Genomic DNA, 49770 nt, shown 5'->3' with positions numbered 1-49770 from the left:
GCTGCCCAAGGGCGCCGGGGCCAGGTTCGACCGGCTGACGGCGGCGGACTGCGCGCTGCTCATGTCGCAGGTGAACTCCGAGCCGAGGGGGGCGCTCGGGTTCCTGACGCCGGCGCGCGTGCTGCGGATGGCCCTCGGGGAGGACGCCTCCGCCCTCATGGACGCGTTCGGGATAGAGGAGCTGGCGCCCGGCGAGCTGGACCTCACGCCCGGCTGCATCGACAGGGCCAGGGCCGCGAGGGGCGAGGGGCCGCTGGCGGGATAGGCGGCGGGCCGGGACATGGGCCGGAGGGCCCGTTGCGCTGAGTCCGGAACGGCTGCGCGGCGGGCTGGCGGAGCATGCGGCGGCGGCATGGGGGCACCGGCCTCCATAGCCTCTCCACCTGCGGAAACGGTGCGACGGCCAGGTGCCGGGGGCTATTCCCGCGTTGCGCTAGCTGCGGAAACGCGGGGCCCGTTCAGGCTGTTGCGTTGAGATTGAAAATCAACCGATTAACAGCCATTAAATCTATCCCTTAAGGAACGCGGCTTGCTAGTGTTGTCTGGGCATTGATGGCTACGTGGTTCAAGAGACGGCGGCATTACCATCTGTTTTTACAAGTAAAGAGGTCCGTTTCCCTGGGTTGGGGAAACGGACCTCTTTTTGTCTCTTGGCTTGTGGATTGGCGAAGACAATAACCGCTGGCAGCTATTTTGGGTTCCTGAGGCGGCGTGTGGCCGTGGCGGTTATTCCGAGTCCTGCGGCGGCGACTGCTGCGAGTGCGATTGCGCTCGGCGCTGCATCGCCCGTGTTCGCGAGCTTGCCGGCGGTCGTATCTGCTTGCTTGCCGCTGCTCGTGTTCGCCTGCTTGGTGGAGCTCGATGGGGCGTCTTTGCCGGTTGCAGGTGAGGCAACGGGCGGTGTCGCCTCGGCGGGTTGCGTCGAGCCGGAGGGAGGCACTGTCTCGGTCGGTTTCGTTATCTCGGGCGAGGCGGCCTTGTCTGCCGCGGCCTTTGCCTCTTCGTATGCCTTGCAGGCGTCGTCATAGGCCGTTTGCGCTTTTTTCAAATTGTCGAGGAGCGCATCTCGCCAGGCTGTGAACCGGTCGATATCGGCTTTATATTTCTCTACAGCACGTTCACAGTCATTAACTCGTCTTTCCTCTCTTCTGAGGCGGTACTGGAACTCGCGGAGCTCCGTTTCGCAATAGTTTACGTGCGTTTTTGCCGATATGATCTCACTGTGCAACTGCTTTATTTGCTGTTTAGTAGTTTCGACAAACTCCTCGTAGCCGAGTGCTTCGAGTGTCTTAAGCATCTCATGTTTCTTCTCTAATTCTGCCTGGAGCTCGCTTACCCGGTTGATGGCCCCGTCGTATTTGGCTTGGGCAGCATCGACGTCCGCTTGCATGGTGGGAAGGAGTTCCCTCCCTTCGGCGGCTTGCGCCGCCATCTTTTCGCGGTACTCTTGAAAACGGGTAATGTCATCATTGAATCTCGCAATTTTCTCGGGACTTGCGGCGTTTTTTGCGGCCTCGAGGTTTTTGAGCGCTTCCTGCATGGCTGCATACGCTTTTTCTTTTGCGGCGGCCGCGTCTTCTGTCTGCGGGGCGCCCGAATTGCCGTTGGTGGCGCTCGTCTGCGAAACGGCCGCACCGGTGGGGGAACTGGTTTCTGCCGCGATCGCCGTTGCGGGGGCGATTCCCGCGACAAGTGCCGCGGAAAGGGCGATGCCCACAGTTGCTCGTCTTGCTCTTCTTGCGAGAATGTCGTTCATCTCGGCACCTCATTTCAAGGGTCGGCGACTAACTTGGTAGCACTAATGTAAATATACCATGCTAGTTGACCCGACACTGGCTGGGTGTGCGCGTGCCTTTCCGCTTCTTTGGAAACCGAATCCCATTAGAAATGACGAGTTGTTTACGCTTCTTTTGGGCTCACCGTACTATCATGATTCGAATTGAGTGTGAATGATGATAGGGAGCGCCTATACATGATTGAGCTGCTCAGGCGTTTTGGTGGCAAGTTTCGCCGCTATATGGTGATTGGCCCTGCGTGCAAGCTGATCGAAGTGATCTTTGACCTGCTTACACCGCTCGTGATTGCCCAGATGATCGATAAGGGTATTGGCGCACACGATGTCAGCGCCGTTATCCACTACGGCATGGTACTTGGCGCCATGGCTGTGATTGGCATCTCGTTTACGCTTGTCTGCCAAAAGATGGCGGCGCTGACATCGCAGGGCATGGGCACCGACATTCGCGGCGCGCTCTACAAGCACATCAACAAGCTGAGCTATGCCGAGCTCGACCGCTTTGGCACGCCGTCGCTCATCACGCGCATTACCAACGACGTTAACCAGGTCCAGCTCGCTGTGGCGCTGGGCGTGCGCATGCTCATCCGCTGGCCCTTTCTAGCGGTGGGCTCCATGTGCGCGGCCCTTGCCATCGACCTTAAGCTCGGCATCATCTTTTTGATCTGCACGCCCGCCATTGGCCTGGTGTTCTGGGTTGTCATGGCGCGCTGCATTCCGTACTACAAGCAGCTGCAGGCAAAGCTCGACCGCATCGCGCTTATCTGCCGCGAGGGCCTTTCGGGCGCCCGCGTGGTTCGCGCCTTCGTGCGCGAAGATCACGAGCGCGAGCGCTTTGCGCAGGCCGCCGACGACCAGGCCAATACTGCCATCGCGGTGGGCAAGCTCTCGTCGATTCTCAACCCCGTCACGTTTTTGGTGATGAACCTGGGCGTGTGCGCCATCCTGTGGGTGGGCGGCATCCAGGTCAGCGTGGGCGAGCTTACGCAGGGCCAGGTCATGGCGTTTGTGAACTACATGACGCAGACCCTGACCTCCATCGTGTACGTCGCCAACCTGGTCGTGGTCTTTACCAAGGCGAGCGCCAGCGCGTCGCGTATCAACGAGGTGCTCAATTGCGTGCCGGGCATCACCGACGAGGGCAACCAGCCGGTCGCGCTGCCCAAGCCGGGCAATGTCGCTTCAGTTCCCGCGCTGAGCTTGAGCCATGCGAGCTTCTCGTTTGGCGCTGGCGCGGCCAATGCTGTCAACGATGTGACGCTGGAACTCCCGCTGGGCAAGACGCTCGGCATTATCGGCGGTACGGGTAGCGGCAAGTCCACGCTCGTCTCGCTCATCCCGCGCCTGTACGATGCGAGCACCGGCAGCGTGAGCGTGATGGGCGCCGACGTGCGCACCTGGCCGCTCGACCAGCTGCGCCGTGTGGTCGCGACCGTTCCGCAGCGCGCATCGCTGGTGAGCGGCTCCATCCGCAGCAACCTGACCTGGCGCGATGAAGCTGCGACCGACGAGGAGCTCTGGGCGGCACTCGACATGGCGCAGGCCAGCGAGTTCGTGCGCAACAAGCCGCAGGGCTTAGACGCCCCGGTCGAGGCGGGCGGCAAGAACTTTAGCGGTGGCCAGCGTCAGCGCCTGACTATCGCGCGTGCCTTGGTTGGTTCGCCTCAGATATTGATCATGGATGACTCCGCGTCGGCGCTCGACTTTAAGACCGACGCGGCGCTTCGCCATGCCATTCGCGAGCGCAGCATGCGCGGTGCCGCCAAGGGCGGGCTGCCGCTGACCACGGTGATTGTGAGCCAGCGCGTCTCGACCGTGCGCGATGCCGACGTGATCTGCGTGCTCGACCACGGCTCGGTTGCCGGCCTGGGCACACATGACGAGCTCTATGCGACCTGTCAGCTCTATCGCGAGATTTGCCAGTCGCAGCTGCGCCGCGAGGAGCTTGAGGGCCAGCGGGGGAGCACAGCGCCCGCGCTCGCCCCAGGTGCCCCGACCGCCCCCGCATCCGTCTTCGCAAAGGAGGGCTGCTAAATGAATCCGTACACTTCCTCCGGTTCGGTCGCCACGATGACGGCCAACGTGTCCGGCAACGATAGCCTCAACGACCTGGGAGACGGTCCGCGCCAGCCCGGCGATCCCGAGCGCTATCCCGTGGGTGCGGTGACCCGCCGCCTGCTGGGCTATGTCCGTCCGCACCGCGTCTCGTTTGCGGCATCGTTTTTGAGTGCCGCCGTCTCGGTGATTCTGCAGCTCTACACGCCCATTCTCATTGGCGAGGGCATCGACCTTATCGTCGCCGCCGGGCAGGTGGACTTCGATGCGCTGCTGCCGCTCGTTACCAAGCTCGCGATTGTCGTCGTAGGTGCTGCGGCCTTCCAGTGGCTGCAGGGCTATTGCGTCAACCGCCTGTCTTACGAAACGGTGCGCGACATGCGCGTGGAGGCGAGCGATAAGCTCAGCCGTATGCCGCTCAGCTTTATCGACAGCCATGCCCACGGCGACCTTATGAGCCGCGTGGTCAACGACGTCGACCAGGTGGGCGACGGTCTGCTGCAGGGCTTCACGCAGCTCTTCACCGGTGCTATTACCATCGTGGGCACGCTCGCGTTTATGCTCTCCATCAACCTGACCATGACGCTCGTGGTGGTGCTCGTCACGCCGCTTTCCATTTTTGCAGCCGGTGCTATTGCCAAGCTCTCCAACAAGAGCTTTACGGCACAGCAGCGTATTCAAGGGCAGCTCGGTGGTCATATCGAGGAGTACGTAGGCGAGCAAAAGCTTGTCGACGCCTTTGCCTATGGCCCGAACGCCCAGCAGCGCTTCGATGCCCTCAATGCCGAGCTCTACACCGCGGGCGAGCGCGCGCAGTTTATGGGTTCGCTCTCCAACCCCGGTACGCGTTTTATCAATAACATCATCTATGCCGTTGTCGCTGTGATCGGCTGCGTGGGCGTGATCACGGGCGTGCCCGCGGCGCTTACGGTGGGCGGCGTGCAGATCTTCCTGTCCTATGCCAACCAGTACACCAAGCCGTTCAACGAGGTCACCAACGTCATTACGCAGATCCAGACCGCGTACGTCTCGGCGCGCCGCATGTTTGCGCTGCTCGATGCGCGCGAGCAGGAGCCCGACGCGCCAGATGCCGTGGAACTTGCCGCACCGCAGGACGAGGTCGCCCTTGAGCATGTGGACTTTAGCTACGTGCCCGACCGCAAGCTGCTTCAGGACATCTGCATCGAGGCTAAGCCCGGCATGCGCTTTGCCCTGGTCGGCCCCACGGGCTGCGGCAAGACGACGCTCATCAACCTGCTGCTGCGCTTTTACGATATCGATGCCGGACGCATCATGGTCGATGGCAGGTCTTCGCGTGACTACACGCGCGCAAGCCTTCGCCGTGCCTTTGGCATGGTGCTGCAGGACACTTGGCTGTTCGAGGGCACGGTGGCGGAAAACATCGCCTACGGCTGTCCCGACGCCACACGCGAGCAGGTTATCGAGGCTGCCAAGCGCGCGCACGCGCACAAGTTTATCGTGCAGTTGCCAGGCGGCTACGATACGGTCATCGGCGAGGACGGCGGCACGTTTAGCCAGGGCCAAAAACAGCTGCTGTGCATCGCGCGCGTCATGCTCACCGACCCGGCTATCTTGCTGCTGGACGAGGCGACCTCGAGTATCGATACCCGCACCGAGCTGCAGGTGCAGGCGGCATTCGACGAGCTCATGGCCGGTCGCACAAGCTTTGTCGTGGCGCACCGCCTGAGCACCGTCCGCAACGCCGACTGCATTCTGGTGATGCGCGACGGGCAGATTATCGAGCGCGGCACGCACGACGAGCTGCTAGCGGCAGGCGGCTTCTACGCCGAACTCTATCGCAGCCAGTTTGCCCAGTGAGCAAGCCCGTGGGGCAAATTAATCAATCGACAGACGGTGGTTTACATCTGTCACGTTAGTACTAAGATAGTCATCTAATAAATTGCATTAGTGGCTTTAGTTTTGGGGGATACGAGGCAACGTGACTATGACGTGCTCTTTGGTGGTTAACAGCAAGAGCGGTAATACCAGGATGGTTTCGGGCGCGATCAAGCGCGCTCTGCAGGCTGCGGGTGTTGAGTTTGTCCATGCCGCGGCGTTGAGCGACGATGCGGATGCAGATCAGGTTGCGCTCGAGGCGCAGGGCGCCTGCGCGGCCGACACGGTGCTCGTCGGTTTTTGGTGCGACAAGGGCGCGTGCACGCCTTCGGTCGCGGCGTTGCTCTCCGCCTTGCACGGTAAGCGCGTGTTCCTGTTTGGCACCTGCGGCTTTGGGGCCGACCAGAGCTACTATCAGCAGATTATCGACTGCGTAACTTCCAATTTGGCTGGGGATGCCGAGCTTGCGGGCTGGGCGATGTGCCAGGGCAAGATGGGTCCCGCCGTCAAGCAGCGCTACGAGGCCATGCTCGAGCAAGATCCCGAAAACGCTCGCTATAAGATGCTGCTCGACAACTGGGTTGCCGCGAAGGACCATCCCACCAAGGAAGATCTGGACAACATGGCTGCAGCCGCCAAGAAGGCCGTGCTGGGGGAGTAGCTCCCATCGCTGACGGCGGTCGGTCCATCTTTCTAAATGAAACGTCCTCCCGGGCGTCGGGGCACGAAGTTCCCTGCTCTACAGTCCTGCGCAAGACGAAGGCCACATTAAGTGGCCTTCTTTGCGTGCGGAACTCGCGATGAACTTCGTGCCCCGCCGTCCGGGAGGACGCCTCTTTATTGATGGGAGGCCTGATAGGTCGATGGTTCCGTGCCCGGATGCGTCCAAAGTGGGACGGGCTTTCCGGATGGGCAGGCTTTCGAAAAATGCGTCCCGGAATTTGCCTTTGGAATGGGACGTAGTTTCCCGTTGAGGTGCTTTGCGGAAAGTGCATCCCACTCTGGGCGGTCGAAGTGGGACACACTTTCCCAAAGGCGCTCCAACGGGAAATTGCGTCCCATTATTCGGTCAAGAAACGGGATGCATTTTCCCAATGAGAGCAAAACCGGAAAATGCATCCCACAATCAGCCCTCAAAGTGGGACGCCGTTTCCCAATGAGGCTCAAGCGGAAAATGCATCCCGGAATTTGCGCTCAAAGTGGGATGCGGTTTCCGGTTGAGGGTCTAAGGGGAAAATGCGTCCCAGAATCGACGCTTGAAATGGGATGCAGTTTCCCGATGAGGCGCTCGACGGAAAATACATCCCAGAAATGGCCTTTGAGCTGGGATAAGATTTCCGCGGCATCTCGGATTCTCAAAAATGAGACACGCCGTTGGCGAAAATGAGACACGTGATATCGGGCATCGGATGTATCATTTGCAAAAATGAGTCCACTCCACTCGAATAAAGCGAGGTCCCTCATGTACGTTCCACACCCCCGTATCCGTAGGCTGTCGAAAATCCCGCTTGTTGGGACGGCGGCGCTTGCTGCGTTGATCGCCACGAGCGTCGCCTGCTTCACGGCCACGCCCCAGGTTGCCCAGGCGGCAGACGCGCCCGCAATCACCGATATGACCGAGCAGGATTATCAAGCCCTGGGTCTGGGCACGAGCGAGGACATTCCGGCCGATACCGTTGGCCCCTATTCCACTGATACCCCCACGACGTTTGCCACGCGCAGCGAGGTCTATATGGCAGCTAACGGTAGCCATGGCAATCGCTACACTCTGCGCGACAAGCTCGAGAACGTCGAGCGCGGTGACATTGGCGGCAGCAGCAAACTCACCGATGGCTATGGAAGTGTGTGGGGCGCCGCAAAGTTCTGGCAAAACGTCAACAACTTCGATACGAACAGCGATCTCCACAAGCATAGCGACTACGGTGGCGGCACCTGGTCGTACCTAAGCAACAATGAGTCCTCAACAGTACTCGCCAACGACAACAACGGTTTCTCGGGCATTCACGCCACGAGTGTTGAGTTCTGCAGCGACGCCAGCACGGGCAAAAAGAGCCGCGTTGCCGAGCTCCGTGCCTACGGCGACAGTTCCTCCACGACGATTGACGGCAAGTCATACGCCGGAAAGGTTGAGCTGGTCCTCTACTCGTTTAGCAACGGGCGTACGCGCACTCTCGACACACACCTGCCGGTGACGGTCAACACTAATATGATGTACGAAGGCCGTTTTAAGTACCTGGATGCCGGTTACCTGCAAGAGCACGACGCCGTCTTTGATGTCGAGGCGGGCGATGTCGATGGCGACGGCGTCGACGAGCTTTTTGTCTACGCGGGCTGCTATGTCGACGAGAACGGCGTGCGCAAGGCTGTAGTCGACATGTATGACTTGGAGGGCGGCAACTGGAAGCAAAGCGTCGTCAAGATCGATGCCGGTAACGCCGCGGACTACACCACGCACAACAAGGGCGGGAACGACTCCTGGACGCAGCTTCAGTCAGCTCCTGTCGTTTCGCTAGCGGCCGGCGACCTCGATCGCGATTTTTGCGATGACCTCGCCATCGTGGTCTCGGCACCCTACGGCAAGAAGAATATTGATAAGTCGACGCATTGCGAGCTGTTTTCGTGGGATGCATCCAAGGGTGCGCTCGTCCATGTCGATGCTCTGGGCGACGCGGGCGCAATCTCCCTCTCCGCGAACGGCAAGACCATGGTCGCTGCGAATGCGACGTTCGGCACGTTTGCCGCCTACGATGAAGAAGGAAAGAAGACGGGTGAAACCGTCACGGGCCTTATTCTTGCGGGCTATGACTGGCAACGCAGCGCTTTTGATTACGGCGCTTCTGACGGCAGCAAGGGGCTGTACGGCGCGCTGTACCGCTACGCGTATTTTGACTCGGAGTCTGGCGAGTTCAAGCTTTCCGATTGTAAGGAATACAGAGACGGGCTCCTCGCCTCCTATGGGCTGATGCATGTGCCCAACAGCGCATGGAAGGATAGCGCTCAGGATAAGCGCTATCCGTGCACCTTGGCGCCTATTGCCCTTGCCACTGCCAACCTTGACGGCCTGTCCGAGCAGCTGGCGGTTGACGAGGTGCTCGTGGGCGGCGATGTGTTCCGCGACTTTGCCTGCAACACGGCACAGAGCGGGGCTCAGGGCTTGGGGTCCATGGTCGGAACCATGAGCATGAGCGGTCAGCAATACAACAGCAGCAACAAGCATGACCACAAGGGTATAGAACAGGTGTGGATCAGCGACGTCAAGGCGGGCAGCGTCTCGGGTTCGGACCGCTATAACGAGAGCTTTATCGCCGTGGTGGGCAAGCACCGCGACGAGGACCTGCGCAAGAACGATGACTACTATTGGATGACCGCCTCGCATTTTTCGCTCGACGAGAACGGAAAGGTGCGCCGCGGCGAGGAGCAGGTGATTAGCGAGAGCAACCGTCGCGGCACTACCTACGGCACATTTATCTCGCTCGCGCTGCCCGATGTCGACAACGACAGCGTCAAGATCACGTACAAGGACCGCTACAAGGTCTATACCAACCCGCGCGTGCTTGCCGTGCTGCAGGATGCGCCCTATGTTGAGGATCTGGAGCAGGCATACGGCTATCTGGTGTTGGGCGGCACGTCATACGGAGAGGAAAAGGGCACGGGGACATCCCAGGGCTATACCATTGGCGCCGAGTTGGGCGTTGCCGTCGAGGTGCAGACCGGTCCGCCCCTGGTCGCGATGAATGCTTCAGTCGATTTTGCCGCCGAGGGATGCTATGACTACCGGAGCGAGCGCACGGTCAGCGCAAGCGTAAGCTATGAGTCGCATGCCGGCGAGGGTGACAAGGCCGTGCTCTACACGATTCCGATGGTCTATTACGAGTATGAGATCGAAAATGAGGAAACTGGTGGCAAGGGCGTGATGGCGGCGCCCGTGTCGCTCGGCGCGCAGACCTCGGTCGTTAATGTCGAGGCCTATGACCGCATTGCCAAACAGCACAATATGACGCCGCTCAGCTACTTTTTGACCAACCGGTCGGGAGAACCCGGAACCTATCAAACGACGCTCAACGGCGAGACTCCCGTTGGGGATTCCTTTGGCCTGGGCAAGCCTGGCGTAACGCGCGCCTACACGCACGATGGGTTTAACGGCGCCGCCGCGCAGTCGGGGGCGAGCATTGAGCAGACCATCGAAGTCGAGGAGGGCAAGGAGCAGGAGCTCGAGCTCGGCTTGACGCTGAACGGCAGCGTTGTCATGGGCGCGAAGCTCGCAAAGCACGAGTTGTTTGGCGGCCTGTGCTTTGGTGCCAACGCCGGCTTTACTACGGGTAACTCCTCGAGTGAATCGACCGAATACGGCGGCACCGTCGACAACCTGCCCGAGGCCGCGCAGGGCAAGTACGGTTTTGTGTGGCGTCTGGGCGTCAACGCGGTGGATGTCGACAAGTTCGAGGCAGACTCGGGCGACAAGCTCGGCACCAAGGACACCGACCAGTTCTGGATCGTGGGCTATGACGTTAAGGACGTCGAGATGCCCGACGCGCCGGCCGTGACGGGCTTTACGGCAAACGCCGTCGATTCGACCAGCGTTACGTTTAGCTGGGACGATGTACTCGCAAACAAGAGTGGCTTTAGCTACGGCGTGGGCATGCTGCAGAGCAATGCGGCGGATGCGGTCGTCAATAGCTGGAAGATTGCCGACAACACGCAGACCTCGCTCAAGTGGGATGGGCTGCAGCCCAATACGGAGTATCGATTCGCCATCGCCGCCGTTAAGAATGGATCCACGACCGAAACAGGTATTCGCTCGGCAATCATCACGGTCAAGACCATGCCCGATGGCATGACGATGACCGTGAGCGGACCTGCGGCGGATGCTGCGGAGGGGTCGGATCTTGGATACGACTCTTCGGTTGAGCGCGCGGCGGGAAGCCACCTGACGCTCTCGGCGATTGGCCATGTGAAGCAACTCGGTGCCGACGATAGCGAAACAGGGCTGGCGCCGACCTATATGTGGTACCGCAAGGGCCGCGGCGAGACAGAGTTTAAGCTCGTGGGTGCCGATGGCAACCTCGCGGCTGGAACGGCCTCAAAGCTCGAGATTGACCTGACCGCAGACGATGACGGTGCGCAGTATTACTGCCACGTGGGATACAACGACGTGGGCCTCGACACCGGCACGACGCTCGTGAATATCGAGGCCGAGGAGACGGCGCCCACAACGGTGAACGCCACCCCGATCCGCACGCGCCGCCTGTTCTCACAGGCAAGTGCGGGCGCCAAGAAGTTCCTGGACCATACGCTGGTAAACACCGCCGGCCCAACCGATTCCGAAGGCTCAAAGGACCCCGAGACTCCTGAGACCCCGACGAACCCGGACAAGCCCAAGTCCGACAACGGAGCTAAGACCGACACCAAGGTCAAGACTACGACCACAGCGAAGAACCTCGCAAACACCGGCGACCAAACATTCGCCCTAGTCGCCACCGCAACAGCAGCGGGAGCAACGCTCGTAGTGATAGCCCTCATCATGCTGATCAAGCGCCGCAAGACCCACTAGTAGCCAGTCGAACATATCGACAACCCAAAAACCCGGGTAGCCAAAAGACAGGCCACCCGGGTTTTCTGTTGAGTGGAGACTCCGCAAGCGGAAACTGCATCCCACAATTAGCGCCCGGAACGGGACACATTTTCCGTCAAGCCCTCATCCGGAAAATCCATCCCAGTTTGAGCGCCCAGACCGGGACGCACTTTCCCAAAGGGTCCTCAACGGGAAACTGCGTCCCATAATTAGGCCGAGAAATGGGATGAACTTTCCCAATGAGAGCCAACCGGAAACCACGTCCCAGAATCAGCCCCCAAAGTGGGACGCACTTTCCCAACGAGCCTCAACCGGAAAATACATCCCGGAATCCAGCTGAATAGTGGGACACACTTTCCCAATCGGGTCCCAAGCGGAAACTGCATCCCATTCCAGACAAGAATTCTGGGACACGGTTTCCGGATGCAAAAAAGGCCACATGACGTGGCCTTCAACTTATATATGTTCAGCAGGTGTCTCCATGACAAGCCGCGCTTCAACACCGAGGCGTCTGCCCGGCGACGCGGAATGTAAGGTTCATCGCGAGTTCCGCACGAGCCGGAGAGCACTTAATGTGCTCTCCGTGCGAGCAGGACTGTCCGAGCAGGGAACCTTACGTTCCGCGCCGCCGGGCAGACGAACCAGTTATGAGCGACCCGCTACTTGATCTTGGTCGTGCCCGGTGCCAGGTTGGGGTCGGTCTCGTTGGCCTCGGTCTGGAAGTGCTCGGTGTACACGTTCTTGCTGTCGCGGAACATCTCGTAGTACTGCATCTTGGCGTAATCCTCGCGTGCCTTGGTGGCAGCCGCTGCCTCGGCGTCGTCGCCGGTGACGTTGGAGGAGAGCGCCCAACGCAGGCTGGCGTCCTCGTAGCCCACGGAGTTGATGGCGGGCAACGACTCGCGAAGCGTCATGTGCGCTTTCTGGTAGTCGGAAAGCGGGGCGCCGATCAGCTGCATAAGCTGCGTGGACAGGTAGTTGGTGGACAGGTCGTCGACCTCGCTCGTCTGGTCGCAGCCGGCAACGTCGTAGTTGGCCCAGATGATGTAGTCGGTCTGCCACAGGCGCTCCTGATGCGTGGCGTCGTCCTCGCCGGTAAACCACTTGTCGTTGAACTTGGACGGGAAGAACGGCTGGTGGTCGCCCCAGAACACCACGACCACCTTACGGTCGAGCTTGCTCAGGGCGTTGAGGAAGTAGCGAAGCGCCTGGTCGGACTGCTCGATGCACGAGACATACTCGTCGACATCGGAGAGCGTGCCGTCCTCGACGGTCTTGGCGTCCAGGTCGGTCGTGTCGATATTCAGGTGCATCTGCTTGTCGACCGGCAGCAGACCCGTGTCGTAGCCCGAGTGGTTTTGCATGGTCACGTCGAAGATAAACTGCGGATCGGCGTTCTGGTCGAGCAGCTCAAGAATCTTGTCGTAGGTAGCCTGGTCGGTCACCATGCCGCGCAGGGTATCGGCGCCCTGGAAATCGTTGATGGACAGGAACTGGTCAAAACCAAAGTCCTTGTAGACGTTCTCGCGGTTCCAGTTGGTGGCGTGGTTGGGGTGCATAGCCGTGGTGGAATATCCGAGCGACTTGAACTGCTCTGCCAGGTTCCCGGTCGTTTCCATGTTGTAGATGGTGTAGGGGTACACGCCCGAGCCCAGGTTGGCCATGGAGTTGCCGGTCATAAACTCAAACTCGGTATTGGCGGTGCCACCGCCGTAGGCACTCACGTAGAGCTTACCGCGGCTGAGGCAGTTGGACAGGTTCTTAAAGTACTGCGGGCCCTCGTAGCCGGCGCGCATGTTCTGATAGATCGACAGATCCGAGAAGGTCTCGTTCATGATGGCGATGACCGTGGGCTTCTCGCTGTCGAACTGCTCCTTTGCGGCGGTGCGCTCGTCACTCTTGGCTGCGTCGGACTTGTCGTAGGCCTTGGCGTACTTTTTGAGCGTAGCCTTGGCATCGTCGACGGAGTAGTCGGCGGGTTTGGGCGGCTTGATGGACTGCGCTGCACTAATAAAGGCGGGCAGGTAGCCCTCGCGCCAGTAGCTCTCGAGCGGGCGCCAGGTATAGACGGTGATGCCGAGGGTGTTGTAGTAGTCGATGAGCGTGACGTGCGCGGTCACGCCGCCCAGGCACAGCGCGGCGACGAGCAGATTGGTGAGCAGCATGCGCTTGGCGTTGGCGGCGCCCTTCTGACGGTGCGGTGCCACCAGGCCGGCGTACTCGCACAGCAGCATAGCGATGGCGGTAAAGCCCATGGACAGCACGCAGAACAGCGAGATGGAGAAGGTGTAGCCGGTGCCGGCGACCGCGGCGGCGGTGGAGATGGCCGAAAGGTCGCCCGGCTGGATGGGCATGGATTTAAACGTGATGACGAAGAACTCGGCAATGCCCAGGACAAAGAGGGCAAAGGCCAGGACCGCGGGAGCTGCACCGTGGCGCTGGAACAGGAAGAACAGGCCGACCATGAGCGTGGTGATGATGGCCCACTCGAGCAGGATGCACAGGGGGTAGACCCAGGTAAAGTCGTGGTTGGACGAGACCTCCATGCCAAGCAGCGCAAAGACGCCGGCGAGCAGCAGGCACAGGACGGCGGCGACGAGCGGTTTGCCCACAAAGGCGTCGCGCAAACGAGCGAGCTTGCCGGTGGGGGCGGGCGCATCGGCCGAGGCGAACGCAAAGACGCGCGGGGCGATGCGGTCGCGGGCGATACTGGCCCAGGCGCAGCCGGTGAGGATGGCATTGGTCAGGATGAGCATCACAAAGGCGAGCGGCTCGTTTTGGGCGACGAGGCCAATGGCGCCCCAAATGGTCAAAAAGAGCTGGAACAGGCCGAAGGCGACGCTCCACCCAAGAGCGCTTTTGGCAACGGTGCCCGACTGAGCGCGAATGGCCTTGGCCTCGCGCAAGACAAGGTAGACGGTCGCCGCAAGACCGACGAGCGAGATGGCGGCAGCGAACATGCTGAGACTCCTCACAAACTTAGAACCTACGAAAGCGGGGGTTTACCCGATTGTTACCAAGATATGCGCAGCATTTGAGGGTTGCGCACAACAACCAGCCATAATAACGCGCACGTGTGGCGGTGTGGCGTAATGTAGTGGCGACCTGCGCGATAATGGACGGGAATTACACGGAAACGTAAAGGCTTCTTAAAGAATTAGCGAGGATGAGGCGATGAACGAGCAGGTTTGCACCAAGGCTGTGGATACGTGTGGCTATCCGGTCGAGACCACGGGCAATGCGGTGCTGGACACGTTGGAGCACCGTTCCTCAACGCGTGCCTTCGCGCGTGATGACGACGACCGTCCCGTGGCGGTGACCGACGAGCAGCGGGCGGCAATTTTGCATGCGGCGAGTCGCGCGCCGTCGGCGGGCGCCATGATGATGTATTCCATCGTGAGCATTCGCGAGCAGGCTACGCTGGACCGCCTGGCCGACCTGTGCGACCATCAGCCCATGATCGCCAAGGCGCCCTGGGCACTTATATTTGTAGTCGACTATGCCAAGTGGATCGATCTGTTTGAGCATGTGGGCTGCTTTGAGCCCGAGTTTGTAGAGCGCACGGGCAAGTCGCCCCGTCGTGCGCCGGGTCTGGGCGACTTTGCCATCGCGGCGCAGGATGCCGTGATCGCCGCCCAAAACGCCGTGGTTGCCGCTGAGGCTCTGGGGCTGGGGAGTTGCTATATCGGCGATGTCATCGAGAACGCCGAGGAAGTTGCCGCGCTGCTGGATTTGCCGCCCTATACCATGCCGCTGTCGATGCTCATCATCGGCACGCCCCGAAAGGAGCGTCCGGCGATCGCGCATCCCGTGGTGAACCTGGTGCACGAGGAGCGCTATCGCCGTGCGGATACCGCGACTATGGATGCGCAGGTGGCCGAGATGGATGCGATGTTTCGACCGCACGCCCGCGAGGTGGGCGAGCGCGTGGTGGATATCTACACCCGCAAACATACCAGTCCCTTTATGGCCGAGATGAGCCGCTCCATGGAATGGTGGTTCAAAAACTGGCTTGGAAAATGACGGATGCGACAAAGGGACTGTCCCTTTGTCGCATCCCATATCACCGCGGTGACCTAAAGGCCGTATAAATGTTTGTCTAGCTGGGAAAACGGTACCATGCAAACATGGGCCGATTACCTATAATCCCCTCGAACGTTAAAGTTGGAAGGAAACCGGCTTATGGAACAAAAGGCCAAGGAGGCAGCTTCGCACGCTGCGATTCCTGTGAGCATCTCGGCGATGCTCGTCACGTTGGGCGTGGTGTATGGCGATATCGGCACCAGCCCCATGTATGTAACCAAGGCGCTCGTCGCCGGCAACGGCGGCATCGGAAGCGTCACGGAGGAGTTCGTGCTCGGCGCGCTCTCCCTTGTCGTGTGGACGGTCACGCTGCTGACGACCGTCAAGTACGTGCTGATCTCGCTTCGCGCCGACAACCACGGCGAAGGCGGCATCTTTGCCCTGTACAGCCTGGTCAAGCGTTGTGGCAAGTGGCTCATCATCCCCGCTATGCTGGGCGGCGCCGCGCTGCTCGCCGATGGCATCCTCACACCTGCCGTTACCGTGACTACGGCTATCGAGGGCCTACGCACCATCCCGGCGGTTCATGCCGTGCTCGGTGACGACCAGGGCCGCGTTGTCGCCATCACGCTCGCCATCATCATCGTACTCTTCTTGGTGCAGCGCATCGGCACGGCCAAGATCGGCCGCGCCTTTGGTCCCATCATGACGCTGTGGTTTTTGTTCCTGGGCGGTACGGGTCTGTTCTTTGTCCTTCAGCATCCCACGGTGCTGCTGTGCCTCAATCCGCTGCGTGGCATCGGCTTTCTGCTGAGCCCCAACAACCATGCGGGCATCATGATCTTGGGCAGCTGCTTCCTTGCCACCACCGGTGCCGAGGCACTCTACTCCGACATGGGCCATGTGGGGCGCGGCAATATCTACGCTACCTGGCCGTTCGTTAAGTGCTGCCTGCTGCTGTCCTACATGGGCCAGGGCGCGTGGCTCATCAACAACGCCGGCAACCCGGAGCTCATGGGTATCGCCGACCTCAACCCCTTCTACCAGATGCTCGCCCCGGGCCTGCGTCCCTTTGCCGTCGGCCTTTCCACCGTCGCGGCCATCATTGCCTCGCAGGCGCTCATCACCGGCGCCTTCTCGCTGGTATCCGAGGCCAGCCGCCTGGACCTCATGCCTCACATGCAGGTCTTCTATCCTGCCGAGACCAAGGGCCAGCTCTACATCCCCATGGTCAACAACGTCATGCTCGTGGGCTGCGTCATCGTGGTGCTGCTGTTCCAGAACTCGGCGCACATGGAGGCCGCATACGGCCTGGCCATTACGCTCACCATGATGTGCACGACGCTGCTGCTCTTCTTCTATCTGCACGTGGAGCGCAAGCTCAAGGTTGCGCCGTGGATCTTCGTCGCCTTCTTCCTCATGCTCGAGGGCTTCTTCTTTGTGAGCTCGCTCACCAAGTTCTTCCATGGCGGCTACTTCACCATCCTTATGGCCGCGCTCATCATGAGCATCATGGTGTGCTGGTACAACGGCACGGCGGTCGAGCAGCGCCAGTTTACGCTGCTGCCGCTGCGCAGCTACCTGCCGCAGCTCAAGCGCCTGCGCGACGACGACCGTTACGAGCGCATGAGCGACAACATCGTGTACCTGACCAAGGACACTAACACCGACTATATCGACCGCGATATCGTCTACTCGATCTTGGACAAGCACCCCAAGCGCGCTCGCGCCTGGTGGTTCGTGAACGTCGAGACCATGGACGAGCCGTATACGTTTGCCTATTCGGTCGAGACGTTCGATACTGACTACGTCTTCCGCGTGCATCTGTACCTGGGCTATAAGGTCAACCAGCGCGTCAATGCTTACCTGCGTCAGGTCGTTCAGGACCTTGCCGCCACCGGTGAGCTGCCGCCGCAAAAGCACGACTACTCGGTCTACAAGGACCCGGGCAACATCGGTACGTTCAAGTTCGTCATGATCCGCAAGCTGCTGGCGCCCGAGAGCGACGTGGAGCCCAGCGAGCGCACAGCCATTACGCTCAAGTACATCATCCGCCGCGCTGCCGGCACGCCCGCGCGTTGGTACGGCCTGGAGAACTCCAACGTGAGCTTTGAGTACGTGCCGCTGTTCACCAAGTTCAAGGCCGTGAACAAGATGCAGCGCCTGGCTCCCAACGAGCGCCCGTAGTCGCCAGCGGGCTTCACGGAGTTGGTCATCGATGGATGAAATGAAAGCCGGGGAGGTAAACATGGATGCAAGGACACTTGATGTGCGCGAGGCGGGTATCGACGCCGCCGAGGACCAGTTCTTTACGAACCGAGCCAACATGGATATTGCCGATCGCGTGATCTCAGTTGTGGCGTTGGTATTTGCCGCGGCGTGCGTATGTGCCCTGCTCGCGCACGTGCTGTTTGTCTAGCGACCGCAGGTTGTAAAGGCTTTACACTAGGAACCACCACGAGGGAGAACCACCACAAAGGTGTCTGTCCCCTTCGTGGTGGTTTTTGTTTTTGAGGGAGGGCGCGGCGTCGATGGATGTTCGCTCGGATGGCGATCTTGCCGACAGTTTTTGGTGGAGGCGCTCGACGCAGACGCGGCGCGGCCCTCTGTACGACACCTGCGTGGTGGCGGGGTTGCTCGCGGCCGCGACGGTTGTCGGCGCGGTGCTCGACCGCCCCGGTCTTGCCCCGAGCATCATGATTGTGTATGTGCTTGCGGTGCAGCTGTGCGCATTTTTTACCTGGAGCCGCCTGTACTGTCTGCTAAGCTCTGCCGCCGCCGTTTCGCTCTACAACTTTTTGTTTATCGAGCCGCGTTACTCCTTAACGCTTATCGACCACATCCATCCGGGCATGTTTTTCATCATGTTCGTGGTCTCGCTCGTGTCAAGCTCGATCGCTCTGGCCCTGCGCCGCGCCCTGGCGCAGGCCGCGGCAAGCGATCGCCGCACGCAGATGGTGCTCGAGACCAATCGCATGTTGCAGCGCTGCGCCGACGAGCAGCAGATTGTGCATGCTGTGGCCACACAGCTGGCGCGTCTTTCGGGCTGTCCGGTCGTGTGGTACAGCGCCGACGCCGAGGGCGATGACCTGCTGCCGCGCGCGACGTATACGGCCGTGGGCGATGCCGCGCCGCTGCATCAGCTGGCACCCCAGATGCCGCCGCTGCTCTCGGCTTCGGTCTACGTGGGAACACCGCTCGACGCCACCTTTGGTGGCTCGGCGTTCTACGGCATCTACCTGACGGTGCGCTCGGGCGACACCATGGTACGCGCGGGCGATCCCGCCTCGGTGGTGGGGGTGCTCGCTATTGTCGCCGAGTCCGATGCTCTGTCCTCCGAGGAGCGGACTCTTGCCGATGCCATCGTGAGCGAAGGCGAGCTGGCACTCGATCGTGCCCGCGCCATGGAGGCCCGCGAGGAGGCGGCGGTGCTCGCCAAGAACGAGCAGCTGCGCGCCAACCTGCTGCGCTCCATCTCGCATGATCTGCGCACGCCGCTCACCAGTATCTCGGGTAACGCCGATGTGCTGCTCGACCAGGGCTCGACCGGCACCGCGGTGCTTGATGCCCAGACGCGCCGCAGCATGCTGCTGTCCATTCGCTCTGATGCGCAATGGCTCAACGCCACCGTCGAGAACCTGCTCGCCATCACCAAACTCGAAGGCGGCGGCATGCATCTGTCAACGACGCTCGAGCTCATGGACGATATCGTCGAGGAGGCGCTGCGCCATGTGAACCCGGCCGTGCGCGAGCACGACCTTAAGGTGGTGGCGTGCGATGAGCCGGCGCTCGTCAACGTCGATGCGCGCCTGATGGTGCAGCTGGTGGTAAACCTGGTGAACAACGCCATCACCTATACGCCTGCGGGTTCGCATATCGTAATCTCGATTGGCGTCCATGATGGATGTGTGGCGTGCTCGGTGGCCGATGACGGCCCGGGCATTGCGCCCGAGGACCGCGAGCGCATCTTTGAGTCGTTCTACACCGCCAACCATGGTCTGGCCGATAGCCAGCGCAGCGTGGGTCTGGGGCTTTCGCTTTGCCGCTCCATTGCGCTGGCACATGGCGGTAGCATAGGGGTTGCCGCGGCGGCCCCGCACGGCTCGGTCTTTACGATTGAGCTTCCCGCCGCCGACGTTTCGTTTGATAAGGAGTAGCGCTGTGCCGAACTCTGCCGTGAAACCGCTCATCTTGGTCGTTGAGGACGATCCCGCCGTCCGTAACCTTATCGTCGCCGCGCTCGAGGCGCACGGTTTGCGCCATATGGCTGTGGAGACCGCCCACGCCGCCATCGCCGCCGCTTCGTCGCAGGCGCCGAGCATTGTGCTGCTCGATCTGGGCCTGCCCGATATGGACGGCGTCAAGGTGGTGGAGTCGGTGCGCGCGTGGTCGGGCATGCCGATCATCGTGGTTTCGGCGCGCAGCGAGGACGCGGACAAGATCCGAGCGCTCGATGCCGGCGCCGATGACTACCTGACTAAGCCGTTTTCGGTCGAGGAGCTGCTCGCGCGCATTCGCACCACGCTCAGGCGCCTTTCGTATGCGCAGGCGGGCGGTGTTGTCTCCGAGGGCTCGTTCGATACCGGCGAGTTGCATATCGATTTTGATGCCGGCATCGCCACGATGGATGGCGAGGAACTGCATCTGACGCCGATCGAGTACAAGCTCTTGTGCCTGCTGGCACACAACGCCGACAAGGTGCTGACGCACCAGTTTATCTTGCACGAGATCTGGGGTACGGCGACCAAGAGCGACCTGGCGAGCCTGCGCGTCTTTATGGGCACGTTGCGTAAGAAGATCGAGTCCGACCCCGCGCATCCGCGTTACATCCAAACCCATGTAGGCATTGGCTACCGCCTAGTCATCCAAGGCTAGATCGCCAACCACCATCCCAATATGAGTTGCGGTGAAATACGGTCTAAATTTGCCTAATTCCAGGCAAAACAGTCCGTATTCCACCGCAACTTTGTTATCTGCCCTTAGGCTTGCTGGCGTAGAACTTCTTCTTTTTGGGCTTGCCGGCGGGGGAGGGTTTGCCGGCAAAGTTGGACTTGCCGTTGCCGGCCTGCGCGTGCGCGGGTACTGCCGCACGGGGCTTGCGGGCCTCGGGGTTGCGCAGCTCCTCGGTTCGCTCGGCAATTTCCTCGGCGCTAAAGCCGACCTCGGCCATGGCGTCCTCGATGGGCAGGCGGCGCACGATATAGCAATGGTGCACCTTCTGGTTGCGTGCGAAGTCCTCGGGGATGGTCTGCGCCGTTATGTCCTGTAGCACCACGCCCGCGCGTGCGAGCTTGCGTGTCTCGGGGCGGAAGCCTCGCAGGTTGCAGCTAAAGATGGCATGGCCGCCCTGTGCGAGCAGGCGCGATACGCCGGCCAACAGCTCAACATGGTCGCGCTGGACATCCCAGGTGCGGCGGCCCATCTTGGACGAGTTCGAGAACGTGGGCGGGTCGACAAAAATCAGGTCCCAGCGGTTGCGCGTCTGGCGCTGGTCGCGAATCCAGGCGAGCACGTCGTCGCGCACAAAGTGATGCTGCGGACCCACAAAGCCGTTCTGGCGCATGTTGCGCTCGGCCCAGTCCAGATAGGTGTTGGAGAGGTCGACCGTCACGGTCTCCTCGACGCCGCCATCGGCCGCGTAGCAGGTGGCGGTGCCGGTGTAGGCAAACAGGTTGAGGAAGCGACGCGCCTGCTTGGCGTGCTCGCGCACCAGGTTGCGGGTGACGCGGTGGTCCAAGAAAATGCCCACGTCCAGGTAGTCGTCAAAGTTGACGGCAAAGGTAAGGCCGCCCTCTTCGATGAGCGGGAGGCGACGGCGTGCGATATTGGCGCGCTCGCCCGATCCGCCCTTGCCGGCGCCCTGCTTGCCGTACTGCGAGCCGCCACGCGAACGCATGCGGGCCTTGGCGTGCACATGCTCGGCGGGAACATCTAGGATACGCGGTGCGATGGCCAGAATGTCGAGCATACGGGCCTGGGCCAGTGCGGGGTCGATGGTCTTAGGCGCGGCGTATTCGGCGATGACGAGCCATCGGCCCGGCGTCTGCGGGCAACCCTCGTACAGGTCGATGGCGGCGGAGTAGTCGGGCAGGTCGGCATCGTAGACGCGGTAGCAGCTCACGCCCTCGCGCTTGGCCCACTTGCGACGCAGGCGAGCGTTCTTGCGCAGGCGGTTGGCGAACTGCTCGGACTCGGGGATGAGCACGGGCAGCGGCTTGCCGTCACCCAGGTCGAGCGTGGCGGCGGGTTCGGACATGGGGGTGTTGGCGGCTTCGTCTTCGGCATCTGCGGTCTTGTCCTCGGCATCCGTGCTGGTCGCAGCTTCAAATGCCGCGGCAGCGTGGTCAAGCGAGGGCCAAACCTCAATAGTCGCCTCTTCGTTGTTGGGCATGACGGCGATGGAGCGCGCGGGCTCGGCATGGAGCGCGCGGGCCATAAGGCCGTCGCGAGTGAGCGCGGCGACCGGTGCGGTAGCGAGCTCGGGCGCGCGGCGCAGCTCGCCGACCAGCGTCATGGCGTCGTGCATGAGCGAAAGCGGCGTCTCGGTGGTGTCTGCGACCACGGCAACGCCGGCGACAGCACCCGCATGGTCCAGCACGGTGGCGGGCTTAGCGGCGCAAAAATCGACAAAGCGCTTGTAGCCGGCGCACTTGACCATGCGCTCGGCGGTCTTGCGGGCGGCGGGGTCGATGTCCACGGCCACGATGCGCGCCTGGCGCTCGCGCGCTGCCGCCTCGCGCTCGCGTGCCTCGGCGAGCAGCTGCTCCCACAGGGCGGCGTCGTGCAGCTGCCAGCCCTCAAAGCCCCAGTGCTCGCGGGCGGCGCCCGGAGCGCGGTCGGTTAGAATGTTCACGGCCTCCAGCAGCAGGCCGCCGCCGGCGCACGAGGCATCGATCAGCGTGGGAAGGGCTTCGTTCTCGTAATCGTCGGCCGTCAGCTCGCGCTCGCATAGTGCGGTCCAGCCGACCTGCGCCAGCACCAGGGCGGCGTAGTCGGGGCGCAACACGTGTGCGCCCTCGCCGGCACGAGTCGCAGCGGGCGGCAGGCGTTTGAACAGCGGGTCGCCCGAAAGGTCTAGGCTTATGCTCGCGCGGCGCTGGCGCAGCGAAAGCAGTAGGTGAACATCGGGGTCAGCGGCATCGACATCGGCGCGACGTCCCGTGGTCTCGGCCAGGCGGTCGCACAGCGCGTCTTTGGCACGCAGGGCCGAGAAGCGCGTGTTGCGCAGCTGCTCGGTCACGCCGCGGGCGGTAATGGCGATGGTGGCGCCGGGGCGGACGATGTTCTCCCAGGCGATGTCGTAAACGCTGTCGTACAACTCATCGGCATCCTGTGCCCCAAAGCGCCCGAGCACCACAAACACGCGGCTGGCCAGGCGCGACCACAGGCAGGCGCGGTAGCCTTCTTCGAGCTCGCCCTCAAATGTAGCGCGGCCCTTCAGGCGGCGGACATGCGAAAGCCCGAGGCGTTTAAGCTCATCGGCGAGTGCGGACTCAAAGCCCTCGGGGCAGCTTGCGTAAAATTCCATGGGTGACCTCTCTGGTTGCGTCGCTCCATTATATGATGGATGCTTCGTTTGCCCTTATCCTCGAAAGGAACCCATATGATTGATGCGTGCTCCTTGATTCCCATTTTCATTGCAACAGCCTCAGGACTCGGGGCCTCGCACAGGCTCCCGCCGCCTTACGGAACTGAAAGCTGGGCGTAGGGCAAATCCATGGCACGTGACCTGCGATTGCTCGGCCATAGATGGCGTAATCGAGGCTAGGGGAGAGCATCATGCGCAAGGGAAACGAGAGCTGGTTCTGGCACGCGAACGACATGGTGGTGGCGGGCGACATGAACCTCGTGGTCCGCGTCCTGTGGGCCGCGCTCATCGTAGGCATCGGCGTCGCGACGATGGCCACGCTCTGGATCGTCACGAGGTAGCGCGCCACGAACGGATGACGAGGCACGCGGCGCATGCCACGCTGGCGGAACCCTAGCCTCGCTGCTGGACAATCTGTTCGATGAGCTTCGCGACGGAGTCCTCGGCTGCGTCCCCGATCAGGTGATGGGCCGCGGCCTTCGCCTCTGGCATCGCGCCCGCGACTGCGTAGGAGTTCGGCACCTTTTCGAGGAGCGTCACGTCGTTTTCCGAGTCTCCGATAAAAGCGACCTCGTCCAGCGTGACCCCAAGGCTGCCGAGAAGCGCGTCGAGTCCGTTTACCTTGCTCCAGCCAGCCGGAACAACATCGAGGAAGAATGGGACGGGCGAGGGGAAATCAAGCTCTGGGCAGGCTTCCTTGCATCGACTCCGAACGACTTCCGTCGGGGCGGAGCTGACGTTGACGAAGATGCCGGCGGTGATGACGTCACGGTTCGTGGGCACGTCTCCGAGCGCCATGTCTCTTCCGGAGTCCTTAACGATTTCCAGGGCGAATTCGTCGCCAGGCTCGACGGCGCAGAGGAACTGCTCGCAGCGTTTGCCTGTCTCATCGACATCGGCGACTAGCCAGAGTGACGTCCCCGCGTAGGGGCGTACGGCGCTATCGAGCTTGACGAGGGCCTCCGTCGAGAGCGTCTTTTTGAACACGAGTTCGCCGCTGGAGAAGACCTTCTTTCCGTTGGCCATGATGCCGGTCGAGAAACAGCGCGCGTCGCCGTCAAAGGCATCGGCCAGGTCGGCGTAGTCGCGGCCGCTTGCGGGGCCGAACGCGATGTCCGCATCAAGCGCCGAAAGAATCGCGCTGTGCGTGCGCTCCGATACGACCCTTGAGCCAAACGGCAGCAGGGTCCCGTCCATGTCTGCGAGGATGAGCTTTATCAAGGGGTCCTCCCGTTTCGGTCTGGGCGTCGGTGCGCCGGTGTGCGTCGTCCTAGCTGTATTGCCTGTCTCCCAAGAGATTCTTCGAGATGATCCTGTTAAACTCTACCGGGTCATCCCAGCAAGAGGTCAGGAAGAGGAACAGCAGCTCGATGACGAAGTTGATCGAGCTGTGCGAGAAGGCGACCTCGGTTCCGGTGATGGCCTGATCTCGCGAGATGGCTCGGATGATATACGTGGCACGCTTCGCGAGCGGCGTATCTGGGTTGTCTGTGATCATGATGATGGTGGTGTTCGAATCCTCGGCAGAGTCGAATATGTTGACGAGGCGCTTCGAGTATCCGGACGTCGAAATGACGAGCAGGATGTCATTCTCCTTGAGGCTGGTTGCGGCGGAGACCATGGCATCGGTGGTACTGGGGCAAAACGCCCTGACTCCAACCTGTGAGAGCTTGAACGCCGCGTTTACGCCCATGCTAATCGAGTTGCCGACGCCCGCAATCAGGACGAGGTTGGCGTTGTGGAGCAGATTGACGACTGCCGAAAAGTCATCGGAGTCAATGAGCGAGGCGGTTTGGGAGAGCTCCTTGACCTTGTGAGACAGGACGTACTTAATGGAGCCCTCGACGTCGTCCAGAGTAACCTTGCCGCCCGTGGCCTTTTCCTCGCCGGAGGCCCTGCTGATGGATATGCCGAGCGCCAGACGCATGTCCGAATAGGTTCGGTAGTCAAGCGTCCTTGCGAACCTCGAAACAGACGCCGGTGACGTACCGGTTTCTGCGGCGAGTTCGCGGACGGTCATCGTTGCGACGTCCGACGGGTGGTCGAGCACATACGTTGCGATTGCCTTCTCCGAGGGGGATAGGCTGCTCATGACTGCGCAGATGTGGCTGAGCACATCCCCTGTCTTATCCATGGTTACTCCTTGGCCCTAGTTTGCTTTGTATCTTAGGTCAAGAGAGGTGAAAATAAAGCAAAATGTTTCATAAGCGGTGAAATAGCGTTTCACCGCTGATTTCCTACCGTTCGCGGTAAATCGGTGCTTCCCCGGCGCAATCTCATCTTGAGCTGCTATCTTATGAGCCGTGAAACAACGGCACGAAAACGATGAAACAACAGAACATTGTTCCAACGCCTCACAACTTCGTTTCACGCTAGATGGCGAATCACTTCGAAGCCCAGACAGGCACCCGGCGAGCAAGAAGGGAGAAGCACGATGCACAACGCCAGGACAAACGCAAGCATGACTTCGCTGTTCTTCGCGAACGTCCTCTACTGGGTCTGCGCGGGCGTGTACTCGCCGTTCCTCTCCGCTCACTACACGAGCCTCGGCCTCAGTGCAGCCCAGACCGGCATCCTCCTCGCGGCGACCCCGGTGTGTGCGCTCGCCATCCAGCCGCTCTGGTCGACGATCGCCGACAAGCTCGGGCGCCGCCGCGCGGTCATCGTGATCCTCTGCCTTGCGGCGGCGGTACTCGCTCCGCTGTATTACCTGGCGTCGACGTTCGTCCCGGTCCTTCTCGTAACCTTTGCGTTCTCGGCGTTTTTCTCGGGGCTCCTGCCCCTGAGCGACTCCCTCGTCATCGAGCTCGCGGATCGCTCTGGCCTGGACTTTTCTCGCATACGTATGGGTGGCACCATCGGCTACGCCATCGTCGTCCTGATCGTCGGTCGGCTGCTCGACATGGCTCCTCAAATCCAGTTCGCGGTGGTCTCTGCCGCGCTGGTGGTCTTCGCGGCTCACATGTGGCGCCTCCCCGAGGCGGGAATTCGCGCCAATGCCGCGGACGATCCCAAGGTCTCCCACGGAAAGGGCCTCCTCTCGCTGTTCACCAGCAATGAGATCGCCTTCGTCTTGGTCTTCGCCTTCATCAGTTCGGCCGCGATTGGCTTCATCGGGGCGTTCTTGGGCCGCTACGCGGTCGAGCTTGGCGAGGGTCAGAACCTCGTGGGCGTCCTGAGTGCGGTCTCCGCTGCGAGCGAGATCCCCATCCTGCTCGTTTCCTCCAAGCTGGTCAGGCGCTTCGGCGAGATGAACCTCCTGATCTTTTCCTGCTTCATGGCGGCGCTCAGGATCGTGCTCGTGGGCACCGGCATCGTCCCGGTCATGATCTGCGGCCAGCTGCTGCAGAGCGTGAGTTACATGACCGTCTACTACTCCTGCGTTACCTACATTGCCAACCACACTTACGAGGATTGTCGCGCTCGAGGTCAGAGCGCCTTCGCGATGGTTCAGAGCGGTCTGTCCGTCGTGGTTGCGAACCTGTTTGGCGGTTGGGCGTGCGACGCGCTCGGCACGCACGCGGGTTTTCTGGCCTTCGCCCTCGCTTCAACGATTGCTGCGGTCGTTGCTCTTGTGGCGTACGTACTGTGGCGTCGAAGCGCAGCGCCACAGCCTGAGGGCCAGTCGGCCGCATAGGCTCCACCGCGTTTTGCAAGCGCCTGCCTGCCTTGCGCTTCTCTTCGTGTTCAACCAGCTGACGAGCTGAGAACTGTCCAATCCAATGGTTATCCAAGTGAAAGGAAGACAAAGATGTCTCTCATCAAGGTCAACGAGCTTCTTCAACATGCGACCGAGCACCACTATGGCGTGCCCGCGATCAACGTCATCAACACGGAGACCATCCGTTATGCGATCCAGGCCGCCGAGGATGAGCACATGCCTATCATCATCCAGTACTGGCCCGGCTTCGAGGACCACTGTGCCCTCGACATCATCGCCTTCGCCGCCCGCTATTACGCCGAGCGCGCGAGCGTGCCCGTCGCCGTCCACCAGGATCACTCCGCTGGTTACGAGATCGCCGTCAAGGGCGTCAAGGCCGGTTTCCCCTCCGTCATGGTCGACGGCTCCTCGCTTCCCTATGAGGAGAACTTCCAGCTCACGAAGGACGTCGTCCAGGTCGCCAAGATCTTCGACGTTGACATCGAGGCCGAGCTCGGCCACGTCGGCAACGGTTCCGACGCCAACGACTTCGTGAACAGCGACCACTATACCGACCCGAACCTCGCCGAGGAGTTCGTCGAGGGCACCGGCTGCGGTTCGCTCGCTATCGCCGTTGGCAACGCCCACGGCCCCTACGTCAAGGTCCCGAACCTCGACATGGAGCGCATCAAGGCCTGCAGGGAGGCCGTCAGCGTCCCCCTCGTCATGCACGGATGCTCCGACATCCCCGACGAGCAGCTCCAGGAGGCCGTGAACCTCGGCATGAGCAAGTTCAACATCGCCACGGAGTACTTCCGCTCCATGTACCGCGCCTTCGAGAAAGACATCAACTCCGGCAAGAACGACGGCAACGGCGTTGGCCTCCTGATGGACGCCGCCCCTGACATGCGCGCGTTCGTCGCCAGCAAGATCCAGCTTCTGAACCCTAACCACTATTCGCTCTAGGAGAGACTCGATGAAGAAAGTTCTTGTCGCGTCGCACGGCCACCTCGCAAGCGGAATCAGGAGCTCGATCGAGATCCTGACCGGCATGGCGGACATGGTGGAAGCAGTTGACTGCTACGTGGACGACTCCGATTTCACCCCTCGCATCCAGGCCTTTATTGACTCGGTGGACCCTGAGGACGAGGCCGTCATCTTCACCGACATCTACGGTGGCTCCGTCTTCCAGAAGGTCGTCCTCATGGAGCCGGAGAAGCGCGGGATCGTCCACGTCACCGGTATGAACCTCGGCCTCGTGATCGAGACGCTCCTCGGCGCCGAGCCGGTCACGGCAGATTCGATCAAGCAGAGCGTCGAGTTGGCGAGGGCGACGATGCAGGTCGTCGAGCCTCCGAGCAAGGCCGCGGACAATGAGGGGTCCGACGGAGACTTCTTCGATTAGAGAGCACTAACAAGCAGGGAGAGAGGAAACAATGATTGTTCAGGTTCGAGTCGATGACCGTCTGATTCACGGACAGGTCGCCCTGGTGTGGACCAAGGAGCTCAACACCACCAGGATCATCGTCGCCAACAAGCACGCCGTGGAGAGCGATGCCCTTCGCATGACGCTTTCCATGGGCACGCCGGCGGGCCAGAAGCTCCTCGTCAAGGATGTTCCGGATGCTTGCCGCATCGCGAACGATCCGCGTGCGGACTCCATGCGCATTTTCGCGCTCACCAACTGCGTGCGTGACGTGCTTGAGCTCGTTAAAGGCGCACCGGGCAAGATCGAGGGCGTGAACGTTGCCAATGTCGGCCGCTTCGACAAGTCCGATCCAGATAGCAAGGTCGCCCTCAACTCCACGATCATGCTCAACCCGGATGAGCTCGAGGCCGCGAAGGAGCTTTGCGAGCAGGGTATTCCGGTTTTCCATCAGCTTATCCCGTCCAATCCCAAGACTCCTCTCAAGAGTCTGATCGAGGCGGCGGAGAAATAAGGGGATTTGGCCAGGCGGCCAAATGAAATGAGAGAAAGGAAGTCAAATGATTGGGTTAGCAGTAATGGCCTGGTTGACCGTGCTGATTTGCTACGGCGGCAACTGGGTTCTTGGTCAGTGTATGATCGAGCGTCCTCTCGTGGTCGGCCTCGTTGCGGGCCTTCTGATGGGCGACGTCAAGACCGGTGTCATCATCGGTGCCTCTCTCGAGGCGATCTTCATGGGCGCGGTTAACATCGGTGGCGCCATCTCCGCCGAGCCCGTTACCGCGACCGCCCTCGCCGTCGCCTTCACCGTTGGCGCCGGCATCGACCAAGGCGCCGCCATCACGCTGGCCGTTCCCGTTGGCGTCGTCACCGCGTTCCTCTCGATCTTCATGAACAACGTGTTCCTCGCGTTCTTCGCCGCCACCTTTGACAAGATGGCCGCCGAGGGCAACGAGAAGGGCCTCGCGCTTCAGCACTTCGTTCTCTGGTTCGTTAAGTACGCCGCCTTTGGCCTCATCGCCTTCCTCGGCGTTTACCTTGGCGCTGAGCCCGTTGCCGCTATCGTCAACCAGATTCCGGCCAATGTCATGAGCGGCCTCAACGCCGTGGGCGCCCTCCTGCCCGCCGTTGGTATGGCGCTCCTGCTCCAGATGCTGTGGAGCACCGAGCTCAGCATCTACTTCTTCCTGGGCTTCACGCTCTACCAGTACCTCGGCCTCCCGATGATCGCCATCGCGGTTCTCGGTGTCATCATCGCGGTGGCCTCCGCTCTTCGCGACAAGGAGATCTTCGATCTCACCAAGAAGGGCTTGGCCACCCAGGCCGTTTCCAACGACTCTGTAACCAGCGACGAGGAGGATTTCTTCGCATGAGCAACCTGACCAAGAATGTGAGCCCTGAAGACAAGAAGATGCTCAACAGCATTTTCCTGCGCTCTTTCTCCGTGTTCGCCTCCTGCGCCGGCGGTTCCGTCAAGGCTGGCGCCGACGGCTGGCTGTACTCCGTCCAGCCCGCGCTTAACCGCTACTACGCCGATGACCCCGAGGCCCGTGCCGAAGCCATGAAGCGTCACACGACTTGGTACAACATTACCCAGAACGTCGGCACGTTCGCCATGGGCCTCGTCGCCTCCATGGAGAGGGAGAACTCGCAGCACGAAGACTTCGACACCGAGTCCATCGACGGCATCAAGGTTTCCCTGATGGGCCCGATGTCCGGCATCGGTGACGCAATCTTCTGGGGCGTCCTGCGTGTCATCGCTGCCGGCATTGGCATCAACCTCGCCATGAGCGGCTCGCCCCTCGGCGCGATCATGTTCCTGCTGATCTACAACATCCCGTCGATCCTCTGCCGATACTTCATGACCTACCTCGGCTTCAGCATGGGCACCAACTTCATCTCCGAGATGTACGAGGGTGGTCTCATGAAGCTCATCACCAAGGCGACCTCCACGGTTGGCCTCGTGATGATCGGTGCCATGACTGCGGCGAACGTCCAATTCAACACGATCCTGTCCATTCCGGTTCAGGACTCTGACCCCGTCATGATCCAGACCTACCTCGACTCGATCTTCAAGGGCATCGTGCCCCTGGGGCTTACGCTCGTCGTCCTCTGGCTCCTGCGCAAGAAGAACGTGAACGTCAACATCATCCTGGTTGGCATCATGATTCTGGCGCTCGTCCTCGGCCTCGTGGGCATCGTGTAGGGCGGCTTCCGGATCATTCGAAGCTTGTTTAAGGCAATTCCCGGCGGCACGCGATCGAGGACATTCGACGCGTGCCGCCCCATTAGAAGGAGAGAACATGCGCTACACGCACCTCAAGAACTCCGATGTCGACGTCTCCCAGCTCGCTGTGGGCACCTGGGCGATCGGCGGCGACTCCTTTGGTGAGAACGATGACGCCGCCAGCATGTCCGCCATCCGCACCATGCTCGATCACGGCGTCAACATCATCGACACCGCGCCGTGCTATGGCAACGGCACGTCCGAGAAGGTCGTCGGCAACGCGCTCAGGGGCGTCGACAGAGAGAGCTACCTGCTCTCGACCAAGGTTGGCCTGATCACCAGCGCCGCCGGCTATGACCGCGACTCCTCGTTCAAGAACATCATGAGGGAGGTCGAGAGCTCGCTGCGCAACCTCCGCACCGACTACATCGACTTCTACTTCGTGCACTGGCCCGACGCTAAGACTCCGTTCTCCGAGACGATGTGCGCCCTCCAGCTCCTCAAGGAGCAGGGCAAGATTCGCCACATCGGCGTCTCCAACTTCACGACCGAGATGATCGAGGAGTGCGAGAAGGTCGCTCAGATTGACGTCCAGCAGCCGCCCTACTCTATGGTTGACCGCTCCTCCGAGGACCTCATCAAGTGGGGCTACGAGCGTGGCATCGACTCCTTCACCTATGGCTCCCTTGGCGCGGGCATCCTGTCGGGCAAGTTCCGCGAGCTGCCGAAGTTCGAGGAGGGCGATGTTCGCGGCGGCTTCTACGACTACTTCCAGGAGCCCAAGTTCTCGCGCGTCCAGGAGCTGCTCAAGGTCATGGACGAGATCGCCGAGGCTCATGACAAGCCCGTGGCACAGGTCGCCGTGAACTGGAGCACCCAGAAGGAGTACGTGGGCACCGCGCTCGTTGGCGTGCGCACGGACGCCCACGCGATTCAGAACTGCGAGACGTTCGAGTGGGAGCTTTCCGCCGATGAGATGGCCAAGCTTGACGCTAAGCTTGACGAGCTGAAGATCGGCTAGCCATGGGCACCGAGGAGAGGAAGTACCCCACTTCCGAGCTTGAAGTGCTTGAGCGTGGATCTAGGGAGGTCGTGGAGCCCAACGGGCTGAAGCTCCTGCTGAAGCCCGTGCCGGGAGACGAGCGCGAGCACGTGCTCGATCCGCGCGTCTATGCGCGCGCCCACGCGAAGCTCGCTGCTGGTCCGGCGCCGGCGGGGCCGGTGGACGTGATCGCGTGGCGTTCCGCTCCCAACAAGGAGACCCATGTCGTGAGGGGCTCGAACGTCGCCAAGAAGACCGTCGTCATGAATTTTGGCGACAGGGGCATTCCCCTGCACATCTTCACGCCCGAGAGCCACGAGAGCGGTTCTGCCGCGCTCGTGTTCATCCATGGCGGCGGCTTTATGGTGGGCAACATCGGCCAGTACGAGAACTGCCTGCGCGACATCGCGGAGCGAACGGGCTGCGTCGCGATCTACCCGGAGTACCGCCTGTCTCCCGAGACGATGTTCCCCGGTGGTGTCGAGGACTGCGTGAAGACGCTCGACTGGCTTGTCGAGCATGCGGATGAGCTGGGTGTCGACGCGACGCGGGTCGCCGTGGCTGGCGACTCCGCGGGCGGAAGCCTGACCAACGCCGTCGTCCTCGACGGGTCCCATGCGGACAGGATCAAGCTCGTGGCCGAGCTGTATCCGCTCGTCGACGGCGGCCCTGTTCCGGAGGAATGGTCCTATGACCTCTATGAGATCGTGAACGACCAGAGGGCCGAGGCTCTGAGCAGGGTGGATCGCATCCGCAACGCCAACGACGACCTGCCAGTGATGTATACCAACAGCAATGCGGAGAAGATGCTCGACCCGAGGGTGTCTGCCCTGTTCGCGGAGGACGTGAGCGCGTTCCCCCGCACGGTCATCATCTCTTCCGAGTATGACTACCTGCGCTATCAGGACGAGCTATTCGCGAAGAGGCTGCAGGATGCGGGCGTTGACGCCACCGCGATTCGCTATCGCGGCTGCGACCACGGCTTCTTCGAGATGTACGGCGTGATGCCTCAGGCTGAGGACGTCTGCCGCGTCATCTCCGAGGAGCTTGCGAAGATCTAGAGGTTCGTCGCGGTGGCCTCCTGGACGAGTGACGGTCCGGCGGGATGCTAGGTGCGTCCCGCCGGACCTTTGCGTTGGGGGGGCGCGTGTGGGGTTTGCCTCGGCGGTGCCGGATTGACTGGGAGACGCGTTTACCGCCGATCTTCCAAGCGAGCCCAGCAAGCAAACCGCGAGCTGAGCCCCAAGGGCATCGACAAGGGCGTGGGCGTGGCGCGGGCGCTGGAGTATCTGGGCCGCGCTGGCAACGAGCGCACCTTTGGCTTTGGCGATTCGGGCAACGACCTGGGCATGCTCGCCGCCGTCGAGACGGCTGTGGCCATGGGCAACGCCATGCCCGAGGTCAAGGCGGTCGCCGACTACGTGACCGACGACGTCGCACACGACGGCACTGTCACGGCCATGCGCCACTTTGGGTTGATTTAATAAATGGCCGGATCGCCTGCAGTGGGGGCGACCCGGCCATTTGAGCTATTTTGCAATATAGAGCTTGGGATGACTGCGACTGCTCTCAATCGCCGCCGTCATGATGCCCTCGTCGTCTCCATCAACGATGATGCCATCGAGGTCATCGATCTGTGCTGACTGATAAAAACTGGTCTTATTGAACTTTCCCTGATCGACCATCATGTAACCTTGGTTCGAATTGGTCAGATATATACGCTTGATCATAGCCGAGAAGTCGTGTTCGACGGTAAAGCCATGGTCGGGATGGAAGCCGTCGGCGCTGACAAACGCCTTGTCGGCATGAAGTTTGCTCATGCAGTCGAGCGTTAGCGCGCCCGCGAGATAGAGATGGCCCTTTCGCACGGAGCCGCCCAGCAGCACTACCGAAGCGTTAGGGAGATTAAAGCTGGCATAGTTCGCGATAGCAAGATCGCCGGTGATGATGGTGATCTCTCGCTTGTCCATGAGGGCCTTAGTGAAGTAAAAACCCGTGGTGCCGATGTCAATCACCAGAACGTCGCCATCGTCAACAAGAGTTGCCGCGGTTGCGGCGATGGCCTCCTTGGCTTCGACTTGGATATTGATGCGCTCCTCGGGATAGGAGATTGCGTTGGAGCGAGAAAGAGATACCGCTCCTCCGCGTACGCGACGCAATTTTCCTTCCGATTCCAGTGAGATGAGGTCGTGTCGTGCAGTGACTTCCGAAACCGAAAAACGTCGGACAATGTCGGATACTGCGATATTCGGTTTTTCGGCCAGCCAGTTCATGATAAATCGCTGACGTTCGGCGGGTGAAAGGTCTGCGGTTGATGTCATTGTGTGCTCCTTTGAACGAAAGATATCGGAACTCATCTTTCGTAATTGAAATAAAGATTATCATTTCGAAAGTAGGATAGCTATAGCGATATTTAATTATGAACGAGCAGTAAATAGGTAAAGCGAATCGCAGGCATTAGCTTTGAATACAAGATATAAGTGCTCCGCATAGGTGCGTTGTACGTTTAACCGAAATAATCAACCGTTCACGGATTGATATAACAATATCTTTCGATATGTTTTGAAGTAGTTTATAAATGAAAGCCGAAAAGCTTTTGAAACAAAGCTAAAAGCTTTCGAATGCAATGGTGTTAAGTGAGAAAGGACCGCACATGGCGATTAAGGTGTTTGCCGATGGCGCTAACCTCGAGGGCATGCTGGATATGCACGACAACGGGAACGTTCAGGGCTTCACGACCAACCCTTCTTTGATGAAAGCTGGCGGCGTGACGGACTACCGTGCCTTTGCCAAGACGGTTCTTGAGCACATCACCGACGTGTCGGTCTCTTTTGAGGTATTCGCCGACGACGAGGCGGGTATGGAAGCCGAGGCTCGCGAGATCGCAACCTGGGCAGACAACGTCTACGTTAAGATCCCGGCGCTTAACACCAAGGGTGAGTCCACTGCCGCGCTGGTCAAGCGCCTTTCTGCCGACGGCATCAAGGTGAATGTCACCACTATCTTCACGCCCGAGCAGGTCGACGAGTTTGTCGATGCTGTCTCTGCTGAGACCCCCTCTATTCTGTCCATCTTTGCCGGTCGCATTGCCGATACCGGCGTCGATCCGCTGCCCCTCATGGCGGAGTCCGTAAAGAAGGCTGCCGTTAAGCCTGCTGCCGAGGTTCTCTGGGCGTCTACGCGCGAGGTCCTCAATATCTTCCAGGCGGAGTCCGTTGGATGCCAGATCATTACGGTCCCCAATGCCCTTCTTGCCAAGCGCAAGAATTTCGGGAAAGATTTGCTCGAGTACTCGCTTGATACGGTCAAGGGCTTTGCCCGCGACATTCAGGCGCTTGGTTTTCATATCCTGCCCGAGGAGTAGGGGACGAGCATGCTGACCGATCTTCTTAAGCCCGAGCTTGTTGCCTGCCACGTCGAGGCCTCCGACTGGGAGGAAGCGATCAGGGCATGCGGTAAGTTGCTCGTAGGCGCTGGCAAATGCGACCAGAGCTATGTTGACGCCATGATTTCATCGGTTCACAAATTTGGCCCCTATATGGTCTTGGAAGAGGGCATCGCCATGCCCCACGCTCAGGCAGATGGCAATGTGAGTGAAGCGGGGATCTGTATCGTCACGCTTGACCCTGCCATTGCGTTTGGACACGAGGATTTCGATCCGGTTCACGTGCTCGTGGGTATTTGCGCACCCGACCCCAAGGCTCATCTTGGCTGCTTGGCGGAGCTTTCGCAGATGTTCGAGGACGAGGACTGCGTTGCCAAGCTCAGCGCATGCGATACGCCCGAGCAGGTTTTGGAGACCATGCGTTCATTCTTTTAGGCCTTAATGGCACGGCGATGCGTCGCCGCTTTTGGATAGACGGAAAACCGTCACGTGTAGGAGAGGAAGGTTGCCATGCATATCATCACCGTATGCGGAAACGGCATCGGGTCCAGCCTGATGCTCGCTGGCAAAGTCGAGGAGCTTTGCGAGGAGGAGGGCATCAAGGCCGACGTTGAGTCTATGGACCTAAATGGTGCTTCTTCCGCAAATCCGGATCTGTTCATCACCGTTAAGGAACTCGCCCCCGAGCTCCACGGCAACGTTGTGATCGTTCGCAGCTATGTGAACAAGAAGAAGATCCGCGAAGACGCCCTCGAGGCAATCAAGGCGGCCGCCGCTAACGCCTAAAGCGGCACAAAAAAGGGCGGTTCCCTGTGGAAGAGGGAAACGCGCCCACGTTAGAGAGAAAGGAAGCGCAGATGCAAGCCATCCTTCCCATACTTGAGTTTATCCAATCGATTCTGACCAAGCCAGCGTGGATTATGGGTCTATTTGCCTTTGTGGGCCTTGTCGCGCTTAAGCGTCCTGCCCACAAGGTGATGACGGGCACCCTGAAGCCCATTCTTGGTTACATCATGCTGTCCGCCGGCGCCGCTGTTGTTCAGGAGAACCTTGCTCCGCTGGGTACCTTCATCGAGACCGGTTTCCACATCACCGGCGTCGTGCCCAACAACGAGGTCGTCGTTTCGATGGCTCAGAGCGTCCTCGGCGTTCAGACCATGATGATCCTGATTCTCGGCTATGTCGTGAACATCATCATCGCTCGCTTTACGAAGTTTAAGTACATCTTCCTGACGGGCCATCACAGCATGTTTATGGCTTGCCTGCTGTCCGCTGTTCTGCAGGCATCCGGCTTCCAGGACGCTCAGCTTATCATTGTGGGCGGTATGTTCCTGGGTCTCGTGAGCGCCATGCTTCCCGCCGTTGGCCAGCGTTTCACCGAGAAGGTTACCGATGGCGACGAAATTGCTATGGGCCACTTTGGTTCTCTCGCCTATTACATCTCCGCTGCGGTCGGTACGCTTTTTGCCAAGGATGCCGAGGAGAACAGCACCGAGAAGATCGAGGTCCCCGAGAAGTTTGCCTTCCTGCGTGACACCACCATCTCCACGGCACTTACTATGGCCTTCTTCTACCTGGTTACCGCATTTGCCGCTTATATTGCGGATCCTGCGGTTGTTACCGAGACCGCTGGCGGCGACAACGTGATCGTCTATGCCTTGACTTGTGCTCTGTCCTTCGCCGTCGGTGTCACCATCGTCTACAACGGCGTCCGCATGATCCTCGCCGACCTGGTCCCGGCTTTCCAGGGCATCTCCAACAAGCTGATCCCTGGCGCTATCCCCGCCGTCGACTGCGCCGTTTTCTTCCCCTATGCACCCACTGCCGTCATCCTCGGCTTTGTTGCCTCCTTCATCGGCGGTGTTGTCGGTATGTTCATCGTGGGCGCTACCCTGGGCATCTTCATCATCCCGGGCATGGTTCCCCACTTCTTCTGCGGTGCTACCGCAGGCATCTACGGCAATGCTACCGGCGGTCGCAAGGGCGCAGCTCTCGGCGCTTTCGTCAACGGCCTGCTCATCACCTTTGCCCCGGCCCTGCTCCTGCCCGTTCTTGACGTCTTTGGCTTCAAGAACACTACGTTCGGCGACTTCGATTTCTCCGTCATTGGTATTACGCTTGGCCGCGCTGCCGAGGCCTTCGGTACCACCGGTGTCTACGCGATTCTCGCTGTCCTTCTGATCGTCGCTTTCATCCCCAACTTCATCCACACTAAGGGTGCTGTGATTAACCACGTTGAGGAAGAGTAGTCCAGACGTACGTTAGGCCCTATTCGGGCGGAGCTCCGATAACCGGCTCCTACACGGAAGCGGTGACGTCTCAAATGAGGCGTCACCGCTTTTGTTTTGGAGTGGTTGTGAAAACGTACCGGTGAAGCGCTGCCTTCGCGCCGCGAACGGAATCAACGGCGATGATCAGCAAAAACGTTTTGCCGCTGGGGTGTCGATATAAAAATGGTAAAACTGCAAAACCGTTCGCCGAGAAGATAAAAAACCGCAGTTCACGCCTTGATAAACGTAGGTAAAGTGTTTAGCAGCTCAACGCCCATATGCAAACGAAAGGAATCAGGCAGATGGCAATTAAGGTGTTCGCTGACGGTGCAAACCTCGAGGGCATGCTCGACATGTACGAGAACGGCAACGTTCAGGGTTTCACGACCAACCCGTCCCTTATGAAGAAGGGCGGCGTGACGGATTACCGCGCGTTTGCCAAGGAGGTCCTGGCCCACATCACCGATGTGTCGGTGTCGTTTGAGGTCTTTGCCGACGACGTCGAGACCATGGAGGTCGAGGCCCGCGAGATCGCTACCTGGGCCGAGAACGTCTACGTCAAGATTCCGTGCGTGACCACCAAGGGCGAGTCCACCGCCGAGCTGGTGCGCAAGCTTTCCGCCGACGGCATCAAGGTCAACGTCACCACCATCTTTACGCCTGCGCAGGTCGACGAGATGGTCGAGGCCGTTGACGCCGAGACGCCGTCCATCATCTCGCTCTTTGCCGGCCGTATCGCCGATACCGGCGTCGATCCCATTCCGTTTATGACGGAGTCGGTCAAGAAGGCCGCCGCCAAGCCCAACTGCGAGGTCCTGTGGGCGTCCACGCGTGAGCTTATCAACATTTACCAGGCAGAGGCCTGCGGTTGCCAGATCATCACGGTTCCCAACAGCATTCTGGCCAAGCGCAAGAACATCGGCCGTGACCCGTACGAGGTTTCGCTCGATACCGTGCGCGGCTTTGCCAAGGATATCGCCTCGCTCGGCTTCCATATCCTGCCGTAAGCAAGGGTACCCCCTCTCGCGACGTGCAAAATCGCGAATATTCAGCATGGTAAAGACTTTTATCAGCCTTTATCAGTTTTTATCAGTTGGTTGAAGCACGGAACGGCCCCCGTTTTGGCTCTAAAAACGCCAAAACGGGGGCCGTTTTGCTTTTATGGCTCTCCGAGGTGCCGCGGGGCTATCGGGAGATGCTGAATATTCGCGATTTTGCACGTCGCGAGAGGGGGTACCTCTGCTTTGGCGGTTTACTTTCCCTGCACCATGGTGAGCGAGATCTTTTTGCGGTCGCGATCGACCTTCTCGACCCACACCTTGACCGTGTCGCCGACGCGCACGACGTCGCTCGGGTGTTTGACAAAGCGGTTGGCCAGCTTGGAGATGTGCACGAGGCCGTCCTGGTGCACGCCCACGTCGACGAAGGCGCCAAAGTCGACGACGTTGCGTACCGTGCCCTTGAGCTCCATGCCGGGTTCCAGGTCGTCGATGGAAAGCGCCGAGCGGCTAAAGACCACCTCGGGCGCATCGTCGCGCGGGTCGCGACCGGGCTTCTTGAGCTCGTTGACAATGTCGATGAGCGTGAGGGCGCCGCAATCCAGGTCGCTTGCCAGCGTCGATATGCTTCCCAGGCGGCGCTCGATATCGGGCACGCCGCCGCGGCTGAGCTCACTGGCCGCCACGCCGGCGCGTTCCAAGACGGATGTGGCCACCTCGTAGCTCTCGGGGTGGACGCTTGTCGCGTCGAGCGGGTTCTTGCCGCCGCTGATGCGCAGAAAGCCCGCGGCGTTGAGGTATGCCTTGGGTCCCAGCTTGGGGACCTTCTTGAGCTGGCGGCGATCGGTAAAGGCGCCGTTTTCCTCGCGGTAGGCCACGATGTTCTTGGCCACGTTCGGCGTGATGCCCGATACGTATCCCAGCAGGCTCGCGCTCGCGGTGTTGACGTCGACGCCCACGCGGTTGACGACACCCTCCACCACGTGGCCCAGGGTGCGCGAGAGCTCGGCCTGGTCAAGGTCGTGCTGGTACTGGCCCACGCCGATGGACTGGGGCGGAATCTTGACGAGCTCTGCCAACGGGTCCTGCAGGCGGCGGCCCAGGCTCATGGCGCCACGCACGGTGACGTCCAAATCGGGATATTCCTGGCTGGCGAGCTCGGAAGCGGAGTACACCGACGCGCCAGCTTCGTTGACAATGGTGTAGCGAAGGCTGGGCGCCTGCTCGGCAATGAACTCCGAGACGACTTCCTCGGTCTCGCGGCTGGCGGTGCCGTTGCCGATGACGATGGTGTTGACGCCGTCTTTCTTGACGAGGCGGGCGAGCTCACGCTTGGTGCCGGCGACGTCGTGGCGCGGCTTGGTGGGATAGACCACGCCGTGGTCGAGCAGCTTGCCGGTCTCGTCCATGACGGCGACCTTGCAGCCGGTGCGGTAGCCCGGATCGAGCGCGAGCACGCGGGCGCCGCGCACGGGGCGCGCCGAGAGCAAGCCCTCGAGATTCTTGGCAAAGACGTTGATGGCCTCGGTTTGGGCGCGAACGGTAAGTTTGGCACGGGCCTCGCGCTCCAGCGAGGGGGCCATGAGGCGCTTGTAGCCGTCGGCGATGGCGGCGTCAAAGACGGGCGCGAAGACGCCCTGGCGTCGAGGCCAACGGCTGCCGAGGCGTGCCGTGGCGGCGGCGCCGTCGACGTTCACGCGCACGCGGAGCTTGCCCTCGCGCTCACCGCGGTCGATAGCCAGCACGCGGTGGTTGGGTATACGGTGCAGCGGCTCATCATAGTTGTAGTAGGGCTCGTAGGGGGTCTTCTCGGTGGGGTCGGTGGCCTCGACGACGATGTCGGCGGTGTTTTGCGTAAAGGCGCGCAGGTCGGCGACGTTCTCGGGGTCCTCGGCTACCGTCTCGGCCACGATGTCCGCCGCGCCGGCGAGCGCCTTTTCGGGCGTGTCGAAGCCGGCATTCTCGTTGACGTATGCCGCGGCGGCGTCGAGCGCGCTGCCCTTGGCCGATGCCTGCATGATGATCATGTTGGCGAGCGGCTCTAGGCCGGCCTCGCGGGCCTTCTGCGCGCGGGTCATGCGCTTTTTGCGGTAGGGCTTGTAGAGGTCCTCGACACGTTGGAGCTGCGTGGCCTCGCGAATCTGCCGCTCGAGCTCGGGCGTGAGTTTGCCTTGGGCATCGATGAGCAGTATGACGTCCTCTTTGCGCTGCTCAAGATTGCGCAGGTATGACAGGCGCTCGTCGAGGGCGCGCAGGGCGACGTCATCCATGCCGCCCGTGGCCTCCTTGCGGTAGCGCGAGATAAAGGGGATGGTGTTGCCCTCGTCGATGAGCTTGACGGCCGCTTCGACGTTGGCGGCCTTAAGGTTGAGCTCGCGGGCGAGCTGGGCGATAAGATCCATGGGACTCCTTGCGTTTAAGGTGCGTTTGCAGCACGGGGCTACCAAGGATACCACCCGTCCCAAAAGACTGTTTTGGGGCGAACGAATCAAGCCGAGGTGCAAAATAGCCCCCGCCCCAGAAAAATCGTCGGCAACGTAGCAAAATACCCCGCGGGCAGGAGGCTGCTCGCGGGGCAAAGAAGAGGGGCTTATTTGTGGCAGACCGAGGGGCCCGGCATGGGGTTTCTGCCGCGGCCGCTCTCAAGGCATTACAGCTCGACGAGCTGGCCGGTCTCGGCGGCCTCCTTGATGGCGTTGAGAAGCGTGAGCGTCTTGACGTTATCGGCGGGGGTCACGACGGGCTCAACTTCGCGGCGGACGACCTTCACAAAGTGCTTGAGCTGCATCTTGTGCGGCAGCGCCGGGTCGACGGCCGGAATCTCCATCTGCAGCGGCTTGTGCCAGTTGGAGGCGCCGTCGTAGGAGAACTGGTGCAGGCGGGGCAGCGACAGGGCGCCCAAGGTACCGCCGATAAAGTAGGCGTCGGCGTCGAAGGGGCGGTACTGCGGATCCTCGCGAGCGGTTGCCTCCCAGTTCCAGGGGCTGGCGGTGGCGTCGGAGATGGTCATGCTTGCGAGCGCGCCATCGGCAAAACGGACGTTGACCACGGCGGAGTCTTCGGTCTCAAAACCGCGGGCGGCGCTGGACTGCATGCCCTGGACGGCAACGGGCTCGCCCAGCAGGTAGCGGAGCAGGTCGACGTCGTGCACCAGGTTGACCAGGATCGGGCCGGCACCCTTCTTGCGACGCCACTCGACATCGAAGTACTCGTCATTCTTATAGATCATGTAGTGGAAGCTCGACACGGTGAGCTTGCCCAACTCTCCGGACTCGATGATCTCCTTGGCCTTGTTGACGAAGGGATTGTGGCGACGGTGCTGACCCACGAGCACGGGCACGCCGGCGGTCTCGGCCTCGGCGGCGAAGGCCTGGGCATCCTCGAGGTCGTTGGAGATCGGCTTTTCGACCAGCGGCACGATGTTGCGCTTCACAGCCTCGCGGGCAACGCCCAGGTGCAGGTCGTTGGGCGTGGCGATGATGACGGCCTCGGGCTTGATCTCGTCCATCATCTGGGCGGGATCGGTGAAGAACGGCACGCCGGCGGCCTCGGCCGTGGCGCGGGCACCCTCAAAGGCATCGGCGATAGCGACGAGCTCGGCCTCGGGCTCCTCGGTGACGAAGCGGATGTGGTTGCGGCCCATGGCGCCGGCGCCGATAACGGCAATGCGGACGGGGTTGAGCTCAGACATTTCGACTCCTTAATACTGGTGACCGGTGAATGCGACAAAGGGGCTGTCCCTTTGTCGCATCGGTAGAACTAGGCGGACTTCTTCTTGCTGTCGGAGACCATCATGTAGACGGTGAGTACGACGGCGATGGCGGCGATCACAATGGCGCCGTAGAAGGACTGCTGGTAGGCGGCGCTGCCGGCCTCGGCGTGATACAGCACGGCGGTGATGGGCTGGCTGATCCAGGTGGAGGCGGCGTAACCCAAAAACATGATGCCGTAGTTGACGCCGATGTTGCTGGTGCCAAAGGCGCCACCGGTGAGCGGCGGGTAGATGACGAGCAGGGCGCCAAAGCTAAAGCCGAGCAGGGCGAGCGCCACAAAGAACATGCTCTGCGTAAAGCTCATCGACATGATGACGAGCGCGACGATGGTGACGACAAGGCTGATGAGCAGCGACTTGTAGGCACCGAGCTTGTCGATGATCTGACCAAAGGACAGACGGCCGACCAGGTTGGCGCAGGTGTTGACGGAGACCACCACACCGCCGAGGGCGACGGCCGCGGCGCTCGTGGGGTCGGCGAAGAGCTGGACGGCGGCGATGGAGGCAACCTTGCCCACGAGCAGGGTGCCCGCGGTGGCGGCAAAGGCGAAGGTGACGATGAGGACCCAGAAGCGCGGGGTCTTGACCATCTCGCCCGGGGTGAGGTCGCCGAAGGTGCCGGCGTGCGCGCCACCCTTGGGGGCCTCGAAGCCCTTGGGCAGCCAGCCGGCCTCGGGGGCCTTCAGGAACAGGGCGGAGGCGGCGATCGTCACAAAGAAGATGACGCCGAGTGCCTTGAGGGCGCCAAAGATGCCCAGGCTCGGGATGAGCAGCGAGGCGAGCACCGGGGACAACACGGCGGGGCCGGCGGTCGAAGCGGCCAGGGTGATGCCGGAGGCGAGACCCTTCTTGTCGATGAACCACTTTTGGCCGGTGGTGAGCGCCGGGTTGTAGCCCAGACCGTTGCCGACGGCGGCGACAAGCGAGAACCACAGGTAGAACTGCCACGGCTCGGTGACGGTGCCGGACATGAACCAGCCCAGGCCGTAGCACACGGCGGCGGCGATCACGACGTTGCGCGGGCCGATCTTATCGGAGATGCGGCCGGCGAAGATGCCCGTCACGGCCATGATGGTCTGAAAGACCGGGAACGCCCAGGTAAGGGCGCTCGACCACTCGGGGTAGACGGCGAGCAGGTTCTTGGACACGACGGAGTACAGCGCGATGGAGCTGATGAAGAACATAGTGACGCACGCGGCGGAAAGCACGACGGCGCGACCCTTGTTGGAGTTGGTGGAAGCCATTGGACTCTTTCTAATCGATGCGGGGAGGAGCGGGCGTGTCCGCGGGGCCTCCCTGTCAGGTTGGTTTACTGGTCAGTCGGCTTTGCGACGCCGGACTCATCGGACCAAAGCTCGACACCCTTGTTCTTGAGGTAGTTGTCGGCATAGGCGCGACGGCCGCCGGGCTTGGCGGTGAGGTCGCCCATCATGTTGGAGAAGCCGCCGTCGACCTTGATGGCGTCGCCGGTGGTAAAGTCCGAGCGCTTGGACGCCAGGAACATGACGGCGTTGGCGATATCGCTGACCTCGCCGATGCGGCGCGTGGCGATCAGGCGGCTGCGGCTCTTCTCGACCTCGGGGTCGGCGTAGAAGTTGGCCGACATCGGGGTCTTGACGAAGCAGGGCTCGACGCAGTTGGAGCGCACGCCGTAGGGGCCCCACTCGGCGGCGAGCATCTTGGACATCATGTTGACGCCCGCCTTGGTGGAGCTGTACACGCCCGAGAACGTCTCGGGGGAGTGGCTGGCAACGGTCGAGATGTGCACCAGGCGACCCTGGCCGGCCTTGATCATCTCGCGACCAAAGCGCTGCGAGGTGATGAAGTAACCGGTGAGGTTGACGTTGAGCACCTGCTCCCAGTCGCTCAGCGGCAGGTCCTCCATAGCGGCAAAGCGCAGGATGCCGGCGGTGTTGACGAGGACGTCGACGCGGCCGAAGTCGGCGATGGTGGCATCGACGGCGGCCTGAACCTCGTCCTCGTTGGTGGCGTTCATTTTGTAGCCCTCGGCGTGGATGCCAAACTCGGCGGCGAGGTCGGCGGCTGCGGCCTTGACCTTTTCCTCGTTCAGATCGAGCAGGACGACGTTGGCGCCGTTGCGGGCGAACTCGCGGCAAATCTCGACGCCCATGCCGCCGAGTGCGCCGGTCACGGCGCAGACATCGCCCTCGAGCTTAAGCCAATTGCTCATAGGAACTTCCCTTCTTGTGCCTCCCGGTGGGTCGCTCCCATTAACCGACCCATGTGGTTTTCGCTGGTTATCGTATGCTTAGCGTTCGCGCAGGTGAATTGCATATTTGTTAGAATGGCGTTAATCATAGGTTTACACCGTGCGATGCAGTTTATGCTCAATTGAGCGCATGACCTGCGAAAACAACCTCCTGTGGCACCATGTGGTCACGGGCGCGAAAACGGGAGATTGACGTGTACGATCGACGACTTGAGGCTATATCGGCCGCCGCGGAGCTGGGAAGCTTCTCGCGTGCGGCGGCAAAATTGCGCGTGTCGACCCCGGCGCTCGTCAAACAGGTGTCGGGATTCGAGGCCGAGTTCGGCATCACGTTGTTCGAGCGCTCGCATTCGGGTGTTAAGGTGACGCCGGCGGGCGCTCTGCTGGTGGACGACGCGCGCTCGATCATGCGGCAGTCCGAGGACGCGCTGCGCCGAGCCCGACGCGCGGCGGGCGATGGCGGTGCCGTGCGTCTGGGTGTGTCGATGATGTGCCCGGGGCGCCAAACGCTGTCGATGTGGTCGGGCATCCACGATCTGGAACCGTCGCTGCGATTTGAGATCGTGCCGGTAAGCGATCTCTACGACGAGCGTGAGACCGTCATGCGCAGCTTGGGCCGCGAGGTCGATGTGGTGCAATCGAGTTTTTCTACCCCACGCTGGGGTGATGCCTGCCAAAAGCTCCGCATTGTCAACGTGCCGTTTTATATCGATCTGCCGCGCACGAGCCCGCTGGCGCGCAAGAATCGCATTGCGGTCGCCGACTTGGAGGGTATGCGTCTGCGCGTACTGCGCCACGGCAACGACGCCATGGACAGCCTGCGCATCGACCTGTTGGCCGACGGCGGCGTGGACGTGATCGACGTGGACAGCTTCGACTTTGCGCTCTTTAACGAGGCGGAGGAAAAGGGCGATGCGGTGCTCACCTGCGGAGCGTGGTCGGGCGTGCACCCGGCCTTTGTGGGCGTACCGTTCCTATGCGGCCGCGAGGTGCCGGTCTATTTGCACTACCCGTTCGAGCCCACCCTCCAAGTGCAAAAATTCGTCAACGCCATGGCCCAACTCCTCAACTAGCTCATTTGGGACGGGGCTTTTTTAGCTACTTACAAAGCGAGGCCCTGGCCAAACGGCCAGGGCCTCACAAACTTTTATTCCGTTCTAAATGACGGGCTGATCGCGCGCAGGAGGGCGCCCCGGGGACGGGCGGGGTATTTCCTCCGCGCGCAGTTTCGCAGCGCAGCGAGAATGTTTGAGCACGGAGGAATTATCCCGCCCGTCCCCGGGGCGCCCTCCGTCAGTAATCGGCCCTACTCCAGCTCAAACGCACCCGTGTACAGCTGGTAGTAATACCCGCGCTTGGCGATCAGCTCGTCGTGGTTGCCGCGCTCGATGATGCGGCCGTGGTCCAGGCAGATGATCGCGTCGGAGTTGCGCACGGTGGAAAGGCGGTGCGCGATGACAAACGTCGTGCGGCCCTCCATGAGCTTATCCATGCCCGCCTGCACGATGGCTTCGGTGCGGGTGTCGATGGAGCTCGTGGCCTCGTCCAGAATCATTGCCGGCGGATCGGCGACGGCGGCGCGCGCGATCGAAATCAGCTGGCGCTGGCCCTGCGACAGCTGGGCGCCGTTGCCGGTGAGCATGGTGTCGTAGCCGTCGGGCAGGCGGGTGATAAAGTCGTCCGCGCCCGCGAGCTTTGCCGCCGCGATGCACTCCTCGTCGGTGGCGTCCAGGTTGCCGTAGCGGATGTTATCCATCACGGTGCCGGTGAACAGGTTCACGTCCTGCAGCACGACGCCCAGCGAGCGACGCAGGTCGGACTTACGAATCTTATTGACGTTGATGCCGTCGTAGCGGATCTTGCCGTCGGCGATGTCATAGAAGCGGTTGATGAGGTTGGTAATGGTCGTCTTACCGGCACCGGTGGCACCGACAAACGCGACCTTCTGGCCCGGCTTGGCGTATACGGACACGCCGTGCAACACCTCGTGGTCGGGCGTATAGCCAAAGTCGACGTTGTCCATGACCAGGTCGCCGCGCAGCGGCACGTACTCGATCTCGCCGGTTGCGCGGTGCGGATGTTTCCATGCCCACATGCCGGTGTGGTGGTCGGCCTCCTCGAACTGCCAGGTCTCGGGGTTCACCTGCGCGTTGACGAGCGTCACGTAGCCTTCGTCGGCTTCGGGCTTCTCGTCGATGAGCTCAAAGATGCGGTCGGCGCCGGCGAGGCCCATGACCACGGCGTTGATCTGCTGCGAGATCTGGCCGATCTGTCCGCAGAACTGCTTGGTCATGTTGAGGAACGGCACCACGACGGCGATCGACAGCGCCATGCCCGAGATGCTCAGGTTGGGTACGCCCAGCGCCAGGAAAATGCCGCCGGCCAGTGCGACCAGCACGTAGAGCAGGTTGCCCAGGTTCATAAGGATGGGCATGAGGATGTTGGCGTACATGTTGGCCTTCTGCGAGACCTCGAAGAGCTTTTCGTTGCGCTCGTCAAAATCGGCCTCGGCGGCAGACTCGTGGCAGAATGCCTTGACGACCTTCTGGCCGTTCATGACTTCCTCGATATGGCCCTCGACCACGCCGAGTTCGGTCTGCTGCGCAATGAAGAAGCGCGCGGAGCTGGAGCCGAGCAGCTTGGTCATAAAGGTCATAAAGGCGACGCCGGCCACAATGACCAGGCACATCCACACGCTGTAGTACAGCATGATAAAGAACACCGTGACGATGACGATGGTCGTCATGAGCAGGTTGGGCAGCGACTGGCTGATCATCTGGCGCAGCGTGTCGATGTCGTTGGTGTAGTGGCTCATGATGTCGCCGCGCTGATGCGTGTCGAAGTAGCGGATCGGCAGGTCCTGCATGCGGTTGAACATCTTCTCGCGCAGCTTCTCGAGCGAGCCCTGCGTGACGATGGCCATGGCGCGGTTCCAGAACAGCGAGGAAAGGATGCCGACGCCGTAGATGCAGGCGAGGGTGGTCACGAGCTGTGCGATCTTGGGCTGCGCGGCTTCCCAATCGCCCGACTGCCACGATTCGCTAATAATCTGCAGGGCGCTCTGAAGGAAGGTCGCGCCGATGGAGTTGATGATGGCGCAGAGCACCACGCCGACGACGACGAGGGGCAAAAGCACGGGGTAGAAGCCAAAGAGCGTCTTGATGAGGCGCGACATGGTGCCGCCCTTGCGGTTGAGCGCGCGCTCGGCGGTCGTTGCCTTACTCATGTGCCTCGCCTCCTTCCTGGGTCTGAGCTTGCGTTACGGATGCCTCGGTGTCGGCCTCGACAGCCCCTTCGCCCTCGGCAGACATTTTGTTTTGCGAGGTGAAGGTCTCGCGGTAGATCTCGCTCGTCTTAAGCAGCTCGTCGTGGTTACCGATCTGCGCGATGCGGCCGCCCTCCATGACGATGATGCGGTCTGCATCCTGCACGGAGCTGATGCGCTGGGCGATGATGAGCTTGGTCGTGTTGGGCAGATAGCTTGCCAGTCCTGCGCGAATCTTGGCGTCGGTCTTGGTATCGACGGCGCTGGTGGAGTCGTCCAGAATCAAGATCTTGGGGCGACGCAGCAGGGCACGCGCAATGCACAGGCGCTGCTTCTGACCGCCGGAAACATTGGAGCCGCCCTGTTCGATCCAGGTGTCATAGCCCTTGGGGAAACCGTCGACAAACTCATCGGCGCAGGCCAGATGCGCCGCCTCGCGGACTTCCTCGTTGGTGGCATTCGGGTCGCCCCAGCGCAGGTTCTCGGCGATGGTGCCGCTAAACAGCACGTTTTTCTGCAGCACCATGGCGACCTGGTGGCGCAGTGCGTCCAGGTCGTAGTCGCGCACGTCCATGCCGCCCACGCGTACAGTGCCTTCGGTTGCGTCGTACAGGCGGGCGATGAGGTTAACGAGTGTGGACTTGGCCGAGCCGGTACCGCCGATGATGCCGATGGTCTCGCCGCTCTTAATGTGCAGGTCGATATCGTCGAGCGCCTGGCGCTTCGCGTGCGCGGAATACTTAAAGCTCACGTGGTCAAAGTCTATGGAACCGTCGGCAACCTCGAGCACGGGCTCGGCGGGATTGGCGATCGTGGGCTTGGCGGCCAGCACCTCGGCAATGCGGTGTGCCGATTCGTCGGCCATGGTCACCATGACAAAGATCATCGACAGCTGCATCAGGCTCATGAGGATCTGGAAACCATAGGTAAAGATCGAGGAGAGCTGGCCCACGTCGAACAGCGTGCCCTGGCTCGTGATGATGAGCTTGGAGCCCAGGTAGATGATGACAACAAACGCGCCGTTGACGCAGATGTTCATCATGGGGTTGTTAAAGGCCAGCAGCTTTTCGGCGCGGGTGAAGTCCATCTGGACGTCGCGTGCGGCGGTCGCGAACTTCTCCTTCTCAAAGTCTTCGCGCACGTAGCTCTTGACCACGCGCATGCCGGTGACGTTCTCCTCGACGGACTCGTTAAGGGCGTCGTACTTGTGGAACACGCGCGAGAAGATGGGGCGCACCTTAAAGATGATAAAGAACAGTCCAAAGCCCAGCAGCGGAATGATGACCAGGTAGACCATGGCGACGCTGCCGCCCATGATAAATGCCATGGTAAAGGCGAAGATCAATACCAGCGGCGCGCGCACGGCGATACGGATGATCATCATAAAGGCCTGCTGCACGTTGTTGATATCGGTGGTCAGGCGCGTGACGAGCGAGGAGCTCGAGAACTCATCGATGTTGGCAAAGCTGAACGTCTGGATCTTGTAGAACAGGTCGTGACGCAGGTTCTTGGCGAAGCCGCAGCTCGCATGGCTGCAGGTGACGCCGGCCGCGGCGCCAAAAGCAAGCGACGTCAGCGCGATGAGCACCAAAAAGCCCGCGGTGGGAAGCATCTCGGCTACGGTGGTGCCATCTTTGATGGCGTCGATCAGGTTGGCGGTGATAAATGGAATCAGCATCTCGCAGAGCACCTCGCCAAGCACGAGCAACGGCGTGGCAACGGTGACTTTTATATAGTCGCGGATGCTGCCCATGAGGGTTTTAATCATCCAGTTCCTCCCAGGTTACACGGATTTTCTCGAGCATTTCGGCGAGCTGCTCGCGCTCGTCGTGGGTGAGGGCACCAAAGGCCTGCTCTCTAAAGCGAATGCGGGCTGCCTGGTCGATGCGGGCGTTTTCCCGGCCGGTTTCGGTCAGGCGAATGGTGAGCTGCCGTCGATCCTTGGGGTTACGGCTGCGCTCGATGAGGCCGTTGAGCTCGAGCTTGGACAGGATCTCGGAAAGCGACCCCGGCTTGAGGTCAAAGTGCATGCCGAGTTCTTGCTGCGACATCTCGCCGCCGGGTTGCTTGGCCAGCAGGCAGATGATGGGCGCCTTGCCGGACACGCCTCCGCCATGAAAATGCATGTAATGGCCGCAAAAGCCCAGGCCATTGAGGATGCGTTTGGCAAGCTTGTCTTCTGAGCTAACCGCTTCGGGTGCATCCGCCGGCTGTGACGGGTCGCCGCCGGGCTCGTGCGAACAAAGGTTAAGAGGTTCATCGCACATGAATTAGTTTTGCTCCTTTCTTTAGTTAGGTAGTGGAATTGTTTTGTGCCTAACCAATCTAGGAGCATGAGAAATGAATGTCAAGGTACCAAACTAGTGGTTACGCGGTTTTACCAAACCGCGTAGCTGCTCGACGCTGCAAACGGCCCCAAGTGGCAATCTGACGTTCAATTTCAAGGGCGCGACCAGAGGGTCAGCGCCCTTTCATTTCACGTCACCTTGCTCGCTTGGGGCCGTTTTCGCTCATATGACCCAATCCGCTGTCAAGAGCCACAATGGCCCCGCCGACCGCTTGCAATCGGTCGGCGGGGCCTGCCGTTGAACCCGTCCCGGTCCGCCCCCGGCATGTCGTCGACGCCTT

At 61.0% G+C, this 49770-nt stretch carries 38 protein-coding genes and 1 pseudogene; 26 read left to right on the top strand and 13 right to left on the bottom strand.

Features of this window, described 5'->3' with window-relative positions:
- Positions 1 to 265 (top strand): annotated as a pseudogene (locus AAAX31_RS07960) (IS30 family transposase); the annotation flags it as partial.
- A 423-nt stretch (positions 266 to 688) separates the two neighbouring features.
- Here the strand turns inward: AAAX31_RS07960 and AAAX31_RS07955 are convergent.
- On the bottom strand, positions 689 to 1756 hold the full coding sequence (locus AAAX31_RS07955; RefSeq protein WP_117877194.1) for a hypothetical protein: 1068 nt from the start codon (positions 1754 to 1756) through the stop codon (positions 689 to 691).
- A 216-nt stretch (positions 1757 to 1972) separates the two neighbouring features.
- Between AAAX31_RS07955 and AAAX31_RS07950 the strand changes: the two genes are divergently transcribed.
- The 4 genes from AAAX31_RS07950 to AAAX31_RS07935 all read left to right on the top strand — a co-directional run bounded on the left by AAAX31_RS07950 (position 1973) and on the right by AAAX31_RS07935 (position 11255).
- Entirely contained in the window at positions 1973 to 3826 is a 1854-nt protein-coding gene (locus AAAX31_RS07950; RefSeq protein ID WP_349076829.1) for an ABC transporter ATP-binding protein, read from the top strand.
- A complete protein-coding gene (locus AAAX31_RS07945; RefSeq protein WP_349076827.1) occupies positions 3827 to 5686 on the top strand; it encodes an ABC transporter ATP-binding protein in 1860 nt (619 codons plus the stop codon). It abuts the gene before it with no gap.
- 127 nt (positions 5687 to 5813) lie between these two features.
- Positions 5814 to 6365 (top strand): flavodoxin family protein BilS, encoded by a 552-nt coding sequence (gene bilS / locus AAAX31_RS07940; RefSeq protein WP_349076824.1) that lies wholly within the window; start codon positions 5814 to 5816, stop codon positions 6363 to 6365.
- A gap of 801 nt (positions 6366 to 7166) precedes the next feature.
- Positions 7167 to 11255 carry a fibronectin type III domain-containing protein gene (locus AAAX31_RS07935; protein WP_349076821.1) on the top strand — a complete coding sequence of 1363 codons (4089 nt, stop codon included), beginning with the start codon at positions 7167 to 7169 and terminating at the stop codon, positions 11253 to 11255.
- Positions 11256 to 11935: 680 nt separating this feature from the next.
- Here the strand turns inward: AAAX31_RS07935 and AAAX31_RS07930 are convergent.
- Positions 11936 to 14236, bottom strand: a complete 2301-nt coding sequence (locus AAAX31_RS07930; protein ID WP_349076819.1) for an LTA synthase family protein — start codon at positions 14234 to 14236, stop codon at positions 11936 to 11938.
- Between the two features lie 214 nt (positions 14237 to 14450).
- Between AAAX31_RS07930 and AAAX31_RS07925 the strand changes: the two genes are divergently transcribed.
- The 5 genes from AAAX31_RS07925 (at position 14451) to AAAX31_RS07905 (ending at position 20174) form a co-directional block, all read left to right on the top strand.
- Positions 14451 to 15299, top strand: coding sequence for a nitroreductase family protein (locus AAAX31_RS07925; protein ID WP_349076816.1), 849 nt, complete (start codon positions 14451 to 14453; stop codon positions 15297 to 15299).
- A 159-nt stretch (positions 15300 to 15458) separates the two neighbouring features.
- Positions 15459 to 17486 carry a KUP/HAK/KT family potassium transporter gene (locus AAAX31_RS07920; RefSeq protein WP_349076814.1) on the top strand — a complete coding sequence of 676 codons (2028 nt, stop codon included), beginning with the start codon at positions 15459 to 15461 and terminating at the stop codon, positions 17484 to 17486.
- Between the two features lie 61 nt (positions 17487 to 17547).
- On the top strand, positions 17548 to 17718 hold the full coding sequence (locus AAAX31_RS07915) for a hypothetical protein (protein WP_156063480.1): 171 nt from the start codon (positions 17548 to 17550) through the stop codon (positions 17716 to 17718).
- A gap of 112 nt (positions 17719 to 17830) precedes the next feature.
- Entirely contained in the window at positions 17831 to 19456 is a 1626-nt protein-coding gene (locus AAAX31_RS07910) for an ATP-binding protein (protein ID WP_349076813.1), read from the top strand.
- Between the two features lie 4 nt (positions 19457 to 19460).
- Positions 19461 to 20174: a response regulator transcription factor gene (locus AAAX31_RS07905; RefSeq protein WP_233502329.1), complete on the top strand. Its 714-nt coding sequence runs from the start codon at positions 19461 to 19463 to the stop codon at positions 20172 to 20174.
- A 94-nt stretch (positions 20175 to 20268) separates the two neighbouring features.
- Here the strand turns inward: AAAX31_RS07905 and rlmKL are convergent, their stop codons facing one another.
- Positions 20269 to 22827: a bifunctional 23S rRNA (guanine(2069)-N(7))-methyltransferase RlmK/23S rRNA (guanine(2445)-N(2))-methyltransferase RlmL gene (gene rlmKL / locus AAAX31_RS07900; RefSeq protein ID WP_349076811.1), complete on the bottom strand. Its 2559-nt coding sequence runs from the start codon at positions 22825 to 22827 to the stop codon at positions 20269 to 20271.
- Between the two features lie 251 nt (positions 22828 to 23078).
- Between rlmKL and AAAX31_RS07895 the strand changes: the two genes are divergently transcribed.
- On the top strand, positions 23079 to 23228 hold the full coding sequence (locus AAAX31_RS07895) for a hypothetical protein (protein WP_346969361.1): 150 nt from the start codon (positions 23079 to 23081) through the stop codon (positions 23226 to 23228).
- Between the two features lie 52 nt (positions 23229 to 23280).
- On the opposite strand, the gene AAAX31_RS07890 is transcribed toward AAAX31_RS07895, so the two are convergent.
- Both AAAX31_RS07890 and AAAX31_RS07885 read right to left on the bottom strand, forming a co-directional pair.
- Complete coding sequence (locus AAAX31_RS07890; RefSeq protein ID WP_346969360.1) at positions 23281 to 24108, bottom strand: HAD family hydrolase; 828 nt, start codon at positions 24106 to 24108, stop codon at positions 23281 to 23283.
- A 49-nt stretch (positions 24109 to 24157) separates the two neighbouring features.
- Positions 24158 to 25021, bottom strand: a complete 864-nt coding sequence (locus AAAX31_RS07885) for a MurR/RpiR family transcriptional regulator (protein WP_349076806.1) — start codon at positions 25019 to 25021, stop codon at positions 24158 to 24160.
- A 300-nt stretch (positions 25022 to 25321) separates the two neighbouring features.
- On the opposite strand from AAAX31_RS07885, the gene AAAX31_RS07880 reads away from it, so the two are divergent.
- From AAAX31_RS07880 to AAAX31_RS07840, 9 genes are all read left to right on the top strand, one after another.
- On the top strand, positions 25322 to 26524 hold the full coding sequence (locus AAAX31_RS07880; RefSeq protein ID WP_349076804.1) for an MFS transporter: 1203 nt from the start codon (positions 25322 to 25324) through the stop codon (positions 26522 to 26524).
- Positions 26525 to 26638: 114 nt separating this feature from the next.
- Positions 26639 to 27493, top strand: a complete 855-nt coding sequence (locus AAAX31_RS07875) for a class II fructose-bisphosphate aldolase (RefSeq protein WP_089573152.1) — start codon at positions 26639 to 26641, stop codon at positions 27491 to 27493.
- A 10-nt stretch (positions 27494 to 27503) separates the two neighbouring features.
- A complete protein-coding gene (locus tag AAAX31_RS07870) occupies positions 27504 to 27932 on the top strand; it encodes a PTS sugar transporter subunit IIA (RefSeq protein WP_347492154.1) in 429 nt (142 codons plus the stop codon).
- 31 nt (positions 27933 to 27963) lie between these two features.
- Complete coding sequence (locus tag AAAX31_RS07865; protein WP_055251944.1) at positions 27964 to 28467, top strand: PTS sugar transporter subunit IIB; 504 nt, start codon at positions 27964 to 27966, stop codon at positions 28465 to 28467.
- A 46-nt stretch (positions 28468 to 28513) separates the two neighbouring features.
- The gene (locus AAAX31_RS07860) at positions 28514 to 29326 is read left to right on the top strand and encodes a PTS sugar transporter subunit IIC (RefSeq protein ID WP_089573151.1); all 813 of its coding nucleotides are present in this window, start codon (positions 28514 to 28516) and stop codon (positions 29324 to 29326) included.
- Complete coding sequence (locus tag AAAX31_RS07855; RefSeq protein WP_055251948.1) at positions 29323 to 30159, top strand: PTS system mannose/fructose/sorbose family transporter subunit IID; 837 nt, start codon at positions 29323 to 29325, stop codon at positions 30157 to 30159. Before AAAX31_RS07860 ends, AAAX31_RS07855 begins: the two co-directional genes overlap by 4 nt.
- Before the next feature lie 97 nt (positions 30160 to 30256).
- A complete protein-coding gene (locus AAAX31_RS07850; protein ID WP_349076801.1) occupies positions 30257 to 31201 on the top strand; it encodes an aldo/keto reductase in 945 nt (314 codons plus the stop codon).
- A gap of 2 nt (positions 31202 to 31203) precedes the next feature.
- Entirely contained in the window at positions 31204 to 32283 is a 1080-nt protein-coding gene (locus AAAX31_RS07845; RefSeq protein WP_349076799.1) for an alpha/beta hydrolase, read from the top strand.
- 114 nt (positions 32284 to 32397) lie between these two features.
- Positions 32398 to 32706, top strand: a complete 309-nt coding sequence (locus tag AAAX31_RS07840; RefSeq protein ID WP_349076797.1) for an HAD hydrolase family protein — start codon at positions 32398 to 32400, stop codon at positions 32704 to 32706.
- Between the two features lie 45 nt (positions 32707 to 32751).
- Here AAAX31_RS07840 and AAAX31_RS07835 read toward each other — a convergent pair whose 3' ends face one another.
- Complete coding sequence (locus tag AAAX31_RS07835; RefSeq protein WP_349076794.1) at positions 32752 to 33543, bottom strand: DeoR/GlpR family DNA-binding transcription regulator; 792 nt, start codon at positions 33541 to 33543, stop codon at positions 32752 to 32754.
- A 332-nt stretch (positions 33544 to 33875) separates the two neighbouring features.
- On the opposite strand from AAAX31_RS07835, the gene AAAX31_RS07830 reads away from it, so the two are divergent.
- The 5 genes from AAAX31_RS07830 to AAAX31_RS07810 all read left to right on the top strand — a co-directional run bounded on the left by AAAX31_RS07830 (position 33876) and on the right by AAAX31_RS07810 (position 37884).
- Positions 33876 to 34586: a transaldolase gene (locus AAAX31_RS07830; RefSeq protein ID WP_117564350.1), complete on the top strand. Its 711-nt coding sequence runs from the start codon at positions 33876 to 33878 to the stop codon at positions 34584 to 34586.
- 9 nt (positions 34587 to 34595) lie between these two features.
- The gene (locus tag AAAX31_RS07825) at positions 34596 to 35042 is read left to right on the top strand and encodes a PTS sugar transporter subunit IIA (protein WP_349076791.1); all 447 of its coding nucleotides are present in this window, start codon (positions 34596 to 34598) and stop codon (positions 35040 to 35042) included.
- Positions 35043 to 35117: 75 nt separating this feature from the next.
- A complete protein-coding gene (locus AAAX31_RS07820; protein ID WP_022094539.1) occupies positions 35118 to 35393 on the top strand; it encodes a PTS sugar transporter subunit IIB in 276 nt (91 codons plus the stop codon).
- Positions 35394 to 35464: 71 nt separating this feature from the next.
- Complete coding sequence (locus AAAX31_RS07815) at positions 35465 to 36856, top strand: PTS ascorbate transporter subunit IIC (RefSeq protein WP_349076789.1); 1392 nt, start codon at positions 35465 to 35467, stop codon at positions 36854 to 36856.
- A 323-nt stretch (positions 36857 to 37179) separates the two neighbouring features.
- Positions 37180 to 37884, top strand: a complete 705-nt coding sequence (locus AAAX31_RS07810) for a transaldolase (RefSeq protein WP_349076787.1) — start codon at positions 37180 to 37182, stop codon at positions 37882 to 37884.
- A gap of 245 nt (positions 37885 to 38129) precedes the next feature.
- Here the strand turns inward: AAAX31_RS07810 and AAAX31_RS07805 are convergent, their stop codons facing one another.
- The 4 genes from AAAX31_RS07805 to AAAX31_RS07790 all read right to left on the bottom strand — a co-directional run bounded on the left by AAAX31_RS07805 (position 38130) and on the right by AAAX31_RS07790 (position 43838).
- Complete coding sequence (locus AAAX31_RS07805) at positions 38130 to 40277, bottom strand: Tex family protein (RefSeq protein ID WP_349076785.1); 2148 nt, start codon at positions 40275 to 40277, stop codon at positions 38130 to 38132.
- Positions 40278 to 40525: 248 nt separating this feature from the next.
- Complete coding sequence (locus AAAX31_RS07800) at positions 40526 to 41566, bottom strand: Gfo/Idh/MocA family oxidoreductase (RefSeq protein ID WP_329739074.1); 1041 nt, start codon at positions 41564 to 41566, stop codon at positions 40526 to 40528.
- A 68-nt stretch (positions 41567 to 41634) separates the two neighbouring features.
- Positions 41635 to 42891, bottom strand: a complete 1257-nt coding sequence (locus tag AAAX31_RS07795) for an MFS transporter (protein ID WP_349076783.1) — start codon at positions 42889 to 42891, stop codon at positions 41635 to 41637.
- Between the two features lie 65 nt (positions 42892 to 42956).
- Positions 42957 to 43838, bottom strand: coding sequence for an SDR family oxidoreductase (locus AAAX31_RS07790; RefSeq protein ID WP_349076781.1), 882 nt, complete (start codon positions 43836 to 43838; stop codon positions 42957 to 42959).
- A gap of 233 nt (positions 43839 to 44071) precedes the next feature.
- Here AAAX31_RS07790 and AAAX31_RS07785 point away from each other — a divergent pair, with 233 nt between their 5' ends.
- Positions 44072 to 44950: a LysR family transcriptional regulator gene (locus AAAX31_RS07785; protein WP_349076779.1), complete on the top strand. Its 879-nt coding sequence runs from the start codon at positions 44072 to 44074 to the stop codon at positions 44948 to 44950.
- Positions 44951 to 45183: 233 nt separating this feature from the next.
- Here the strand turns inward: AAAX31_RS07785 and AAAX31_RS07780 are convergent, their stop codons facing one another.
- The 3 genes from AAAX31_RS07780 to AAAX31_RS07770 are packed head-to-tail and all read right to left on the bottom strand — an operon-like array spanning position 45184 to position 49409.
- Positions 45184 to 47103, bottom strand: coding sequence for an ABC transporter ATP-binding protein (locus AAAX31_RS07780; protein WP_349076778.1), 1920 nt, complete (start codon positions 47101 to 47103; stop codon positions 45184 to 45186).
- Positions 47096 to 48910 carry an ABC transporter ATP-binding protein gene (locus tag AAAX31_RS07775; protein WP_349076776.1) on the bottom strand — a complete coding sequence of 605 codons (1815 nt, stop codon included), beginning with the start codon at positions 48908 to 48910 and terminating at the stop codon, positions 47096 to 47098. Before AAAX31_RS07775 ends, AAAX31_RS07780 begins: the two co-directional genes overlap by 8 nt.
- Positions 48903 to 49409 carry a MarR family winged helix-turn-helix transcriptional regulator gene (locus AAAX31_RS07770; RefSeq protein WP_117770394.1) on the bottom strand — a complete coding sequence of 169 codons (507 nt, stop codon included), beginning with the start codon at positions 49407 to 49409 and terminating at the stop codon, positions 48903 to 48905. The genes AAAX31_RS07775 and AAAX31_RS07770 overlap by 8 nt, the downstream gene beginning before the upstream one ends.
- Positions 49410 to 49770: the final 361 nt, after the last annotated feature.

It is taken from the genome of Collinsella sp. CLA-ER-H5, from assembly GCF_040092375.1.
Lineage (GTDB): Bacteria > Actinomycetota > Coriobacteriia > Coriobacteriales > Coriobacteriaceae > Collinsella.
The sequence above is the reverse complement of the archived record's forward strand: the minus strand, read 5'-3'. Positions and strand labels throughout refer to the sequence as shown.

Excerpts from the sequence above, each read along its gene's own strand:
- AAAX31_RS07780 (WP_349076778.1), bottom strand. The coding sequence starts at position 47,103 with ATGAGTAAGGCAACGACCGCCGAGCGCGCGCTCAACCGCAAGGGCGGC.
- AAAX31_RS07835 (WP_349076794.1), bottom strand. The coding sequence starts at position 33,543 with ATGACATCAACCGCAGACCTTTCACCCGCCGAACGTCAGCGATTTATC.
- AAAX31_RS07955 (WP_117877194.1), bottom strand. The coding sequence starts at position 1,756 with ATGAACGACATTCTCGCAAGAAGAGCAAGACGAGCAACTGTGGGCATC.
- AAAX31_RS07930 (WP_349076819.1), bottom strand. The coding sequence starts at position 14,236 with ATGTTCGCTGCCGCCATCTCGCTCGTCGGTCTTGCGGCGACCGTCTAC.
- AAAX31_RS07795 (WP_349076783.1), bottom strand. The coding sequence starts at position 42,891 with ATGGCTTCCACCAACTCCAACAAGGGTCGCGCCGTCGTGCTTTCCGCC.
- AAAX31_RS07880 (WP_349076804.1), top strand. The coding sequence starts at position 25,322 with ATGCACAACGCCAGGACAAACGCAAGCATGACTTCGCTGTTCTTCGCG.
- AAAX31_RS07770 (WP_117770394.1), bottom strand. The coding sequence starts at position 49,409 with ATGTGCGATGAACCTCTTAACCTTTGTTCGCACGAGCCCGGCGGCGAC.
- AAAX31_RS07915 (WP_156063480.1), top strand. The coding sequence starts at position 17,548 with ATGGATGCAAGGACACTTGATGTGCGCGAGGCGGGTATCGACGCCGCC.
- AAAX31_RS07805 (WP_349076785.1), bottom strand. The coding sequence starts at position 40,277 with ATGGATCTTATCGCCCAGCTCGCCCGCGAGCTCAACCTTAAGGCCGCC.
- bilS (WP_349076824.1), top strand. The coding sequence starts at position 5,814 with ATGACGTGCTCTTTGGTGGTTAACAGCAAGAGCGGTAATACCAGGATG.
- AAAX31_RS07925 (WP_349076816.1), top strand. The coding sequence starts at position 14,451 with ATGAACGAGCAGGTTTGCACCAAGGCTGTGGATACGTGTGGCTATCCG.
- AAAX31_RS07935 (WP_349076821.1), top strand. The coding sequence starts at position 7,167 with ATGTACGTTCCACACCCCCGTATCCGTAGGCTGTCGAAAATCCCGCTT.
- AAAX31_RS07910 (WP_349076813.1), top strand. The coding sequence starts at position 17,831 with ATGGATGTTCGCTCGGATGGCGATCTTGCCGACAGTTTTTGGTGGAGG.
- AAAX31_RS07820 (WP_022094539.1), top strand. The coding sequence starts at position 35,118 with ATGCATATCATCACCGTATGCGGAAACGGCATCGGGTCCAGCCTGATG.
- AAAX31_RS07885 (WP_349076806.1), bottom strand. The coding sequence starts at position 25,021 with ATGGATAAGACAGGGGATGTGCTCAGCCACATCTGCGCAGTCATGAGC.
- AAAX31_RS07790 (WP_349076781.1), bottom strand. The coding sequence starts at position 43,838 with ATGAGCAATTGGCTTAAGCTCGAGGGCGATGTCTGCGCCGTGACCGGC.
- AAAX31_RS07825 (WP_349076791.1), top strand. The coding sequence starts at position 34,596 with ATGCTGACCGATCTTCTTAAGCCCGAGCTTGTTGCCTGCCACGTCGAG.
- AAAX31_RS07830 (WP_117564350.1), top strand. The coding sequence starts at position 33,876 with ATGGCGATTAAGGTGTTTGCCGATGGCGCTAACCTCGAGGGCATGCTG.
- AAAX31_RS07920 (WP_349076814.1), top strand. The coding sequence starts at position 15,459 with ATGGAACAAAAGGCCAAGGAGGCAGCTTCGCACGCTGCGATTCCTGTG.
- AAAX31_RS07855 (WP_055251948.1), top strand. The coding sequence starts at position 29,323 with ATGAGCAACCTGACCAAGAATGTGAGCCCTGAAGACAAGAAGATGCTC.
- AAAX31_RS07800 (WP_329739074.1), bottom strand. The coding sequence starts at position 41,566 with ATGTCTGAGCTCAACCCCGTCCGCATTGCCGTTATCGGCGCCGGCGCC.
- AAAX31_RS07815 (WP_349076789.1), top strand. The coding sequence starts at position 35,465 with ATGCAAGCCATCCTTCCCATACTTGAGTTTATCCAATCGATTCTGACC.
- AAAX31_RS07775 (WP_349076776.1), bottom strand. The coding sequence starts at position 48,910 with ATGATTAAAACCCTCATGGGCAGCATCCGCGACTATATAAAAGTCACC.
- AAAX31_RS07895 (WP_346969361.1), top strand. The coding sequence starts at position 23,079 with ATGCGCAAGGGAAACGAGAGCTGGTTCTGGCACGCGAACGACATGGTG.
- AAAX31_RS07945 (WP_349076827.1), top strand. The coding sequence starts at position 3,827 with ATGAATCCGTACACTTCCTCCGGTTCGGTCGCCACGATGACGGCCAAC.
- AAAX31_RS07870 (WP_347492154.1), top strand. The coding sequence starts at position 27,504 with ATGAAGAAAGTTCTTGTCGCGTCGCACGGCCACCTCGCAAGCGGAATC.
- AAAX31_RS07850 (WP_349076801.1), top strand. The coding sequence starts at position 30,257 with ATGCGCTACACGCACCTCAAGAACTCCGATGTCGACGTCTCCCAGCTC.
- AAAX31_RS07860 (WP_089573151.1), top strand. The coding sequence starts at position 28,514 with ATGATTGGGTTAGCAGTAATGGCCTGGTTGACCGTGCTGATTTGCTAC.
- AAAX31_RS07875 (WP_089573152.1), top strand. The coding sequence starts at position 26,639 with ATGTCTCTCATCAAGGTCAACGAGCTTCTTCAACATGCGACCGAGCAC.
- AAAX31_RS07950 (WP_349076829.1), top strand. The coding sequence starts at position 1,973 with ATGATTGAGCTGCTCAGGCGTTTTGGTGGCAAGTTTCGCCGCTATATG.
- AAAX31_RS07865 (WP_055251944.1), top strand. The coding sequence starts at position 27,964 with ATGATTGTTCAGGTTCGAGTCGATGACCGTCTGATTCACGGACAGGTC.
- rlmKL (WP_349076811.1), bottom strand. The coding sequence starts at position 22,827 with ATGGAATTTTACGCAAGCTGCCCCGAGGGCTTTGAGTCCGCACTCGCC.
- AAAX31_RS07845 (WP_349076799.1), top strand. The coding sequence starts at position 31,204 with ATGGGCACCGAGGAGAGGAAGTACCCCACTTCCGAGCTTGAAGTGCTT.
- AAAX31_RS07810 (WP_349076787.1), top strand. The coding sequence starts at position 37,180 with ATGGCAATTAAGGTGTTCGCTGACGGTGCAAACCTCGAGGGCATGCTC.